Origin of the sequence: Tolumonas osonensis, from assembly GCF_014202415.1 — a bacterium.
GTDB classification, from domain to species: Bacteria; Pseudomonadota; Gammaproteobacteria; order Enterobacterales; family Aeromonadaceae; genus Tolumonas; species Tolumonas osonensis.
In genome coordinates, this window is record NZ_JACHGR010000007.1 from 57,672 (window position 1) to 115,342 (window position 57,671).

At 50.2% G+C, this 57,671-nt stretch carries 49 protein-coding genes and 1 pseudogene (2 of these 50 cut by a window edge); 21 read left to right on the top strand and 29 right to left on the bottom strand.

The genetic code is table 11. The features are described 5' to 3' along the window. A protein-coding gene (locus tag HNR75_RS10605; RefSeq protein WP_188026948.1) for a hypothetical protein crosses the window boundary here: on the bottom strand, positions 1-146 show its 5' portion. 226 nt of this gene lie to the left of the window's left edge; 146 of the gene's 372 nt are visible here — the first part of the coding sequence; its start codon is at positions 144-146; its stop codon lies beyond the left edge, outside the window. A gap of 546 nt (positions 147-692) precedes the next feature. On the opposite strand from HNR75_RS10605, the gene HNR75_RS10610 reads away from it, so the two are divergent. The 3 genes and pseudogenes from HNR75_RS10610 to HNR75_RS10620 all read left to right on the top strand — a co-directional run. Beyond that, positions 693-1,700, top strand: a complete 1,008-nt coding sequence (locus tag HNR75_RS10610; protein ID WP_223157877.1) for an MBL fold metallo-hydrolase — start codon at positions 693-695, stop codon at positions 1,698-1,700. Positions 1,701-1,953: 253 nt separating this feature from the next. Then, positions 1,954-2,634, top strand: a complete 681-nt coding sequence (locus tag HNR75_RS10615) for a nitroreductase family protein (protein WP_188026950.1) — start codon at positions 1,954-1,956, stop codon at positions 2,632-2,634. Between the two features lie 268 nt (positions 2,635-2,902). Continuing rightward, positions 2,903-3,079: pseudogene (locus HNR75_RS10620) on the top strand (IS3 family transposase); the annotation flags it as partial. Between the two features lie 87 nt (positions 3,080-3,166). On the opposite strand, the gene carB reads toward HNR75_RS10620, so the two are convergent. The 5 genes from carB to HNR75_RS10645 all read right to left on the bottom strand — a co-directional run bounded on the left by carB (position 3,167) and on the right by HNR75_RS10645 (position 10,334). Next, a complete protein-coding gene (gene carB, locus HNR75_RS10625) occupies positions 3,167-6,397 on the bottom strand; it encodes a carbamoyl-phosphate synthase large subunit (RefSeq protein WP_188026951.1) in 3,231 nt (1,076 codons plus the stop codon). Between the two features lie 18 nt (positions 6,398-6,415). After that, positions 6,416-7,546: a glutamine-hydrolyzing carbamoyl-phosphate synthase small subunit gene (gene carA / locus HNR75_RS10630; protein ID WP_188026952.1), complete on the bottom strand. Its 1,131-nt coding sequence runs from the start codon at positions 7,544-7,546 to the stop codon at positions 6,416-6,418. Between the two features lie 402 nt (positions 7,547-7,948). Next, entirely contained in the window at positions 7,949-8,761 is an 813-nt protein-coding gene (gene dapB / locus HNR75_RS10635; RefSeq protein ID WP_188026953.1) for a 4-hydroxy-tetrahydrodipicolinate reductase, read from the bottom strand. A gap of 94 nt (positions 8,762-8,855) precedes the next feature. Next, the gene (gene bamJ / locus HNR75_RS10640; RefSeq protein ID WP_188026954.1) at positions 8,856-9,470 is read right to left on the bottom strand and encodes a BamJ family beta-barrel-assembly machinery protein; all 615 of its coding nucleotides are present in this window, start codon (positions 9,468-9,470) and stop codon (positions 8,856-8,858) included. 60 nt (positions 9,471-9,530) lie between these two features. Continuing rightward, a complete protein-coding gene (locus tag HNR75_RS10645) occupies positions 9,531-10,334 on the bottom strand; it encodes a M48 family metallopeptidase (protein ID WP_188026955.1) in 804 nt (267 codons plus the stop codon). A gap of 202 nt (positions 10,335-10,536) precedes the next feature. On the opposite strand from HNR75_RS10645, the gene olsF reads away from it, so the two are divergent. Beyond that, positions 10,537-12,264 (top strand): bifunctional ornithine lipid synthase OlsF, encoded by a 1,728-nt coding sequence (gene olsF, locus HNR75_RS10650; protein WP_188026956.1) that lies wholly within the window; start codon positions 10,537-10,539, stop codon positions 12,262-12,264. 70 nt (positions 12,265-12,334) lie between these two features. Here olsF and glk read toward each other — a convergent pair whose 3' ends face one another. Beyond that, on the bottom strand, positions 12,335-13,300 hold the full coding sequence (glk, locus tag HNR75_RS10655; RefSeq protein WP_188026957.1) for a glucokinase: 966 nt from the start codon (positions 13,298-13,300) through the stop codon (positions 12,335-12,337). 243 nt (positions 13,301-13,543) lie between these two features. Here glk and HNR75_RS10660 point away from each other — a divergent pair, with 243 nt between their 5' ends. Next, the gene (locus tag HNR75_RS10660) at positions 13,544-14,395 is read left to right on the top strand and encodes a MurR/RpiR family transcriptional regulator (protein WP_188026958.1); all 852 of its coding nucleotides are present in this window, start codon (positions 13,544-13,546) and stop codon (positions 14,393-14,395) included. A gap of 169 nt (positions 14,396-14,564) precedes the next feature. Continuing rightward, positions 14,565-16,004: a pyruvate kinase gene (pyk, locus tag HNR75_RS10665; protein WP_188026959.1), complete on the top strand. Its 1,440-nt coding sequence runs from the start codon at positions 14,565-14,567 to the stop codon at positions 16,002-16,004. A 56-nt stretch (positions 16,005-16,060) separates the two neighbouring features. On the opposite strand, the gene HNR75_RS10670 is transcribed toward pyk, so the two are convergent. From HNR75_RS10670 to HNR75_RS10700, 7 genes are all read right to left on the bottom strand, one after another. Continuing rightward, complete coding sequence (locus HNR75_RS10670) at positions 16,061-16,282, bottom strand: hypothetical protein (protein WP_188026960.1); 222 nt, start codon at positions 16,280-16,282, stop codon at positions 16,061-16,063. 60 nt (positions 16,283-16,342) lie between these two features. Then, complete coding sequence (locus tag HNR75_RS10675; RefSeq protein ID WP_188026961.1) at positions 16,343-17,359, bottom strand: LacI family DNA-binding transcriptional regulator; 1,017 nt, start codon at positions 17,357-17,359, stop codon at positions 16,343-16,345. Between the two features lie 96 nt (positions 17,360-17,455). After that, entirely contained in the window at positions 17,456-18,583 is a 1,128-nt protein-coding gene (locus HNR75_RS10680; RefSeq protein WP_188026962.1) for an ABC transporter ATP-binding protein, read from the bottom strand. Positions 18,584-18,594: 11 nt separating this feature from the next. After that, positions 18,595-20,049 (bottom strand): glycoside hydrolase family 32 protein, encoded by a 1,455-nt coding sequence (locus HNR75_RS10685; protein WP_188026963.1) that lies wholly within the window; start codon positions 20,047-20,049, stop codon positions 18,595-18,597. Positions 20,050-20,068: 19 nt separating this feature from the next. Then, positions 20,069-20,980 carry a carbohydrate ABC transporter permease gene (locus HNR75_RS10690; RefSeq protein WP_188026964.1) on the bottom strand — a complete coding sequence of 304 codons (912 nt, stop codon included), beginning with the start codon at positions 20,978-20,980 and terminating at the stop codon, positions 20,069-20,071. An 8-nt stretch (positions 20,981-20,988) separates the two neighbouring features. Next, the gene (locus HNR75_RS10695) at positions 20,989-21,864 is read right to left on the bottom strand and encodes a carbohydrate ABC transporter permease (protein WP_188026965.1); all 876 of its coding nucleotides are present in this window, start codon (positions 21,862-21,864) and stop codon (positions 20,989-20,991) included. Between the two features lie 68 nt (positions 21,865-21,932). After that, positions 21,933-23,198, bottom strand: a complete 1,266-nt coding sequence (locus tag HNR75_RS10700) for an ABC transporter substrate-binding protein (protein ID WP_188026966.1) — start codon at positions 23,196-23,198, stop codon at positions 21,933-21,935. A gap of 623 nt (positions 23,199-23,821) precedes the next feature. On the opposite strand from HNR75_RS10700, the gene HNR75_RS10705 reads away from it, so the two are divergent. Continuing rightward, a complete protein-coding gene (locus HNR75_RS10705) occupies positions 23,822-24,748 on the top strand; it encodes an aminoimidazole riboside kinase (protein ID WP_188026967.1) in 927 nt (308 codons plus the stop codon). A gap of 215 nt (positions 24,749-24,963) precedes the next feature. On the opposite strand, the gene HNR75_RS10710 is transcribed toward HNR75_RS10705, so the two are convergent. Further along, positions 24,964-25,161, bottom strand: coding sequence for a hypothetical protein (locus HNR75_RS10710; RefSeq protein ID WP_188026968.1), 198 nt, complete (start codon positions 25,159-25,161; stop codon positions 24,964-24,966). 429 nt (positions 25,162-25,590) lie between these two features. Next, positions 25,591-25,794 (bottom strand): hypothetical protein, encoded by a 204-nt coding sequence (locus HNR75_RS10715; RefSeq protein ID WP_188026969.1) that lies wholly within the window; start codon positions 25,792-25,794, stop codon positions 25,591-25,593. 224 nt (positions 25,795-26,018) lie between these two features. Here HNR75_RS10715 and HNR75_RS10720 point away from each other — a divergent pair, with 224 nt between their 5' ends. The 10 genes from HNR75_RS10720 to HNR75_RS10765 all read left to right on the top strand — a co-directional run bounded on the left by HNR75_RS10720 (position 26,019) and on the right by HNR75_RS10765 (position 34,452). After that, entirely contained in the window at positions 26,019-26,447 is a 429-nt protein-coding gene (locus HNR75_RS10720; protein ID WP_223157878.1) for a YbaN family protein, read from the top strand. A gap of 147 nt (positions 26,448-26,594) precedes the next feature. Then, a complete protein-coding gene (arsB, locus tag HNR75_RS10725) occupies positions 26,595-27,668 on the top strand; it encodes an ACR3 family arsenite efflux transporter (RefSeq protein WP_188026970.1) in 1,074 nt (357 codons plus the stop codon). Positions 27,669-27,696: 28 nt separating this feature from the next. After that, positions 27,697-28,245, top strand: a complete 549-nt coding sequence (locus HNR75_RS10730) for a sigma-70 family RNA polymerase sigma factor (RefSeq protein WP_188026971.1) — start codon at positions 27,697-27,699, stop codon at positions 28,243-28,245. 85 nt (positions 28,246-28,330) lie between these two features. Next, a complete protein-coding gene (locus tag HNR75_RS10735) occupies positions 28,331-29,374 on the top strand; it encodes a permease (RefSeq protein WP_188026972.1) in 1,044 nt (347 codons plus the stop codon). A 25-nt stretch (positions 29,375-29,399) separates the two neighbouring features. Beyond that, positions 29,400-29,639, top strand: coding sequence for a thioredoxin family protein (locus HNR75_RS10740; protein WP_188026973.1), 240 nt, complete (start codon positions 29,400-29,402; stop codon positions 29,637-29,639). Positions 29,640-29,650: 11 nt separating this feature from the next. Then, complete coding sequence (locus HNR75_RS10745; RefSeq protein WP_188026974.1) at positions 29,651-30,016, top strand: rhodanese-like domain-containing protein; 366 nt, start codon at positions 29,651-29,653, stop codon at positions 30,014-30,016. 21 nt (positions 30,017-30,037) lie between these two features. After that, positions 30,038-30,424, top strand: a complete 387-nt coding sequence (locus HNR75_RS10750; protein ID WP_188026975.1) for a DUF2703 domain-containing protein — start codon at positions 30,038-30,040, stop codon at positions 30,422-30,424. A gap of 20 nt (positions 30,425-30,444) precedes the next feature. Then, the gene (locus tag HNR75_RS10755; protein WP_188026976.1) at positions 30,445-31,893 is read left to right on the top strand and encodes a permease; all 1,449 of its coding nucleotides are present in this window, start codon (positions 30,445-30,447) and stop codon (positions 31,891-31,893) included. A gap of 37 nt (positions 31,894-31,930) precedes the next feature. After that, positions 31,931-34,042 carry an LssY C-terminal domain-containing protein gene (locus tag HNR75_RS10760; protein ID WP_246358892.1) on the top strand — a complete coding sequence of 704 codons (2,112 nt, stop codon included), beginning with the start codon at positions 31,931-31,933 and terminating at the stop codon, positions 34,040-34,042. Positions 34,043-34,062: 20 nt separating this feature from the next. Next, entirely contained in the window at positions 34,063-34,452 is a 390-nt protein-coding gene (locus HNR75_RS10765; RefSeq protein WP_188026977.1) for a diacylglycerol kinase family protein, read from the top strand. A 9-nt stretch (positions 34,453-34,461) separates the two neighbouring features. Here HNR75_RS10765 and HNR75_RS10770 read toward each other — a convergent pair whose 3' ends face one another. Both HNR75_RS10770 and HNR75_RS10775 read right to left on the bottom strand, forming a co-directional pair. Then, positions 34,462-35,826: a hypothetical protein gene (locus tag HNR75_RS10770; protein ID WP_188026978.1), complete on the bottom strand. Its 1,365-nt coding sequence runs from the start codon at positions 35,824-35,826 to the stop codon at positions 34,462-34,464. Next, the gene (locus HNR75_RS10775; protein ID WP_188026979.1) at positions 35,823-38,369 is read right to left on the bottom strand and encodes a DUF2339 domain-containing protein; all 2,547 of its coding nucleotides are present in this window, start codon (positions 38,367-38,369) and stop codon (positions 35,823-35,825) included. The genes HNR75_RS10770 and HNR75_RS10775 overlap by 4 nt, the downstream gene beginning before the upstream one ends. Positions 38,370-38,617: 248 nt before the next feature. On the opposite strand from HNR75_RS10775, the gene msrB reads away from it, so the two are divergent. Continuing rightward, a complete protein-coding gene (gene msrB, locus HNR75_RS10780) occupies positions 38,618-39,694 on the top strand; it encodes a peptide-methionine (R)-S-oxide reductase MsrB (protein ID WP_188026980.1) in 1,077 nt (358 codons plus the stop codon). A gap of 14 nt (positions 39,695-39,708) precedes the next feature. On the opposite strand, the gene HNR75_RS10785 is transcribed toward msrB, so the two are convergent. Genes HNR75_RS10785 through HNR75_RS10800 form a run of 4 tightly spaced genes read right to left on the bottom strand, consistent with a single transcriptional unit; the run spans position 39,709 to position 43,774 of the window. Next, a complete protein-coding gene (locus HNR75_RS10785; protein ID WP_188026981.1) occupies positions 39,709-40,317 on the bottom strand; it encodes a CDP-alcohol phosphatidyltransferase family protein in 609 nt (202 codons plus the stop codon). Next, complete coding sequence (locus HNR75_RS10790; RefSeq protein WP_188026982.1) at positions 40,310-40,957, bottom strand: ATP-binding cassette domain-containing protein; 648 nt, start codon at positions 40,955-40,957, stop codon at positions 40,310-40,312. Before HNR75_RS10790 ends, HNR75_RS10785 begins: the two co-directional genes overlap by 8 nt. 1 nt (position 40,958) lies before the next feature. Beyond that, entirely contained in the window at positions 40,959-42,620 is a 1,662-nt protein-coding gene (locus HNR75_RS10795) for an ABC transporter permease (RefSeq protein WP_188026983.1), read from the bottom strand. Further along, positions 42,593-43,774 (bottom strand): ABC transporter substrate-binding protein, encoded by a 1,182-nt coding sequence (locus tag HNR75_RS10800; protein ID WP_188026984.1) that lies wholly within the window; start codon positions 43,772-43,774, stop codon positions 42,593-42,595. Before HNR75_RS10800 ends, HNR75_RS10795 begins: the two co-directional genes overlap by 28 nt. Before the next feature lie 84 nt (positions 43,775-43,858). Here HNR75_RS10800 and HNR75_RS10805 point away from each other — a divergent pair, with 84 nt between their 5' ends. After that, positions 43,859-46,018 (top strand): FAD-dependent oxidoreductase, encoded by a 2,160-nt coding sequence (locus HNR75_RS10805; protein ID WP_188026985.1) that lies wholly within the window; start codon positions 43,859-43,861, stop codon positions 46,016-46,018. 107 nt (positions 46,019-46,125) lie between these two features. Here HNR75_RS10805 and HNR75_RS10810 read toward each other — a convergent pair whose 3' ends face one another. After that, complete coding sequence (locus HNR75_RS10810; protein WP_188026986.1) at positions 46,126-46,326, bottom strand: hypothetical protein; 201 nt, start codon at positions 46,324-46,326, stop codon at positions 46,126-46,128. A gap of 175 nt (positions 46,327-46,501) precedes the next feature. Here HNR75_RS10810 and HNR75_RS10815 point away from each other — a divergent pair, with 175 nt between their 5' ends. Beyond that, positions 46,502-46,978 (top strand): hypothetical protein, encoded by a 477-nt coding sequence (locus tag HNR75_RS10815; RefSeq protein ID WP_188026987.1) that lies wholly within the window; start codon positions 46,502-46,504, stop codon positions 46,976-46,978. A gap of 107 nt (positions 46,979-47,085) precedes the next feature. Here the strand turns inward: HNR75_RS10815 and gldA are convergent, their stop codons facing one another. Then, positions 47,086-48,192, bottom strand: coding sequence for a bifunctional L-1,2-propanediol dehydrogenase/glycerol dehydrogenase (gene gldA / locus HNR75_RS10820; protein WP_188026988.1), 1,107 nt, complete (start codon positions 48,190-48,192; stop codon positions 47,086-47,088). Positions 48,193-48,845: 653 nt separating this feature from the next. Between gldA and rimO the strand changes: the two genes are divergently transcribed. Further along, positions 48,846-50,174, top strand: coding sequence for a 30S ribosomal protein S12 methylthiotransferase RimO (rimO, locus tag HNR75_RS10825; protein WP_188026989.1), 1,329 nt, complete (start codon positions 48,846-48,848; stop codon positions 50,172-50,174). A 94-nt stretch (positions 50,175-50,268) separates the two neighbouring features. On the opposite strand, the gene HNR75_RS10830 is transcribed toward rimO, so the two are convergent. The 5 genes from HNR75_RS10830 to HNR75_RS10850 form a co-directional block, all read right to left on the bottom strand. Next, entirely contained in the window at positions 50,269-51,861 is a 1,593-nt protein-coding gene (locus HNR75_RS10830) for an ABC-F family ATPase (RefSeq protein WP_188026990.1), read from the bottom strand. 59 nt (positions 51,862-51,920) lie between these two features. Then, positions 51,921-53,462: a lysine--tRNA ligase gene (lysS, locus tag HNR75_RS10835; protein WP_188026991.1), complete on the bottom strand. Its 1,542-nt coding sequence runs from the start codon at positions 53,460-53,462 to the stop codon at positions 51,921-51,923. 17 nt (positions 53,463-53,479) lie between these two features. After that, positions 53,480-54,578, bottom strand: a protein-coding gene (prfB, locus tag HNR75_RS10840; protein WP_188026992.1) for a peptide chain release factor 2 whose coding sequence is annotated in 2 segments (ribosomal slippage) — positions 53,480-54,502 and positions 54,504-54,578 — 1,098 coding nt in all. Because the reading frame shifts where the segments join, the coding sequence is not laid out codon by codon here. Between the two features lie 263 nt (positions 54,579-54,841). Continuing rightward, complete coding sequence (recJ, locus tag HNR75_RS10845; protein ID WP_188026993.1) at positions 54,842-56,569, bottom strand: single-stranded-DNA-specific exonuclease RecJ; 1,728 nt, start codon at positions 56,567-56,569, stop codon at positions 54,842-54,844. 75 nt (positions 56,570-56,644) lie between these two features. Continuing rightward, positions 56,645-57,671 carry the 3' portion of a DUF4139 domain-containing protein gene (locus HNR75_RS10850; RefSeq protein WP_188026994.1) on the bottom strand. It continues 593 nt past the right edge of the window, so the window shows 1,027 of its 1,620 coding nt (coding positions 594-1,620); the start codon falls outside the window, past its right edge; it ends in the stop codon at positions 56,645-56,647.

The window sequence follows — 57,671 nt, forward strand, 5'->3', positions numbered from 1 at the left end:
ATACTAGATACTTGATATTTTTTAGACATCATTTCCTTCATGAGTCCACCATTGCCATTGCCGTCACCTTGGCGTGCATGTGCAATGTTGATAGAACTAAGCGCCAGAATGATTAATGCTGATTTTACCATTAGTGATTTTTTCATTTTCTAATCCTGTTTGATTGTTTATGTACTAAGTTGTAATGAATTCTACATAAAAAAATCAATCAATAAATTTGATGGATACAAACAGATTGTTAGTTATGTATGTAACAATGACTAAATAACATTGAAATATATTTATATTGAGATTGAATTGTTCCGTAGAATTGATAGTGATTTTATGAAATCTATTATCTGTCGTTACGTTTTAGTCAGGTTTAGCCCTGGTGACTTATCGCTCCACTGCCAATGTTTTGTTATTGATAATCAGATTAATAACAAACTTGTTCTTTTAACAATATTTATTGGTAGACATTTACTCTATATCATTAAAAACATCAATTACAGTTCATTTTTTAACTTAACTATAGTTTTATATTTTGCATTGGAGGTGCAGACGGTCTTATTAATTATGGCTTTACATGGAAGCATCATTTTGGATTATTTTAATTTAAAAATTAATTAATAATGCATATGTTTCTATGGCGATAAATATATTAATGCGAATTTGCATAACAAAAAATGACAAATCATTACCTGGAGATGAGAATGAAATTATTAACTTTAGCCGCGATTGTATCGGCAACATTGGCAACTAGCGCATATGTGTATGCAGAAGGAAATAAGAATGCAGTTTATAATCCGGCTGAAAATGTTGTTGCTCAAAAACTAAACCAAGTCGATGGATACTACCGTTTTATGCTGGGTGATTTTGAGGTTACTGCACTCTATGATGGTTATTTAGAAATTGGTTCTCAAGTTTATCAACCATTTACAAAATTAAGTGCTGGTGAATTGAATAAGTTGCTTGATGATGAATTCAGACCGAGAACAAAAAGTGGTGCTGTAAATACGGCTGTAAGTGCATATCTAATCAATACAGGTAAACACCTGATATTAATGGATGCAGGCTCTGGCGATGTATTCAATGATAAAGTTGGCAAGGTAGAAGAGAGCTTGCGTAAATCAGGCTATAGCCCTGAACAAGTTGATATTATCTTACCTACTCATTTACATTTCGATCATTTCAGTGGTGTCACGCGGAATGGTAAAGCGATTTATCCGAATGCAACAGTTTATATCGCTGAACAAGAGAAAGCCTTTTGGTTCGACACGGCTATTACAGATATGCCAAAACATGTACAAAAATATGCGCAATGGACACGTGATGCTGTAGCTCCATATGCTGCTGAAAATCGTGTGAACTACTATAGTTCAGGCGAAGAAGTTATCCCTGGAGTTAAAACAGTTGAAACACCGGGACATACACCTGGTCACGGAGGTTTTGAGTTCAGCTCGAAAGACCAAACAATGTTTGTCTGGGGTGATTTATTGCACAACCATGCATTCCAGTTAGTAGATCCTTCTATTGCTGCTGAATTCGATGTAGATCCAAAAGCTGCTCGTGCAAGCCGAGTTAAAGCTTTAGCTGAGATTGCGAAGCGTAAAATCTGGGTTGCAGGTGCGCATTTGCCATTCCCTGGGATTGGCCACATTCGTGCAGAGAAGGATGGGTATTCATGGATCCCTGTAGAGTACACTCCAATCGAAAAATAATTTTGTTCCACAAATAGAACAAAAAATAGCAACGGTAATACCAACGTTCATATTCTGATAATTATCAGTTAACTCAGGCGGCTTTGGCCGCCTTTATAATATTTTATTTGTAATTGTTCCATTAGCCACTAAACGATTGTTTCAGTTTTTAATACAGCACATGTATAAACAATCATAATTATTAAATTCTATATAGTTGTACACTCCTCTCATCATTTAATTATTTCAATTTAGTATGTCATGAGGGAATTGTGTGAATAATAAACATCAATCATTTTCTGCGTTAGTGAAGTCTCGACATTCACCTCGAGATTTTTTGTCTGATCCACTTTCTAAGAAGCAAATTGAAACCGTGTTGCATGATGCACAACATGCACCATCTAATTGTAATACCCAGCCTTGGGTTGTACATATTGTTTCAGGGGAAAAGAAACAGAAGCTTTCAGAGATACTAATCGACAAATATCGCAAAGATGAATTAACTTTGGATTTTTCATTTGATGTAAATGAGTTCCATGGAGTTTATGCAGAAAGACGATTTGAACAAGGGAAGGCATACTACGAAGCTCTGGGTATTTCCCGATATGATGAAGAGCGAAGAACGAAAGGATTTTTGCGCAATTTAGAGTTTTTCGGTGCGCCTCATGTAGCATTTATGTTTATGCCAACTGTAGGTGACAATGTACGTGTCGCAAGTGATGTGGGTATGTATGCACAGAACTTTTTATTGTCCTTAACAGCTCATGGTTATGCGGGTATCCCGCAAACAATTTTAGGTTTTTTTGCCCAGACTGTACGCGACTACCTTTCTATTCCGGATAATTATAAATTGTTATTTGGAATATCTTTTGGTTATGAAAATGTTGATGCAGTTTCCAATAAAATACGTATGGGTCGAGCAAATATAGCGGAATGTGTAACATTTCATGAATAACTTATTATTTAATAATCAGAAAGCACTTTACCTTGATTATTGACTTATAATTAAAATAGCTTTTATTTAAAAACCGTTTGAGCCAAATAGTTCTGTATATATTAATACTAAAGTTTGAGTGTTACCCATATATGACAATTTAGAGCTATTTGGTTAATTATGCCACATTCTTGTCGTTACTTTCGCTCTGACCCTGCATTACTGAACACCTCATTAAACGAGAAAATAACTCACAGAGGCGGATCATGACCAAAACTGCAACCGAACAGAAAACTTTTTTCATAGTCTGAAGGTAGAAGCCATTCATGGTGAAAGATGTGAAACCCGAGTTCAGATGAGAGAAACGGTATTCGAATATATTGCGGTTGATTACAATCCACAGCGTTTACACAGTTATCTGGATTACAGAAGTCCGGATGAATTTGAACAACAGAAAATAGCTTAACCCTATATCCAGTAATACAGGGGTAGATAAAAAAAAGCCCGCATAATGCGGGCCTCTGTCATTTCTTAACTACTCAGGAACACTGAATTACTTCAGGCTGTCCTGTACACGTTGGTGCAGTTCCTGAACTGAACTGACGCTGGCGGTTTCATCGATTTCCATACCCAGGCAGGATGCGAAACCGGCGTTCAGCGTAGTGGTATAAGCCACTTTATGCTGCAGCGCGCCACGACGCAGTTGCTTAGAGTCAGCAATCGCTACACGGCCTTCTACGGTATTCACGATGAAGGTGTATTCGCCATTCTTGATACGATCCAGAATGTGCGGACGACCTTCAGACACCTTGTTCACCTTACGGTTCGCAATACCTGCTGCAGTCAGCGCATCAGAAGTACCGGAGGTGGCATCCAGCTCGAAGCCAGCCTTGATCAGCTGAGCCGCCAGTTCAGTCACACGTGCTTTGTCGCCAGGGCGAACAGACAGCAGCGCACGGCCTGATTTCGGAATACCTTTACCGGTACCCAGCTGTGCTTTGGCATACGCTTCCGCGAAGGTTGCACCGACGCCCATAACTTCACCGGTAGAGCGCATTTCAGGGCCAAGCAGCGGGTCAACGCCCGGGAACTTGTTGAACGGCAGCACTACTTCTTTCACTGAGAAGTATGGAGGAATGATTTCCGTGGTGAAACCTTGCTGAGTCAGAGACTGACCCGCCATGACACGTGCCGCGATTTTCGCCAGTGGTGCGCCGGTCGCTTTCGATACGAACGGAACAGTACGCGCTGCACGCGGGTTCACTTCAATCAGGTAAACCACACCGTCTTTCACCGCGAACTGAACGTTCATCAGACCGATAACTTTCAGTTCCATCGCCAGCTTGCGAACCTGCTCGCGGATCTCAGCCAGTACGTCAGCCTTCAGTGAGTAAGGAGGCAATGAACAGCCTGAGTCACCGGAGTGGATACCGCACTGTTCGATGTGTTCCATGACACCACCGATCACCACGATGTCACCGTCACAGATCGCATCAACGTCCAGCTCGGTTGCGTCATCCAGGAAGTGATCCAGCAGAACCGGAGATTCGTTAGAAACACTGACTGCTTCATTGAAGTAACGACGCAGGTCGATTTCGTCAGAAACGATTTCCATCGCGCGGCCACCCAGTACATAAGATGGGCGAACTACCAGCGGATAACCGATCTCTTTGGCTTTCTCTACCGCTTGTTCCAGTGCAGTTACCGTCGCGTTCTGAGGCTGTTTCAGACCCAGACGCTCAACCGCCTGCTGGAAGCGTTCACGGTCTTCGGCACGGTCAATCGCATCCGGGCTGGTACCGATGATTGGTACGCCGGCCGCTTCCAGTGCACGGGACAATTTCAGCGGAGTCTGACCACCGTACTGCACGATCACGCCTTTCGGCTGTTCAACGCGCACGATTTCCAGCACGTCTTCCAGTGTTACCGGTTCGAAGTACAGACGATCGGATGTATCGTAGTCGGTAGACACGGTTTCCGGGTTACAGTTAACCATGATGGTTTCGTAACCGTCTTCGCGCAGCGCCAGTGCCGCGTGTACGCAGCAGTAATCGAATTCGATACCCTGACCGATACGGTTCGGACCACCGCCCAGAACAATGATCTTGTCTTTATTGGTCGGCGCTGCTTCACACTCTTCCTCATAGGTAGAGTACATGTACGCAGTGTTGGTCGCGAATTCCGCCGCACAGGTATCAACACGTTTGTAAACCGGCAGCACGTTGTACTGATAACGCAGTGCACGCACTTCGGCTTCTTTCACGTTCAGCAGTTTTGCCAGACGAGCATCCGCGAAACCTTTACGTTTCAGCTTACGCATGAAGTCGGCATCAATGCCTGACAGACCTTTCGCTGCCACTTCTTTTTCCAGATTCAGCAGATCTTCGATCTGGATCAGGAACCATGGGTCGATTTTGGTATCGTTGAAAATATCTTGCAGTGACATGCCTGAGCGGAAAGCATCAGCCACATACCACAGACGATCCGCACCCGGATTCTGCAGTTCATGACGGATAGTGGCTTTCACATCATCCGCATTTTCGTCGATCACCGGGTCAAAACCGGTTCTGCCGATTTCCAGACCACGCATCGCCTTCTGCAGAGATTCCTGGAAGGTACGACCAATCGCCATGACCTCACCCACCGATTTCATCTGAGTAGTCAGACGATCGTTGGCACCAGCAAATTTCTCGAAGTTGAAACGAGGTACTTTAGTTACCACGTAGTCGATAGATGGTTCGAAAGACGCTGGGGTTTTACCGCCAGTGATGTCGTTCATCAGCTCATCCAGGGTGTAGCCGATCGCCAGTTTGGCTGCCACTTTCGCAATCGGGAAACCGGTCGCTTTGGAAGCCAGTGCGGAAGAACGGGATACACGCGGGTTCATCTCGATGATGACCATACGGCCATCATCCGGGTTGATACCGAACTGTACGTTAGAACCACCAGTCTCAACACCGATTTCACGCAGTACCGCCATCGAGGCGTTACGCATCAGCTGATATTCTTTATCAGTCAGTGTCTGAGCCGGAGCAACAGTGATGGAGTCACCGGTGTGTACGCCCATCGGGTCAAAGTTTTCGATAGAACAAACGATGATGCAGTTATCGTTACGATCACGCACCACTTCCATCTCATACTCTTTCCAGCCGATCAGGGATTCGTCGATCAGCAGCTCTTTGGTTGGCGACAGATCCAGACCGCGCTCACAGATCTCAACGAATTCTTCCGGGTTGTAAGCGATACCGCCGCCTGAACCACCCATGGTGAAAGAAGGACGGATGATACATGGGAAACCGACTTTCTTCTGAACGTCCCATGCTTCTTCCATGTTGTGCGCGATACCGGCACGTGGACACTCCAGACCGATAGAACGCATCGCCAGGTCGAAACGGTGACGATCTTCTGCTTTGTCGATGGCATCCGCAGTCGCACCGATCATTTCCACGCCGAATTCGGCCAGAACACCGTGACGCTCCAGATCCAGCGCACAGTTCAGTGCAGTCTGACCGCCCATGGTAGGCAGCACTGCATCCGGACGCTCTTTTTCGATAATTTTACGCACGACTTCCCAGGTGATTGGCTCGATGTAGGTTGCATCAGCCATTTCCGGGTCAGTCATGATGGTAGCCGGGTTGGAGTTTACCAGAATAACGCGGTAACCCTCTTCACGCAGCGCTTTACAAGCTTGTGCACCGGAATAGTCGAATTCACAAGCCTGACCGATCACGATTGGGCCTGCGCCCAGGATCAGAATACTTTTTAAGTCCGTACGTTTTGGCATGTCTCTTACCTATTCCTGTTATGCGCGGTATTGTTTGATCAAATCGATGAAATGGTCGAACAGCGGAGCTGCATCGTGCGGGCCCGGGCTCGCTTCAGGGTGTCCCTGGAAGCTGAACGCTGGCTTGTCGGTACGATGAATGCCCTGCAGAGAACCGTCGAACAGTGATTTGTGTGTCGCACGCAGGTTAGCTGGCATGTCGGTATCATCAGCGGCAAAACCGTGGTTCTGGCTGGTGATCATCACCACATTACGATCCAGATCTTTAACCGGGTGGTTACCACCGTGGTGACCGAATTTCATTTTGATGGTTTTCGCGCCAGACGCCAGCGCCAGCAGTTGGTGGCCTAAACAGATACCAAATACCGGCAGTTCGGTTTCCAGGAAAGATTTGATCGCGCTGATAGCGTAATCACAAGGCTCCGGATCACCAGGGCCGTTGGACAGGAACACACCGTCCGGATTCATGGCAAATACGGTTTCAGCCGGGGTTTGCGCCGGAACAACGGTCACGCGGCAGCCACGATCCACCAGCATACGCAGAATGTTGCGCTTCACACCGAAATCGTAAGCCACAACATGGAACGGATATTCAGCAGGCTTGGTATGGCCTTCACCCAGTTTCCATGAACCTTCGGTCCATTCGTAAGCTTCGGTGCAGCTCACTACTTTGGCCAGATCCATGCCTTTCAGGCCCGGGAAGGCTTTGGCTTCCGCCAGTGCTTTCGCTTCATCCAGGTTGCTGCCAGTCATGATGCAGCCCGCCTGAGCACCTTTCTCACGCAGAATACGGGTCAGCTTACGGGTATCAATTTCAGCTATACCAACCACATTATGCTTTTTCAGATAGTCAGACAGCGTAGCCTGATTACGGAAGTTGGAAGCAACTAATGGCAGATCACGAATGATGAGGCCTTGAGCATGAATATTGGGAGATTCTTCGTCTTCGGAATTGGTACCGGTGTTACCAATATGGGGATAAGTCAGTGTTACTATTTGGCGGCAATAAGAAGGATCGGTGAGAATTTCCTGGTATCCCGTCATCGAAGTGTTAAAAACAACTTCCCCGACTGAACAGCCTTCAGCACCAATAGACACACCCTTAAATACCGTCCCATCTTCCAACACTAACAGGGCAGAATGAGTCAAGACGACCTCCAAGTCATTAAATTTATGCTTGTACCCCCAGCAGTCTGTTTCCTGCGCACTGAAGGGGTGATTTTATTGCCTGAAGTCTTTTGTTTAGCTAAAAACGCCGTTTTACAAACTAACCCCAGGCAAATTGACGGCATTCTACATGAAATAAGTTAAGAAGCCAACATCAGGAAAAATCAAAATGAAAAATCATGCATGAGATAAGCATAAAATATCAATAAATAGCAAAACCAGGGTTTTATCTAAAAATCAGCCTTATAAAAAAGGCAATTAGACAAAAAAATGAAGCCAAATGCGTATAAACACACAAAAATAGAAGGTGAAGGCCTAAAATCAAGGCCTTTCTTGATATGGAAAAATCAGGCAACAGATAAAATAAAACCGCCGATGGCGGTTTTATTTTAGATTTAACACATCTTGCATATCAAAAAGACCAGAAGATTGATCTTTAAGCCAGTTAGCGGCACGGACGGCGCCGTTCGCGAACGTCAAGCGACTGGAAGCTTTGTGCGTGATCTCCACACGTTCACCAATATCGGCAAACATCACGGTATGTTCACCCACCAGATCACCGGCGCGAATGGTCGCGAAACCGATGGTGTTGCGATCGCGTTCACCGGTAATCCCTTCACGGCCATACACAGCACATTGTTTCAGATCACGGCCCAGGGTTTTGGCAACCACTTCACCCATGCTGAGTGCGGTACCTGACGGCGCATCGACTTTATGACGGTGATGACCTTCGATGATTTCGATGTCGGTGTAGTCACCCATCACTTTCGCGGCCTGTTCTAGCAGCTTGAAGACCAGGTTCACACCCACACTGAAGTTAGACGCGAAGACGATACCGATTTTCTTCGCGGCTTCATTGATCGCGGCTTTACCGGCATCATCAAAACCTGTCGTACCGATAACAATTCGTTTGTTGTTGGCAACAGCAAACGCCAGGTTCTTCAGTGTCACTTCCGGACGGGTAAAATCAATGATGACATCAAACTCGTCCTTTACCTTTTCCAGATCGTCAGCAACCATTACATTCATGGCACCCAGGCCATTCAGATCACCCACATCCAGACCAATCACGGTCGAACCCGGACGTTCTAACGCAGCACCCAGTGCCACCTGATCGTTGGCGCGAATCGCTTCCAGCAAGGCCTTGCCCATACGGCCCTGACAGCCCATCAATGCAATACGGATCGGAGCGGTCATCTTGTTCCTCATTCTATTTCTGCTCTGCTGGTTCTTGTCAGCAGATACGGTTTTTCAGATACAAAAAAGGCCAGATGACTGGCCTTTTTCCGGCTTACGCCAATACGTTCAGTAATTCTACTTCAAAAACCAGCGTTGAGAACGGTGGAATTGAACCAGCGCCACGCTCACCGTAGGCCAGATTGTGCGGAATGAAGAGTTTCCACTTCGCGCCTTCTGACATCAGCTGCAGTGCTTCAACCCAGCCAGCGATCACGCCGCCAACCGGGAATTCAGCTGGCTGGCCACGCTGAACAGAGCTGTCGAACACCTGGCCATCGGTGAAAGTACCGTGGTAGTGAACACGAACCTTGTCGGAAGCCGCAGGCTGTTTGCCTGAACCTGCCACCAGCACTTCGTATTGCAGACCAGACTCGGTCACTTTCACTTCAGGGCGTTTTGCGTTTTCAACCAGGAATTCAGCACCTGCCGCTTTCATGGTTTCAGCGCGTTTGGCTTCTTCAGCCGCCATTGTTTCATTCAGAATGCGGAATGCTTCGCCAATCTGTTCATGAGAAACAGCAAATGGTGCATTGTTGATTGCATCTTCAATGCCCTGGAAGACAGCAGATAATTCAAAACCTTCAAATGACTGTTCTGACAATTGCTGACCGATCTGACGGCCAATACCGTAGCAAGCTTGCTGTCCGGTTGTTTCAAATTTAGACATAACCACTCCGCGATTAATTCAAAGCGCGCATGTTAACAGACATGCAACCTTTTCAGAACCCTATCCGGCACATTGCGGACGAACTCCACCGGCTTTTGCCTGTTCATATACCGGCTGGACCTGAGGGAGTATGGCATTCAACTGTTTGATACGGGTCTGATCAGACGGGTGAGTCGATAATATCTCGAGCGGCTGATTCCCTTTGCCATTCGCCGCCATGCTGTACCAGAGATTGACCGACTCCTGCGGATTAAATCCAGCCATCGCCATCAGTTGCATGCCCAGCACATCGGCCTCGGTTTCATGCGCCCGGCTGTATGGCATCAATACCCCGTACTGAACCCCCAGCCCTAATGCGGCCATTGCCGGTGCCCGGGTAGTTGTATTTTGCAGAACCTGATCGGCTGCTGCCATTCCGATATTCGCCACCTGACTTTGTGACAGGCGTTCGTTGGAGTGCTGCGCCAGCACATGGGATACTTCATGGCTGATAACCGCGGCCAGTTGATCCTGGTTTTTCGCTACTTTCAGCAGGCCGGTATAAACCCCGATACGGCCGCCGGGCAAGGCAAAGGCGTTCACATCATCAGAATCGAAGACGACCACTTCCCACTGCCCCGGATTATTAGCTGCAAACTGTGCCGGAATCACCCGGGTGACTGCTTGCGCGACACACTGCACATATTGATTCTGGCGCGGATCCATCGAGACTTTTTCTTTTTGTTTTATCTGCTGAAAGGAAGATAGCCCCATTTGCGAAATATCATTATTTCCCATTAACAACAATTGTTTACGCCCGGTTGGAGAAACAGCACAGGCAGTCAGTAAACAAAGTGCAACAGCAGAAACCCATCTTTTTTTCATATAAGCCCCGAACTCACACAGGATTGGTAAAATCGTGTAAATCTTAGAGCATCGGCGGGATAACACAACACCCCTCACGGGCGCAGAAATAAAGATATTTTCTCTCGTTTGTCCGGCTGTCATCAAAACGTCAAGCAACCGCCACAGAAGCTTCATTACACCAGTCAAAAATCAGGTTGCCCGGATTACATGGAGTTGCCTGATGTTTACTGTCGATGAATTACTTTCGGCCCACACTTCCAAACCAGTTCCGCGCTGGTACAAACCCTTCCTCCGCTACCTGCTGTGTGAGAAAGAATTTCAGCGTTTCGGAGAGCGTTATCCGAATCTGCATGGACTGGATTTCATTGAGCAGGCGCTGCGTTACTTATCCTTTGCCTGTGATGTGTGTGAAGATGAGCTGGAGCATATTCCGGCTCAGGGACCTGTCGTCATCGTCGCCAATCATCCGATAGGCTCGCTGGATGGCCTGGCATTACTGCAGATCATTTCCCGTGTCCGCAGTGACGTGAAAATCATCGCCAATCAGCTGCTTAAACAGATCAAGCCACTGGAAGGTTTATTACTGCCGGTTGATAACATGAACGGCAATACGCCGCGTCAGCAAATCTCCGCCATCCATGATCATCTGAGCAAAAACGGCGCACTCATTGTGTTTCCTGCCGGTGAGGTTTCACGCCTGCATCTGCACGGTGTCCGCGACGGCAAATGGAATCATGGATTCCTCCGGTTAGCCAGCCAGCACCGGGCGCCCATTGTCCCGGTTCATCTCTCCGGTCATAACACCTGGCTGTTCTATGGTGCCTCTTTATTATGCAAACCGCTGTCAACGTTGCTGCTGGTGCGCGAAATGATGTATCAGCGCAAGGGGAATATAAAGGTGCGTATCGGTGCCCGCATCCCGTTTAACGAGTGGTCAAAATTGCCTGTCAGCGGTAAGGCACTGGCCAGATTATTCCGTAAACACCTTTACCGGCTAGGCAAAGGCAAGAGCGGCATTCTGACGACCGAAGCACCGATTGCCCTGGCCGAAGACAGAGTCAAACTGAAAAAAGCCGTTGAAAGCTGTAAAGCGCTGGGCACAACGCCGGACGGCAAACAGATTTATCTCTACCGCCGGGATCAGGCCCCCTCCTCTGTTATTCTGAAAGAACTGGGCCGGTTACGCGAAATTGCTTTCCGTGCGGTCGGCGAAGGCACTGGCCAGCGCCGTGATCTCGATGCGTTTGATGATGATTACTATCATTTGTTGTTATGGGACAACAATGAGCTGGAAATTGTAGGCGCTTATCGTCTCATGCCGACCCGCGAACAGCTGGATCGCAAAGGCCGCGAGGGACTGTATAGCTATAGTCTGTTTCATTACGACACCGCGATGACGCATATTCTCGATCAGGGTATCGAGCTTGGCCGCAGTTTTATTCAACCGCGCTACTGGGGCAAGCGCAGTCTGGATTATCTGTGGCAGGGTATCGGCGCATTTCTGGCGCAGCATCCGCAATACCGTTACCTGTTCGGTCCTGTCTCCATCTCCGCCAGTCTGCCCATGCCGGGCCGCGATCTGCTGGTGGCCTTCTACAAACTGCATTTCAGCCCACGCTGGCCTCTGGCTCGCTCACGTCAGCCCTATGCCAATGGTTCACTGGATATTGCCAGCCAGTTTACCGGTCAAGACTATCAGCAGGACTTAACCATTCTGAAATCCATGCTGGATAATCTCGGCTGTGGTATCCCGACTTTATATAAGCAGTATTCCGAATTGTGCGAACCGGGCGGTGTGCAATTCCTGGATTTCGGGATCGATCCGGATTTTGGTAACTGTGTCGATGGTCTGGTGCTGGTGGATGTTCATAAAATGAAACAGAACAAACGCCAGCGTTATATCGGTTGTCATCAGACGAACCGTGACGTGACTTCTGCCAGCGCGTAACATCTTTTTTACGATTGATGGAAAAGAAAACGCCCCGGGATCGGGGCGTTTGTTTGTACGTAAGCCAGGCTCAGAGTTTGTAACCCAGTTTCTGACGTAAGTAAGCACCAGAACCCAGCAGGCCCGGTTGTTCGTGGGTGATCAAAAATACCGGAATAGGTTCCAGATAAGAGTGGAAACGGCCTTTATCTTCAAAAGCAACACGGAAACCTGACGCTTTAAAGAACTCCAGGAAACGCGGCACGATGCCACCCGCAATATAGACACCACCGAAGGTACCCAGATTCAGCGCCAGATCACCACCAAAGCGGCCCATCAGGACACAGAACAGACTCAGCGCACGACGACAGTCTGTATCTTCATCGGCCAGTGCACGTTCGGTAATGTCTTTCGGTTGCAGATTTTCCGGTACGCGATCATCCGCCTTGACCAGACCACGATAGATGTTGACCAGACCCGGACCGGATAACAGACGTTCTGCCGATACGTGGCCTAATTCTTCACGCAGCACTTCCAGCACCATCACTTCTTCCGGGCTGTTTGGTGCGAAATCGACGTGACCACCCTCGCCCGGCAGGCTCATCCACGCGTCGCCGGTATGCACCAGATGCGCAACACCCAGACCTGTACCTGCACCATATACGGCAATCGGCTTGCCCTCTTGCGGCACTTCACCACCGAACTGGATTCGATCTTCATCTTTCAGTGCAGGAATAGCCATCGAAATAGCAGTAAAGTCATTGATGATGGAAAGATGTTCCAGACCCAGATTCTGCTGCATTTCGCTTTGAGAGAATGCCCAAGTATGGTTGGTCATTGCCACCCAGTCGCCTGTGATCGGACAGGCAATTGCAATACACGCACTGGCGACTTTAGAGGCCGTTTCTTCCAGATATACCCGAATAACCGCTTCAAGAGACGGATATTCCGCGCCGGAATAGTTTTTGATGTGCGATAAACTGCCATCCTGCAAACTACATAATGCCAGACGCGCGTTTGTACCCCCAACATCGCCCACCAGAACCTGTTCAGCCATCATTTTCTCCCCAGAAATCACCTGATATCAAAGTATAAATAGAGCTTCAGTAGTCTACTTTCAATAGCACACAGTCTACCTAGTGTCTGATCGAGAAAACGCCAGACAGATCACAGCATCAGTGTTTTGATCAACAAATGTAGTTTTTTTCCTACATTTTGCTGTCTATGATAACTTTATCTGTTACCTTTAACATTAGTAACAACTAACCAACATTCTTCGCTGCGAGCTGGATCACTAAGCATGAATACACTGGAAAAAATCACGAAGCATCTGGAACATTTCAGTAAATCAGAGCGCAAGGTTGCCGAAGTGATTCTGAGTTCGCCACAGGTCGCGATTCATTCCAGCATTGCGGCCCTGGCAAAGATGGCGGATGTCAGCGAGCCGACAGTGAACCGTTTCTGTCGCCGGCTTGATACCAAGGGTTTCCCTGATTTCAAACTGCATCTGGCACAAAGTCTGGCGAACGGCACCCCCTACGTGAACCTGCATGTAGAAGAAAACGACACGCCGGATGAATATACTGCCAAGATATTCGAATCCACTATCGCCTGTCTGGAAGTTGCCAAAAACAGCCTGGATTCCGCAGCCGTGAACCGCTGTGTCGACTTGCTGACACAAGCGAAGAAGATTTCCTTCTTTGGTCTGGGCGCATCATCCTCCGTTGCGCATGATGCATTGAATAAATTCTTCCGGTTCAACATTCCGGTCGTTTGCTTTGATGACATTGTCATGATGCGCATGAGCTGTATTAACAGCAGTGATGGTGATGTTGTAGTTCTGATTTCCCATACCGGCCGCACCAAGGCGCTGGTCGAAATTGCGGCATTGGCTCGCCATAATGATGCAACCGTCATCGGTATTACCGCTCAGGATTCTCCTTTGGCCAAACAGTGCAATCTGGTGTTATCGATGGATGTGCCTGAAGATACAGATGTTTATCTGCCGATGGCGTCCCGGATTGCCCAGTTAGCCCTGATTGATGTGCTGGCTACCGGCTTCACATTGCGTCGCGGAGCGAAATTTCGTGAAAATTTGAAGAAGGTCAAAGAAGGAATAAAAGATTCCCGCTTTGAGTCATTGCACCAGTGAAATCATTTACCCTAGCCCCCATCATCACACCAAGCGTGATCATAGAAATGACTCCGTCGGTCTGTAATGTTCCCGCAAATAACATTCTCGCACGTTTATTGCAGGCCGCTTTCAAATCAATTTCTGTTTTTGTTATCTATCAATTTATAACTAACTCATGGAGCTGAAGATGTTAAGAAGAACCAAGATCGTGACCACATTAGGTCCGGCTACTGACCGTGAAGGCGTGCTGGAAGGGATCCTGCTGGCTGGCGCCAATATGGTGCGTATGAACTTTTCTCACGGTACCGCCGAAGACCATATCGCCCGCGCGAAAGAGATCCGTGCACTGGCGGCCCGTCTGGGCAAATCTGTGGCCATTCTGGGTGACCTGCAAGGCCCGAAAATCCGTGTGTCTACATTCAAAGACAACAAGATCATGCTGAAAGTCGGTGACAAATTCCTGCTGGACGCTGAACTGGGCAAAGGTGAAGGTACTCAGGATCAGGTTGGTATCGACTACAAAAAACTGCCGGAAGACGTAATCCCAGGTGACATTCTGTTACTGGACGATGGTCGCGTACAGCTGAAAGTTGAAAGCGTTGAAGGCAGCAAGATTTTCACTACCGTCACTGTGGGCGGCCCGCTGTCAAACAACAAAGGGATCAACAAAAAAGGTGGTGGTCTGTCTGCCCCGGCGCTGACCGAAAAAGATAAAGCGGATATCAAAACCGCAGCCCTGATGGGTGTGGATTATCTGGCGGTCTCTTTCCCGCGTAACGGCGCAGACCTGAACTACGCGCGTGAACTGGCCCGTGAAGCCGGCTGCAATGCCAAAATCGTGGCTAAAGTAGAACGTGCTGAAACGGTTGCTACCGACGAAGCCATGGAAGATATCATCCTGGCCTCTGACGTTGTGATGGTAGCCCGTGGTGACCTGGGTGTTGAAATCGGCGACTCCGAGCTGATGGGTGTTCAGAAAAAACTGATCCGTACTGCCCGTAAGCTGAACCGTGTTGTTATCACTGCGACCCAGATGATGGAATCGATGATCAAGGCACCGATGCCAACCCGTGCCGAAGTGATGGACGTCGCGAACGCGGTGCTGGATGGTACTGACGCAGTGATGCTGTCAGCGGAAACCGCAGCAGGTGATTTCCCGATTGAAACCGTTACCGCGATGGCTAACGTTTGTCTGGGTGCAGAAAAACATCCTAGCGTGAACGTCTCCAATCACCGCATGACCTACACGTTCAATTCCGTGGAAGAAACCATTGCGATGAGCACCATGTATGCGGCTAACCACATGCAGGGTGTGAAAGGCATTGTGACCATGACCGAATCAGGTACCACACCACTGCTGATGTCTCGTTTGAGCTCTGGTCTGCCTATTTTCGCACTGTCCCGTCACCAGCAGACACTGAACTGGTGTTCTCTGTATCGTGGTGTAACCCCGGTTTACTTCGATGCGGATGAAACTCAGCCAGTTATCCAGAACTGCCGTGATGCGATTGCCGAACTGAAAACACGCGGCTATCTGAAATCAGGGGATCTGATTCTGATGACTTATGGTGATAAAATTGAAAGTATCGGTGGCACCAACACCTGCAAGATGATGATCGTAGAGTAATTACGACAGTCATTATGTTTAACGCCGGCATTTTGCCGGCGTTATTATTTCAGAAATTACTCAACAGGCGTTGGTGGCGGCACATCCGGTACATCCGGCTCATCTTCCAGACAACCCGCAACACAGCTGTCCAGACAATCCCGGTACACCTGTTCCTCTCCACCGCTACCACCGTCGCACTGGTTCACACAATCAGAACCACAGCTATTCGCCTGAGCAGGTAAAACACTACCCAGCAGAACAACGCCGGCCAGCCATAACAACAATTTTGCTTTCATAAAGTACACGTCCTTATATACAGAGGGCTGCCACCTGAACAGCCTGATATTGGCATCGTATTATAATACTTTTTTGACCACTCTCACTGAGCTGTTGCGTAAAACCAGACGGGGCGACAGAATCAAATGATGAGTATCTCTTTCTGCCGCATGTTGTCCGGTTAACCGCATCATTTCCTGAAAACCCAGACGGCCAATCTCTCTGATCGGCTGCGCTACGCTGCTGATATTCATGACCTGCGCAATCAGTGTGTTATCGAATCCCACCACCAGCACATCTTCCGGTACCCGATGCCCTCGTGACTGTAAAACTTCGATCACCAGTTGTGCTGAATAATCGTTAAACACGAAAATGGCGGAGAAAGGCAGCGCCGCATGCTGATCCAGATAAGCATTCAACTGGACAGATAATTCCGGGATTGAGGTATCCGTGGTATCAATAATGCGCTCGGCAGGTAATGGGATCCGCAAATCCGCCAGTTTATTCCGGAATCCGGTAAATTTTTGTTCACCTTCATCCGCTGGCCCCAGATACCCGATCCGGGTGTGCCCCATACTGACCAGATGCTCAGCCACCTGGGCACCGCCTTCGGCGTGATCAACCGCCACACTGGTCAATTCCGCATGCAACTGGGTCAGAGAAACTACGGGAAAAGGCTGTTGATTCAGTGTTGCGATATATTCCGGTTTATTCGAACTCGGGACAATAAACAGGCCATCGATCTTTTGTTGTTTGCAGATATTGAGCAGACCCAGCTCACGTTGCGCATCGCCGCGGGAGTTATATACCAGCAGTGAACGGCCGAGGTATTGCACTTCCTGCTCGACGATATCCAGCAGTTCGGCGAAATAAGGATTCGACAAGGTAGGCAGGATGATGGCAAAGATACCCTGTGGCTTGCTGACAACCTGACGACGCTTCAGTGGCTGTTGCACGTAAACATACCCCAGCTCTTTGACTATTGCCCGGACCCGTTCTGCCGTTTCTTCCGACACCTTGCCCTTGTTATTCAGAACCCGGGAAATGGTCGCGATAGATACACCCGCCAGCTCCGCAACATCTCTTATCGTCGTCATAATTCTGTACCACTGCCATTTTTCCGAATAGTACGTAATATGCCAAACCGACGTCACTTGTTTCTTCGTTTTATCAGCATATTACGTACTGCGGGATCACATTGTTGCCAGCATTTTCTCTACCTGAGGCGATTTTTTCTGTTGTAATAAACTTACACCTGTCTGGGTATCAAACAGATGTACATGCTCCAGCTGGAAGCTGACCGGCATGGTTTTGCCGCGTGGAATAATGTGTCCACCATCAGTCACGACCACAACCTGATCTTCCCCGGCATACTGGGTATAGGCAAAAGTGGTTCCACCCAGCGCTTCAACCACATCGACTTTCAGTGAAATGCCGACATCCCCACCGGTTCCGACCTGCAAATGTTCAGGACGGATACCCAGTAACAACACATCACCGGCAGAGACCGGACGATCAGTCTGCAGGCAAAACTCTTCGCCGCCGGATAGTTTCAGCCATGCTTTATCTGCTTCGGCCTTCAGCACTTCCGCATTCAGGAAGTTCATGCGCGGGGAACCGATAAAACCGGCTACAAACTGGTTTTGCGGATTATGGTACAGCTCCAGCGGTGCACCCACCTGTTCGACACGGCCATCGCGCAATACCACGATTTTATCCGCCATGGTCATCGCTTCGACCTGATCGTGCGTCACATACACCATGGTGTTTCCCAGCTGTTCATGCAGTTTGGAGATCTCTACCCGCATCTGTACCCGCAGCTCCGCATCAAGATTCGACAATGGTTCATCAAACAGAAAGACCTTCGGGTTGCGCACGATGGTGCGTCCGATGGCGACACGCTGACGCTGACCACCGGAGAGCTGCTTCGGCAGACGATCCAGCAGATGATCCAGTTTCAGAATGCGGGACGCCTCGCCCACGCGCTGTTCAATTTCGGCTTTGCTTTTCTTCGCCAGCCGCAACCCGAAGCTCATGTTCTCCCGCACCGTCATGTGCGGGTAAAGCGCGTAGGACTGGAACACCATGGCGATACCACGATCAGACGGAGAGACATCATTGACCTTCTGGCTATCGATCACCACCTCGCCGTCCGAAATGGTTTCCAGTCCGGCGATCATGCGCAGCAGCGTGGATTTACCGCAACCGGACGGACCCACGAACACCACAAATTCGCCATGCTTGATATCCAGATCGACGCCATGAATGGTTTGTACTTCACCAAAACGTTTGATCACTTTATTCAGTTTTAAATCAGCCATTTCTGAGGTCCTTACGCGGTCACTTTAGCCAGATCGTGTCTGTGCAGGTCACGGATAATTGCTTCACCGGAAACTAATGCGGCGCTGCATTGCTGTGCGGGTCCCTCTTTGGGGAACACGAGGTTGGTAATGGCATAACGCCCGCCATCCAGCAGTAATTCCGCCGAAGAACGATCCAGCACTAAATCGGCGTTGATGCAGCGGTTGTGTCCTAGTGCCACCGTGAAATCGTGCGGGAAATGTTCATCAAACTCCGTCACGCCGATTTGCCCGTGACGCTGACAGCGCAGCGTCAGTTGCCCTTTGTGTACCGCAAAGGTAAACCGCAGCTCACTGAACGGTTGCAACACCAGCGAACTGTTGTCTTTCAGCTCCAGTGAGAACTGCAGACGCTGGGCCTGCGACCAGTCAAAATCAAATACCGCGCCCGGGGTTGTCTGGGTTTTATCTGCAGCAGAGACCGGGTTCTGGTACAATCCTTCCAGCTCACGGATAAACGCATGACACAGCCGCAGCCCGTCCGGCGTGGCTTTCAGGGTCAGCTCCTGCGGCATGGTCATTGAAGAACGCCAGCTTTGGGTCGGTACCTGATTGGCGTAAAGCCAGTTGCTCATCCAGCTGATTTCGACACGGCGGCCATCGGCAGCCGGCATATCAGACCAGGTCTGGGTGGCGTAGAAATCACGGCCATAGTCCAGCCAGAGTACGGTCTCGGGCGTGTTTTCATCGATGAAACGCTCCCCATCAAACTGACCGACAAAATACTGTGTGCCGGAACCCCTTGCATAAGCACCGCGCTGCACACCGATAACCAGCACCCAGCGGGTTTCCTTGCTGCCCGCAATGCCGATTTCGAACAGATCCGGACATTCCCACGCCCGCTCATCATGTGCGCCACGATCTTCACCAAAGAAAGAACTGAACTGCCAGTTTTTCGCATCCGTGGAACGGTAAATCGCGATTTGCTGACCAGCGGTTGCCAGCATGATCCAGGCCTGGGTTTGCTCGTGCCAGAACACTTTAGGGTCACGGAAATCCTCAATCCCCGGATTGGCAATCACCGGATTCCCCGCGTATTTGGTCCAGTGACGGCCATTGTCGCTGCTGTAAGCCAGCCCCTGACTCTGATTAAACGGGACGTTATCAGCCGTAATGGTGTAATAAGCCAGCAAACCGTCCTGACCGTCAAACAACCCGGATTTATCGCCTTTATCGACCAGGGCCGTACCGGAGAAACAGACGCCTTTCGCATCGGGTGCCAGTGCAATCGGCAGATGTGTCCACGAGAGCAGATCCCGGCTGACCGCATGCCCCCAGTGCATCGGCCCCCACACGCTGTCATGCGGATGGTATTGATAGCACAGGTGGTATTCACCATCTTTATACACCAGACCGTTCGGGTCATTCAGCCAGCCATACGGCGGAGTAAAATGGACCAGTGGGCGATAAAATTTTTCTGCTGACATAACAACTCCTGATAAAGACTTAACCTTTCACCGCACTGCCAGTAATACTCTGGACGAAATGCCGCTGAATAAATAAGAAGAAGATAATGACCGGGATCGCCATCGAGACCGCGAACGCCATGATGTTGCCCCAGTAGGCCTGATTACTGCCGAAGTAGGCAGACATCGCCACCGACAGCGGACGGTATTCCGGACCGCGGGTGACCATGACCGGCCACAGGTAGCTGTTCCAGAACTCCAGGAACTGCAGAATGGCTACGGTCGCAATCACCGGCTTGGAGATCGGCAGACCGATATAGAGATAGGTTTTGAACAGACTGACCCCATCCACTTTGGCGGCATCGATCAGATCTTTTGGGATCTTGGTGAAGAACTGATAGAACAGGAACAGCGACATCGCATTGCCGATAAACGGCAGGATCTGCACTTCATAACTGTCGATGATACCCATCTTGCTCACCATCAGCAGTTGCGGCAGCGCCAGACTTTCCCCCGGAATCGCCAGTAATGCGACCACCGCGCCAATTACGATTTTACGGTACCGCCCTTCTCCCCAGGCCAATGCAAAAGCGGCCGAGGAGTTCACGATGATCGACAGAAACACCGTCGTAAACACAATAAACAGCGTATTAAACAGATAGCGGGCAAACGGCTGGTTCGGATCGCCCCAGATCTCGCGGTAATTTTCCAGAGACAGCACGTGCGGAATGAACGCCTTGATGGTGCCCATGGAGATCATGATCTGTTCTTCATCGGGATTAAGACTGATCGTCACCATCATCATCAGCGGCGCCAGCACACACACCGAGAGCAGTAACGCACACCATACGCGGATATTTTTCAGACCAGCCAGTAAGCGCATCACCGGTACACCTTTACTCTCAGCAACAGCATCAATCGCAGGCATTAACTGCACAGAATCAGATTTCATGTGGCCTCCTATTCATTTTTCATCAGGATGCGTTGCAACAGCGCAATCGCAGTGACAGTGAAGAAGAACGCGACGGAAACCGCCGAGGCATAACCGATTTTTTGCGCCACAAATCCGTTTTCATACATGTAATGAATGATGGTGTTGGTTGCGCCGTTCGGACCGCCGTGCGTCAGAATATTGACCTGGGTAAACAGTTTCAGCGCCCCGATGGTGGTCACGATGATGACGAAAATGTTGGTATTGCGCAGACACGGTAAGGTCACATGCAGGAAACGCTGGAACGGTGTCGCCCCGTCAAGTTCTGCCGCTTCATACAAATCTTTCGGGATCTCCTGCAGGCCCGCCAGATAGATCAACATCTGGAATGGAAAGGTAGCCCAGGCAGACAGCAGCACAATCGCCGGCATCGCCATATCCACATTACCCAGCCAGTCGATGTACTGCGAAGTCGAGAGCAGCGACTGATAGATATGGTTAAACAATCCGTCCGGTATTTTGTAAAGCACCGCCCAGATCGCCACAATAACGGTGATCGGTGTTAATAATGGTAATAACGCGATACTGCGGAACAGGGTACGCAGCGGCAGCTTGCTGTTCAGCAGCAACGCTGAACCCAGTGAAATGGCCAGTTGGAACGGAGTGACCAGCAACGCAAAATAAAAGGTGTTTTTCACTGCCTGCCAGAAAGCTGGGTCAGTAAAAAGACGTTCATAATTCCGCCAGCCGACCCATGCGGTGGCGATCGGACGGGCGATCAGTTTTTCATTGGTAAAGGATAAATATCCTGACATGACGAACGGCACGACCACGAAGACTGTCAGCAACAGCATGGCGGGCATCAGCATGGTCAGTTCTGGCATCAGGTTTTTCAACCGGCGCATAATCACTCCTGCAGTAACCAGATTAAGCGAAAGGGATGCGCGCCTGCCGGAGCAAACGCGCCTTTGACTTACTTGTCGAACGGTGGATAACCGCTGTTATCTTCGATGTCTTCATCGATAGCGCGGGCGGCCTGCTGCAGTTCGGTTTTAACATCCGCACCTTGCAGAATATGCTGCACGGCTTTGCCGAATGAGCTGGATATGACCGGATAGGCCGGGTGAACCGGACGCACGACCGCAGCGCTTTGTGCCTGTTCGACAAACAGCGCGCCTTCACCACCCGGACGGTAGATTTCAGACAGTGCGACAGCCGATTTACGTGCCGGGATATAGCCGGTGATGTCGGCATATTTGGCGACCTGTTCGGTGGATAAGGCAAAGTTCAGGAACTTCGCCACTTCCGCCGTGTTTTTGGTTTTCGCCGGTACTGCCCAGCCCCAGCCACCGTTAGGAGACACGGATTTGCCAGCCAGTTTTGGCGCCGGAATCAGCACCAGATCATCACCCAGACCGGTTTTGTGCGCGCGCCACATCCAGTTGCCAACCCACACCATCGCGGCAGTCTTGTCACCATAGAAACGGTTATCCCCGGCAGTGGCCGGTACAATCCAGCCCTTTTTCGACCAGGTCTGCAGTTCAGCCAGCGCATCGATTGCCGGTTGAGAATCCACTGTTCCTTCGGCTTTCCAGTTCTGGCGATCAATCAGATCGGCGCCACGGGACTGAATGAAAGGAGCAAAACCATAGGTGTACCATTCACCGTCATAGTTCAGCTTCATGTCGAGTGGCCACTGCACACCTTTGACTTTGGCCAGTTTATCCAGCGCGTCGGTGAACTCTTTATCATCCCACGCATCCTTCATACCGGAAGGAATACGCACCCCTGCTTCTTTCAGATATTTCTTGTTACCCCACAACAGCACAGAGGAGTCGTAAGGGCTGACCATGTAGATCTTTTGATCCGGACCATAAATGCCCTGCTCTTTCACCGATGGCAGCAGGTCCTCCACGATCTCTTTATCCAACAGGGTATCCATCGGTTGCAGCATGTTGGTCCAGACGTAGTTCGCCATATTCGGACCATCCACCATGATCACGTCCGGTAATTCACCGGAAAGTGCGGCCGCCTGGATCGCATTGTTGTAGCCGGGGATCGGCACAACATCGACGGTGATGTTCTGATCTTTGTATTTCGCGTTGAAGTTTTCTTCCAGTTGCTGGAAAAAAGGTTTTTCAGAATCACCATCAATAACCCATGCTTTCAGTTCCAGCGCATGACTTGCCTGAGTGACAAACGCACTGGCAACACATAATCCAAGTAAGGATTTTTTCATGTTCTTTCCTTCCCTTTGCTGACAATAATCCGGTCACGTCGGGTGACCACAAAACAGAGTATCAATGGGGATCGTTTACCATCTCACCAGTAAAACAACACTCAGACTGCAATGTAACAACGTAGTGCTCATTGAGATGGCGGCAATATACGGGGGAAGAACAATAAAAATAACGATCAAAATCACACTAAATGGTTAACAAAACTCTATTTGCGAAGGAAAACAAGGGTAACACTCAAAATTTGTTACCCCAAAGCAGCCCTCGCATCACGATAAAAACCTGACAATCCTCACTTGAATCCAACATAGTGATAAGTGCAATGCGCTCATCATGATTTACACCCCTCCACCCCTTGGAGACATTCGGGTTCTGAAGGCAGAAGACGTCTGACATCAAGGCACATGCAAAGCGCATTACATGGGTAAAAATTTGCGGACTGCTGCAGAAATCAAAGTTGTTCCGTGAATTCGTTATTGTTTCTCTGCTGTTCTGGCTTATATTTCCTGCATTAAAATTTTCCCGGAATACACATGTAACAAAACAGTGTTACATGATTTTTTACGATGCCTTCAGTGCCCGGAAAGCCTGAACCCGGTATCAATAACAGATGGAGTGAATTGAGATGGCAAGAGTATGGGTGACAGGTGATGCGGTCGTTGACTTGATCCCTCATGGCGAAACCAACTATCTGAAATGCCCGGGTGGCGCTCCGGCTAACGTTGCGGTCGCGATTTCCCGACTGGGCGGAGACAGCGCGTTCTTTGGCCGTGTCGGTCAGGATCCGCTGGGCCGTTTCATGAAACAGGTCCTGAAAGATGAAAGGGTCGACACTCAATACATGCTGCTGGATGAAGAACACCGTACATCCACCGTGATTGTCGATCTGGATGATCAGGGCGAGCGCAGTTTTACCTTTATGGTGAAACCAAGCGCGGATCAGTTCCTGCAACCGCAGGATGTGCCGGCATTCAAACAGGGGGAATGGCTGCATGTCTGCTCCATTGCGCTGGCCAATGAACCTTCACGCTCCACGACACTGGCCGCCATGAAAGCCATCAAAGCGGCCGGCGGTTATGTCTCTTTCGATCCGAATCTGCGTGAAGAAGTATGGTTGAACCCGGCTGATCTAAAACCGGTTGTGCTGCAGGCCGTGGCACTGGCCGATGTGGTGAAGTTCTCTGATGACGAATTGCTGTTCCTGACCGAAAAAGCCGATCTGCAAACTGCACTGGGCTGGCTGAACGAACAATACAATCTGCCGCTGGTGGTGATCACCCAGGGGAAAAAAGGCGCGTTAGTCGTTCACAACCACGAACAACAGCTGGTGACTGGCAAGCCGGTCAATCCGGTGGATACGACGGGTGCCGGTGATGCGTTTGTGGGTGGGCTGCTGGCCGGTTTAGTCGCCTGTGATGACTGGCATAACAACGACAATCTGCTGAAAATCATCCGTCAGGCCAATGCCTGCGGTGCGCTGGCAACTACCGCCAAAGGCGCTATGACCGCCCTGCCGACAGAAACACTGCTGAAAGCGTATCTGGCAGAGTAACCAACGCCAGAACCAGAAAAAACGATGCCTTAGCGCTACAAATTAATTTCTGTAGCGACTAAGGCATAAAATCTACCAGGATCATGACGAGAAAAATAATAAAAAGAAGAGCAAAAAAGATTTATAAAACAGCTTGAATCGATTCAGTTAAATATTTTTAAAAAGACCGAGAGCGGAGAATTTTATTAAAACTTTCCACTCTCAGAGAATTAAAATCACTTACGTCCCAGCATGGCTGCACAAATAAAGAACTTCGCAGTACCAGTATGATCTTTTTTGATGCGGGCAATTACTCGCTCTTTGTCTACCAGCTCCCAATCTTCGCTGCGTGAACGCGGAGACTTGATGCCTGAGCTCATCAGATATTCCATAAAAAGATGCGCATTTCTGATTTCTGTTAAGTGTAAATCCATGATTTCTGAGACTCCATAGCAATAAGTGAAAGAACAAAAATGAATGCCACACTCCTTGAGCCGAACAGTCACACCCCCATGGACTGCCGCTCTCTCAGAGCAAAACCAGCTGTTACCTGGTTGTTTCATTCTACACACCGTGCTGATTTGAATGAAAGAAAAGGCTTACGAATCGCTATATGTGTCACAAATATAATTTTTAATTTATTAATGACTCAAACTGGAAGCGGTTACATGAAATAAATCTAAACGAATTGAAATTTAAATCATTTATTTTTGATGCTACAAATTTAATTAAAAAAACAACAAAAATGAACCGGCGTTTCATTAATTTAATTGCGTAGTAAAATCATGGATATATTCTGTTAATAATAAAAAACCCTTTTAAAAGGGCTTATTCAATAACGCTTAGAAATGTTCAAAAAACGTTCACTTTCGCCCCAACAGCGCGGCACAGATGAAAAAGCGGGCCTTCCCTTTCTCATCTCTCTTGATCCTGGCCGTGACACATTCTTTTCGGGTGTCAAAAAACTCCCACTCTTCGCTACGTGAACGAGGTAACTTGATTCCGGAACACATCAAATACTCAGCAAACAAATGCGCATTCTTGATTTCTGTTAAATGTAAATCCATGACACAGCCTCCATCCGGTTACCACAACGTTTGAGTCTTGCACCAAAATACACCACTTTGTATCTGAATGTAACACTTGGTTTCAATTAAAATCGACAATTCTCAGCAGAGCACTGCCAGGCAAGGGGCTGGAAAGCAGGTCAATATTGACTAGACTTTAACAATACAACTATAAAGTGTTGTTGGTTAGCTCAAACACAGATGTGCCGCAAAGAGGTAGATAAATGAAGGGTGTGATCCGAACACTGCTGATTGTGACAGGCACACTGAGTGTCATGCTGGGCATTCTGGGTATTTTCCTGCCTTTACTGCCAACCACCCCTTTTCTGTTATTGGCCGCCTTCTGTTATTCCCGCAGTTCAGACCGCTTTTATCACTGGCTCATCACGAACCGCTGGTTTGGCGAATATATCCGCAATTACCGGGAGGGCCGGGGTATCGCATTGCGGCAGAAAGTTATCGCACTCAGCCTGCTGTGGCTCACCATGAGTTATTCCATCTGGTTTGTCGTTTCGCAGGGATGGGTGCAACTGCTTTTGCTGGGGATCGCGCTGGCGGTCACGATCCATCTAGTCCGGATGAAAACATTCCGCCCGGAACCTCAGGAAGCGGAATTACCTGTAGAATATTCCTCATCGAAAGAAACTGATTAACGCCGGTTTAACGGAACAGATCCCTTTGCGTCATGGGTACCCATCCGGTGTAATTATTGGTTTTATCATTTCAATAATTCTTGTAATATTGAATCATAAATTCAGGAAAAACCATGCCGGGATTTGATGACAAATCAGGAGAACACGATGTCGTTAGAATATGAAATCAGTACAGACGCCGAACAGGATGCTGGCATCGGCTTTTTTGAACGTTACCTCACAGCCTGGGTCGCTCTTTGTATCGTCGTAGGAATTGCGCTGGGTCAGACTTTCCCAGCGGTATTCAAAGCCATCGGTGCGATGGAAATTGCCAAAGTGAACCTGCCGGTGGGTCTGTTGATCTGGGTGATGATCATCCCGATGTTGCTGAAAATCGATTTTTCTGCACTGCATCAGGTGAAAAGCCACCTGCGCGGTATCGGTGTCACGCTGTTTGTGAACTGGTTGGTAAAACCGTTTTCCATGGCATTTCTTGGCTGGCTGTTTATTCGTGTCTTCTTTTCATCCTGGCTGCCCGCCGGACAAATCGACAGTTATATCGCCGGGCTGATCCTGCTGGCTGCGGCGCCTTGTACAGCGATGGTGTTTGTCTGGAGTCGCCTCACAAACGGCGATCCTTACTTCACCCTGTCGCAGGTTGCACTGAACGACCTGATCATGGTGGTGGCATTTGCTCCGATTGTCGCCCTGCTGCTTGGTGTATCCAGCATTACCCTACCCTGGGATACGCTGCTGACCTCGGTGGTACTTTATATCGTTATTCCGGTGATCATGGCGCAAATCCTGCGCCGCGTGTTGCTGGCCAAGGGTCAGGCTCATTTCGACGCAGTGATGAACACCGTTCAGCCCTGGTCCATTACCGCGCTGCTGCTGACGCTGGTGCTGCTGTTTGCCTTTCAGGGCGATGCGATTCTAAGTCAGCCACTGGTTATTGCTCTGCTGGCGGTACCGATTCTGATCCAGGTGTTTTTCAACTCGGCCCTCGCCTACTGGCTGAACCGCAAGGTTGGTGAAAAACATTCGGTGGCCTGCCCATCCGCACTGATTGGCGCATCGAACTTCTTTGAGCTGGCGGTGGCGGCGGCTATCAGTCTGTTTGGCTTTCATTCCGGTGCGGCCCTGGCAACGGTGGTCGGTGTGCTGATTGAGGTCCCGGTGATGTTGCTGGTCGTGAGAATCGTGAATCAGAGTAAAGGCTGGTACGAACAAGGTGTAAAATAACCGCAAAATCGTCCGGAGCCTTAACAAGATGTCAGAGTCATCCGCCATTCCGCCCTGTGTACTCAGGGCCTGGCATACCAATGAAGAAGAGCTGCGTCACTGGTTGTTGCGACAACTGGCTGACCAGGAACAGGCGGCCGACTCGCTCCATGACATCTTTCTTAAGGCTATCGCGCAGGGCCACGCCTTTTGCGAGATCAGCAATCCTCGCGCCTGGTTCTTTCAGGTAGCCCGGAATTATCTGATCGACCGGTACCGGAAAAATACCCGGCTCGTCCCCCTGCCGGAAGACTTGCCAACGGAAGAGCAGATGGTGGCGGTTGTCGATGATCTGACCCAGTGCCTGCCACGGGTACTGAGCGAGCTCAGTGCGAATGACAGTGATATCATTCGCTGTTGCGATATTGAAGGTATGCCATTGCAGACTTATGCCACCGGCCACCAGCTCTCCTTATCCGCCACCAAATCCCGCATCCAGCGGGCCCGAAAACGTCTGCGTGATGGCTTGCTGCACTCCTGCAAAGTCGTTCTGGATAATCAGGGACAAGTCTGCTGTTTCACCCCCCGCGAAAAATAATTTCCGTTATTTTTCAGAATCCGCTGCGTCTTTTTGCAGTTCCGCCGTCTTCTTTGTGAGTTGAATAAAAAACAGAGAAGTATTCATGAACGCTGTCGTTGCTGTAAAAGCATTTCCCCAAAAACAACCATTGTTATTCCTGCTGCTTGCAGGCTCGGTCTGGTTTGCCTTGTATCAAACACTCATTCCGGTATCGGAATCACTGGTCGCGGCATTACCGGTAGACAGGAAGAGTCATCTGGGCGGCGCCCTGCAGTTTTTCTTCTATGACACGCCCAAGGTATTGCTGTTGCTGACCGGCATCGTATTTGTCATGGGCATGATTAACTCCTGGTTCACCCCGGAACGCACCCGTGCGCTGTTAGCCGGACGAAGAGAAGGTATCGCCAATATCATGGCGGCAACCCTGGGTATCGTGACCCCTTTCTGTTCCTGCTCTGCCGTCCCGTTGTTTATTGGTTTCGTGCAGGCTGGCGTACCGCTCGGTGTCACCTTCTCCTTTCTTATTTCCGCCCCGATGGTAAATGAGGTCGCTCTCACATTGTTATTCGGCTTGTTTGGCTGGCAAACAGCTATGCTTTATATGGGGTTAGGACTCAGTATTGCCATTGTCAGCGGTTGGGTCATTGGCCGGCTCGGAATGGAAAAGTATCTTGAAGACTGGGTACAGGAAATACCCAAAACCCAATTCAGTGTAGAGGACGATACGCTGACACTGGCTGACCGTATCAGCAGCGGATTCAGCGCGGTCCGGAATATTGTGGGCAAGGTCTGGCCTTACATTTTAGCAGGTATCGCCATCGGTGCAGGCATTCATGGCTATGTACCGGAAGATTTCATGGCCTCCTTCATGGGGAAAGAAGCCTGGTGGTCAGTACCACTGGCGGTTGTTATCGGTGTTCCTATGTATACCAACGCCGCCGGTGTGATCCCGATTGTTCAGGCCTTGCTGGCGAAAGGCGCTGCGTTAGGTACGGTACTGGCTTTCATGATGAGTGTCATTGCGCTCTCTTTTCCGGAGATGGTGATCCTGCGTAATGTTCTCAAAATGCGCCTGATCATCACGTTTGTCGCGGTGGTTGCCAGCGGCATTATTGTGGTCGGGTATGTTTTCAATTTAGTGATGTGATGCTTGTTTGTGATGAGGAAATAGAATGAAAAATATCAAGGTACTGGGTCCCGGATGCGCCAATTGCAGAACCACCGCCAAACTGATTGATGAGGTCGCTCAGGAGTGTGGCGTCGAAATACAACTGGAGAAAGTGGAATCCATCAAAGAGATTGTCGGCTATGGCGTTTTATCAACACCGGGCGTGGTGATTGACGGCAAAGTGGTCCATTCCGGTGGCGTTCCGGCCAAAGACAAAATCAGACAGTGGTTTACTGCAGCATAAGGAATCCGACGATGGAAGATGCAAAAGAAGTGTGCCCTACCCGTTCACAAAAGCGGTTAAAAGAGGGCGCCGTGCTGGTCGATATCCGTGAACAGGACGAAATTGCCAGACTGTCGTTTGATGTACCCGGCCTGATCACGATCCCATTCAGTGAATTTGAAACCCGGTTTTCGGAATTACCCAAAGATAAAGATCTGATCATCGCCAGCAATCACGGCACAAGAAGCCTGAAAGCCACGTATTTCCTGATGTATCACGGGTATGAGCGGGTTTTCAATATGTCCGGCGGAATGGCGAAATGGGTCTTCCGGCAATTCCCGATCAAGGGCGACCCGACGGCGGTAGAAATGCCTGCCAACACCAGTTGCTGCGGTTAACCAGAAAAACGAGGCGTTGCGATGAAGAAAATATTACCCATTGTCTGGCAGCGCCTTGTCACTGCCGATGGCGAGACCTGTGAGCGTTGCGGTAACACGTATATGGAAATGCTGCGCGCTGTTGAAAAGCTGCGGGAACAACTGGCTCCGCTTGGCATTGAGCCGGTACTACGGACACAATCGTTAACCGAGCATGAGTTTAAGGTGCAGCCTCAGGAATCGAACCGGATTTGGATCGGGGACAAACCGCTGGAGGAATGGCTTGATGCTTCGGTCGGACAAAGTCAGTGCTGCGCCGCCTGTGGTGATGAAAACTGCCGGACGCTGGAAGTAGATAACACTGTCTACGAAAGCATACCGGAAGCGCTCATCATTCAGGCCGGATTGAAAGCGGCACAGCAACAATAGCGACCAGGCAGGAGGGCAAGATGGAGATATTATCCTTTTCCTTACATCTGTTTTTCAGCGGACTGGGTAATCTGGCTTCCTATCTGGCTGCACATGTCCTGCTTTGTCTGCTCCCTGCTTTCTACATTGCCGGCGCGATGACAGCGCTGATTCCCAAAGAAACCATTACCCGCTTTCTGGGACGTGACCGGCCCAAATACATTTCCTATCCGGCGGCAGCACTGGCCGGTTCGGTACTGGCGGTTTGTTCCTGCACCATTGTGCCGCTTTTTGCCGGAATATATAAAAAAGGGGCCGGCTTAGGTCCGGCGATTACCTTTCTGTTCTTTGCCCCGGCGGCCAATATTCTGGCGTTGATCTATACCGGCGGCATTATCGGGGTCGATCTCGCGTTTGCCCGCTTGCTGCTGTCACTGGCTTTCGGCATCGGAATCGGCCTGATCATGGCACTGATTTTCCGGCAATCCGATAAAGAACATGATGAGGCCACTGATGCGCTGTTTGCCACACAAGGAAAAATGCAGCGCAGCGCCCTGGTCTTTCTGCTACTGCTGATCGCCCTGCTGCTAGCCGGAACGCTCAAGGTGCCGCTGCTGACCGACATTTACGCCACCGTCACCATCCCGGTGAGTGGCCTTGATAGCCTGCAAAACTATCTGTTTCAGCTGATCCCTTTTGATCCGGCTCGCGGCGGTGAAGGTGTCAGCGCGCAGGGGGCTTTGCTGATTATGCTGTTGCTGCTGATTGGGCTGGCTTCCTGGAAAGGGATTGAAACGATTTTTGATGGCTTTAACCGCTGGACATGGACTTCGCTGATTTTACTCAGCACAACCCTACTGGTAGCTGCCGTCGGCATGCGGCCCCATACCACCGGGTTGGATATCCTGATTAACGGGAAGTGTATTGGTGTTTTGCTGTCGCTGCTGTCTCTCGGCTGGATACTCAGAAACCGATTTACGGAAGATCAGGTTCGGGAACTGTTATGGGAATCCTGGAAATTTGTGAAACAGATTTTCCCTCTGCTGGTGATCGGTGTGTTTCTGGTCGGCGTGATCAGGGAACTAATCCGCCCGGAATGGATAGAAGCCCTGGCTGGACAGAACACGGTAACCGGGAATCTGGCCGGGGTAATATTCGGTGTCTTCATGTACTTCCCGACGCTGGTGGAAGTGCCCATTGCCCAGATGTTCCTCAGCCTGGGCATGCATCGCGGCCCCCTGCTGGCCTATCTGATGGCCGACCCGGAACTCAGCCTGCAGAGTATCCTGATCACCGCAGCAATTATCGGCTACCTGAAAACCTGGACTTACGTCGCCTGGGTCGCACTGTTCAGTACACTGGCGGGTTATCTGTATGGGCTCTGGATTGATGGTGCCAGCGCAGGGCTGGTCTTGGTTTACTTGCTGCTATTTCTGGGCTTGCTGTCAGGCACGTTATGGCTATCGAACCGGCGCAGCATGCAGCCATAAGAAATGAGCGCCGGGCAGATTCCGGTAAGGACCGCACATGGCAGCAGATATCATCAGTCGCCTGTTTGCACTCACAGACCTCTTTCTCAGCGGTGGCTACTGGATTGCTTTTCTTGCAGCCTTTCTGGATACCACTCTGGGTATCAGTCTGATTATTCCGGGGTCATTCATTCTCTTCCTGTTGGGTATTTTGTCCGCCACCGACCATTTTGATGTTCATACGCTGATCGGATTTTCTGTTGCCGGTACTCTTCTCAGCGACAGCCTGAATTACTATCAGGGAAAGCGATATGGCAGCCAGAGGCAAAAACCGCAAGGCAGACTGTTTAAACTGATCGATATGGAGCAAACCCGGCTGTTTGTGAAAACCTACGGCTTGAAGGGGCTGTTATTCGGTCGCGTTATTCCCGGAACGAAAGAGAAAACCGCGTTTATTGCGGGAAATTCAGATATCAGCAAAACCGGTTTTATGCTCTGTGATTTTTCCGGGGCGATTGGCTGGGTTCTCATTTGTCTGCTGAGCGGTTACTTCTTTGCGCACTCCGCCAATCTGGCCGAGTTATGGCTATCCCGTGCCGGTCTCTTTATTCCGTTTGCCTCCGCGTTTGTATTCTTCACGCTGGTTTTAAAATGGATCGTCATAAAAAAGGGAGAACGATTATTACATCTCGCGCATAACATTCTGCACGCTTTAAAAATCATGGTAATAAAAAACAAACGCATGATTTCATGGGCAAAACAGCATCCCGGACTGATCGCTTTTATCAGCGCCAGAATGGACAGTGCCGTTTTTACCGGCCGGCCTTTGTCTATTTTTATACTCGCTTTTCTTTATGTCACAGCATTGTTTGCCGGCATCGTTGAGGACTTTATTACATCTGATGCGATTACGGCGGCAGATATCCGTATTGCCTACCTGTTTTATCTTTTCAGAAATGACACGCTGACGACGTTTTTCACCTGGATCACATTGCTTGGAAAAGCAGAAATTATTGCCGTGGTGGTGACGACATCCATCGCCATCCTGTTTGTCTGGCATAAAAAATATCTTATCTACCCGTTTCTGGTTTCAACGCTTGGCAGTCTTTCATTTACCTGGCTGGGGAAACTGGCTTTTCAGCGGGCACGGCCCGAATTCGCGGTTTATCTGGAAAACTCCTTCTCATTTCCCAGTGGTCACGCCACGATTGCCGTCGCAATTTATGGCTTTCTCGGTTATCTGTTTGTCCGTTCCACGCATGACTGGTCGCATAAGGTAAATATCTTTTTTGCAACTGCTGTCCTTGCACTTTTGCTTGGATTTAGCCGGGTCTACCTCGGTGTTCATTATATCAGCGATATCTGGAGTGGTTATCTGGTCGGTGCAATGTGGCTGATCATGGGCGTTACGCTCTCTGAATGGCTCAGACACACCAGTTCCGCGCGTTCTGTCCGGCTTGCCACCAGTAAAAAGCGTTTTATTACCGTGGTATTAGTTATCAGTGCGCTGCTGTTTTATGGCGCTTTCGCCAGCCACTATCATCCGCCGCTTTTATCACCCCCGGTTAAAAGCGCACTGGTTATTACCGAAGACAGCCGGATATTTAAAACGGAACAGCTTAAATATACGGAAGACCTTATTGGCAGAAAACAGGAACCGATCAGCTTCATATTCATCTCAGCCAATAAACAAACGCTTATTTCGGCATTACAGAAAACCGGCTGGACGTTAATTGATCAGGCTGATATTTCGTCATTCACAGAGTCAATAAAGTCGTTGATATCAAAAGAGGCTTATCCTGCGGCGCCGATTTATCCCTCTTTCTGGGATGCCCGGATTCAGGATTTCGCTTTCAGAAAGCTAACCAATGCCAATTGGCTGAAAGATTCACATTACCTCAAAATATGGCATACGAATTATAAATCGCCGGATGAAAAAGAACTCTATGTCGGCATGGTCAGTGCGGACAAAGGCTTTAAATGGGGAATTATTCCGGTTATCACCCCCGATTTAAATGCCGAAAGAGAGCAGCTCTATCAGGATTTACTGCAGATGAACAAGGTCTCGGCCAGTCTGAAAATACAAATCCGAAAATCAGAGATTGGCTATAACTTTACCGGCGATCCGTTTTTCAGCGATGGTTATATTTATGTGCTTTCGCTGCAATAACAGTAACAGGAGACAACAACATGTCTTTAACTCATCAGCCAGAAACCTTTTCCGTCGCCAAAAGAGTACAGAGTATCCGGCATGCCGTACGAGGTGTCACCGAGATGCTGAAAAGCGAACACAATGCCTGGGTGCACTTGTTTGCCACGGTCTGCGTTGTTTTAGTCGCTGCGGTTCTTTCCGTCAACGCGACGGAATGGTGTTTTCTGATCCTGGCGATCATGGCAGTCTGGGTTTCGGAAGCACTAAACACCGCCTTTGAATTCCTGTGTGATGTCGCCTCGCCCGACTTTCATCCGTTAGTAAAAAAATCCAAGGATGTCGCGGCCGGTGCCGTACTGTTAAGTGCAATCGGTGCAGTGATTATTGCGCTGATTATTTTTGTGCCGCACATCGTCTTACTGTTATGACCCGGGTCATTACTTGATCCGTCCGGCGACCCGGAACAGGATCCAGCCCAGAACAATCACCATGACTCCGATCATTAACCCCAGAAACAGCCGACTGTTCAGAAAGGCCGGCAACATCAGTCTGTCGTCTGTCCTTTCAGAAACCACCGCAGGATCCAGACTGGCGGCGGTACCCTGATACCCCCGACGCAAAAGTGCCTCGATGGAGGCAACCTCATACCGTGGCGCATCTGCCCTAGCGGCGCCATATTTCAGTTGGTAAGTATGCTCAGGTTGAGACAGGAACACTAACTGATAACGGGGACCGATACCGGTTATGCCTTTAATCGTCAGCGGCGGGTTATCCAGATCTTCAATCACGATCCGGTAATTTTTTTGCCTTTGTTCAGGAAAGGAAACCGTCGTGTTATCAAGACTGAGTTCCCCGAAATGTAACGCCTCCAGCCGGGTGCTGGCGATCGTGCGCATAGAAGATGCCGTACCACGGGATGATGGAACCCGGAGCGTAGCCTGACGGCTAAAGTTGGCGGTATCAAACGTCAGTTTAAAGCCATTCAGCGGCAACTGATTGCCTTCAATATCCACCAGCGTGGTTTTCTGCCTGGTATCCTGAGTGACGGTAAATTGACTGATCGGATAATCAAAGCGTTGCTCTGTTTCCGGCAAGTCCTCTGTTTTACTGTGCCAGAAATCAATCCGTTCAATATGCAGCGGTCGCTGATGCAATGCGATCTGTTCACTGCGTTTCAGCGCTTCACCGTCCTCTCTGGTCTGTGTCAGCAGCATTAACTCGCCGGCACGGCTCTGCACTGGCTTGGCAATAATGATCCTGAAATGCCGGAACGTGTTGGCCGGTAAAGCGATGTCCCGGCTGCTGAAATTCATGAAGCGGGAATAGTCATAGATCAGCCCGTTATCCACCAGTAATTGCCAGTCCCGCGCGTCATCCGAGCCAAAAATCTGCAGTGAATATTCAAAATCCCGCTGGTTGGTCACCACGGTCAGGCCATCTGCTGTTTCTGCTGTATCCGCTTTTTTGTCTAATTCCAGCCTGATCTCGATTCCCTCTTCGCCGGATTTCTGCAATGTCTGGGTTTTACTGCTGACTGGCAAATGTTGTGTGACGGTTTTACGTTCGGCTATTTTCTGCAACAGATAAGGCGTTTCGGCACCGGTTTGATCGAGCAGACGCAGATCATTAAAACCCGGGGTACTGGCGGCATAAACAGGCTCATCCAGCGAGACGGCCAGCAGTTGCTGCTGCGCTGACTCCGGATAATGAATCTGCCGGCTGAACTTATTCGCCGGGAGCTCTGCCGCAGACGCCAGTAAAGTGGTCACAAGGCCGCAAAACAGCACGATTTTGTTCATCATGATGGTTTCTCTTTATCCGTCTGGCTCTCCACCTGCCCGGCAAATGTCTGACGATAGCGCATATAAAAATAAGCACCGAACAAGACCAAAATCCCCAGAACGATGAAGGCCAGAATGCGGTAAACCTGTTCCAGTCTGGCCAAATCGATGAAGAACACCTTCCAGGCCACCAGCGCAAACAGCCCCAGCCCCGTCATGCGGAAAAGGGAGATCCGGCGTTTAATACCATTGAATACCAGACTTAAGGCAAACACGGACCAGAGAATGGAAACACCACCGGAACGTAATCCCGGCACATACTGATACAGCATGGAGTTGATTTCTAACGTCAGGAATATAAACAGTAGAATCAGCGCCGCCCCACCCAGCCCCGCTCTGATGTTGTCATCTATCCCGGGTTTATCTTTCAGCCTGATCAAGGCAAACCATAAAAACGCGATGGGGGCAGCGAAATCCAGCAACCGCATCAAGGCAAGTTCAAAGGAATAAATCCCGCCATAGCGGATCGTCCAGCCAGCGTCATTCACCGCAAACTGCCCCATGATCAGATCCCACGACAGCAGGTCAAACAGAAGAACCTTCAGCAAAATGCCGGCCATCAAAAGCACCAAGACCAGCAACAACCAGTCCGCCGGCTGACGCAGATAACGTTGCAGGAAAAAGAGGCCGGCCCCGACCCACACCAGTGTCACCACCGGCATTTTCAACGGCGGATACAGATATCCGAAGCTGCGGTACAGCTCCAGTTGCAAGATCAGAAATAACAGGCCGGCCGCGACAATCAGCGCTGCCGGTAACAACCGGGAACGGTCATACAGTAAAGGAATATCATTGCCGGCTTCGCAGGTCAGTGCCGATTCCGGCGCCGGATGCTCCGTCAGACGGTAGGCCAGTCCCAGCGATATCACCGGAATACCAAAGCGAACGAGACGTTCCAGCAGGCCGAGGAGATAGTCACCAAACGGCATCTCGTTGCTGAACGCCAGCACATACTGGTCAGGCAGATCCGAAAACACGAGCCGGATCAGCACAACCAGATACAACAAAAAGGCGAGCTGCTGTAAGAAAGCACTGCGGATTTTTCCGGCCATCCACAGCATGATCAGCGCCTGCAACGACCAGCTGACGGTCACCCACTCTCTGGACAGCAAGATCGGCAGCGTGATCGTGACAAAGAATGCGGAAAGCCCGATAAAACTCAGCAATAACTCCCGATCAACCACATGCCGGGAAAGACAAAAATAGATATGTCCCACATAAAACGCCGCCAGGGATACCGTCAGCAAGGCGACCCATATCTGCCCATATGCCGCATCAATCATATGGTAGGCCGTAGCAAAAAAGAGGGCCGCATTGATGATCAACGCCAGCAGATCCAGCAACGTGGATTTCACCCGGTTCACCAGACAGAACAGGAAAACCATGGTGGAATACATCACAAAGAAAGCAGTCAGAAACGGCAGGACACGCCAGAAATCACTGTTCTGATAACTCTGCATTGCACCAAAAAACAGCAGGTAGTTAAAGACAAAACCCAGAAAATTCAGCAAATACCACTGCTTGAACCAGTTGATTGTCAGAATGCCGCAACCTAGTAACAGCATATAACTGAATAAACCAATGAAATTGACCTGTCCGGTCGACAGTAAAAGCGGCGTGCAATAACCACCGATAATGGCAAAAATAGCGACCAGTACCGAATCCAGCCGGACCGCCAGTACCGCCGCACTCACGGTGACCAGACTCATCAGCAGAAAACTTAAATAAACATCCAGCAACAGATAAAAACTGAATGCGGCAAACACACTGAAATAAAGCACGGCAATACCACCACCGAGCAGCCCCTGACTCAGCAGATGATATTTACCGTTCACCAGACGCACTCCGCCGGCCATCATGGCGACCCCGGTCAGGACAGATAAGGCCACTCTCGCCTGTTCACCCAGCAAATCATTATCAATCGAGTATTTAAGAAAGAATCCGATGCCGCATACCAGGATCAACACCCCGATACGCAGCAACCAGTTACTGGCAACCGCGTATTCCATGCTGGTGCCCTGGGGCCGGTGACTTTCCCCCACAATGATCCAGTTCCAGATTTCCCGGAGGATCTCTCTTGCCGCTGTTTCAAAACGACCCGGCGTGGCGGGTGGCTGCCGGACTGGCAGTTCAAATTGGGTTGCCTGTTCAGATTCGGCGGGTTGCTCAGATTCTGGGGGTTGTCCGGGCTCTCGTTGCTGCACACCCAATGACGGGGGAATAACAACAGGCACCACCGCTGACTCTGGTATCTTTTCCGCGGCAAATTGCGATGTTTCTGGTGTTATGGGTTGGGATGATTCAGGCGCAGCCGGGGTTAAACGTTGTGATAATTCATGGAGTAGTTTTTTATTTTCATTCAGCCTGAACTCAATATTCCCCAGAGAAAATCGGATTTCATCCTGCAGTTGTTTTTGCCGGCTCCTGAGCTCATACAACATAAATATGATCACCAGCGGCGTAACGAGCAACAACAGAATAGCTAAGACAATGAATCCTTCCATGGAAAACCCCAGGCTGATTCAGCTAAAACAGACGATATCTACTGAGAAGAATAGTCGATCGAGAACAGACTTGCTGTAGCTGTCACAGACAAAACGCCGGTGACACAGCGTTATCGTAATAACGTCGTTTGGGGGTGATCTTATTTCCTACCTCGCTACGTTTATATCATTTAAGAACCATTTTCATTGGTTTGTAGTGCATCAGCAAATGATGTGTTAATGCCGGCTGACAGCTGGAGGTAAGTAATATGAAACGTGTTCTTAAATACTCTGGTCTATTAGCTATGCTGCTTTTAGCCATCAGTTTTCCTGCCGCCACCGAACAAACCAAAACGCCGGCAGTTCCGGAGACATCATCCGGCACAACAGAAAAAGCCATGTTCGCCGGCGGCTGTTTCTGGTGCATGACCGGCCCGTTTGAAATATTCAATGGGGTGATCTCGGTCGTGTCCGGTTATGCCGGCGGCACCACTGAAAATCCGACGTATGAAAATTACGGCCGGGGTGGTCATACCGAGGTGGTGCAAATCACATATGACCCGAAACTCGTTACTTACAACCAGTTGCTCAACACCTTCTGGCATCAGATCGACCCGACCGATGCGGATGGTCAGTTTGTCGATCGAGGGCATGAATATATCTCGGCCATTTATGTCTATAACGACGAGCAAAAACAGTTGGCGCAACAATCCAAAGAACGGCTAGCGAACAGCGGTATTTTCAGTCAGCCGATTGTGACTGAAATTCTGGCGGCTCCCGCATTCTGGCGCGCGGAGGAATACCATCAGGATTATCACAAGAAAAATCCGATCCGTTATAAATACTACCGCTCACGCTCCGGTCGTGATGATTTTCTGCATAAAACCTGGGATGGCATCTGGTTTGATCCTACCGGGACACAGCCAAAAGTGGATCTGAAAACGCAGTTGACGCCGCTGCAATACAAGGTTACGCAGGAAAACGGCACTGAACCGCCTTTCGATAATATCTATTGGGATAACAAGAAACCCGGAATCTACGTTGATATTGTCTCCGGCGAACCGTTATTCAGTTCAACCGATAAATTCGATTCCGGAACAGGCTGGCCAAGTTTTACCAAGCCACTGGTGGCGGGCAACATTACCGAAACCGAAGACAACACGCTGTTTACGACCCGCACTGAAGTGCGCAGCAGACTGGGTAATTCTCACCTCGGACATGTCTTCCCGGATGGTCCTGCCCCTACCGGTTTGCGATATTGCATGAACTCTGCCGCGCTGCGTTTTATTCCGGCCGAGAAACTGAAAGAAGCAGGTTATAGTGAATATGAAAAGTTATTTAAGTAATAGCCAGTCTGCTGTTACGGCGTAAAAATCCGTATGCCTGTGGCAATCCGGGAAATGATTGTCAGCAGGCATAACGCCGCAAAACCATACGCCAAAACCGGGAACCAGGCGGGAAACAGACACATCACGACAAACAGCAAAATCGTTTCCGTGCCCTCGGTCAATCCACCCAGATAATAAAATCCCTTATCCGGGTATTCCATACTGGTTATCCCCCGTTTCGCGGCCAGCACCGCAAATGCCAGAAACGAACAACCGGTACCGACAAAACTATAAATCAGCGTGGCGGCGGCCAAGGCATTTTGCTCCGGCGCAGCAAATGCAAAGGCTAGCGGGATCGCGGAATAAAAAAGAAAATCGAAAACACTATCCAGAAAAGCGCCCCGATCCGTGGGACCGGTTAACCGGGCCATGGTACCGTCCAATCCATCCGCCAGACGATTGAGCAGGATGCTGAGTAGTGCCCATATCGTATGTCCGGTGATGATCAGGGGGACTGCCGTTAACCCGGCAATAAAACCGGCTACCGTCATCTGATTGGCCGTGATGCCGGATGCGAGCAGCCCGGATGCTATTTTTTGCAATGGCTGACGGGCCGCAGTAATCAGCTGACGATCAAACATCGGTAGTACCTCCATGGCCAATTTCAATGACTAAACCGCCGGGCGGTATGTCAGCGGGATCGTGCGTCACCAGCAAAGTCGGGATCTGCAGATGGTTGATCCGTTCATAGACAAACGCCCTGAATTGTTGCCGCAAGACGGTATCCAGTTTTGCAAACGGTTCGTCGAGCAGCAGCGCTTCCGGTTCGGCCAGTAACGCCCGCAACAAACTCACCCGCGCTTTTTGCCCGCCGGATAAGGTCGCCGGATCCCGATCATGAAAACCGGCCAGCCCGACGTCAGCCAGTGTCTGATCTATCTGTTTCCTGCGGGCGGAACGCCCTGAAAAACGGGGCGGTAACGCATAAGCCAGATTTTGCCCGATGCTGAGATGCGGAAATAACAGATCATCCTGAAACAGAATGCTGATATGCCGCTTTTCAATAGGCCATTGATCACGACGAATACCATTCAGCCATAATTCGCCACTGGCCGTAAATGCAGAAGGCAGATCGCCAATCAGCCAGTTCAGCAGCGTCGATTTTCCTGAACCGGAAACGCCCATCACAGTGACGATCGCCCCGGCCGGGACCTGCAGACTGAAATCAGCCAGAATGACGTTCGTTCCCAGCGAGAGATTCAGCTTCTTGATTTCCAGCATATCAGCACAACCCTTTTCTGTTACGGCTTAACCAGACAGGCAACCAGGCCGCAATCGCAAACACCACCAGTGGCAACAATATCTGCAATAATGCCTGTACCGCCAGCACTTGCCGGCTGCCACCAGCACTCAGCGCGATGGCTTCGGTCGTCACCGTATTAAACCGGCCCCCACCAGCGAAAAGTGTCGGTAAATACTGCGCAACACTCACTGAAAAACCGATCGCCAGTGATGCCATGGCTGGCCGGAATAACATCGGCCATTTCACGGTCAGACAGGCGGTTAAACGTGAAAAACCCAGCGCTCTGGCCGTCGTGAGCAGGCGGGGATCAAAAGCCTTGTACGGCCCCACCAGCGTTAAAATCATATAGGGTAAGACCCAGACCAGATGACTCCAGACTACACCCGCGCCGGTACCATCCAGCCTCAGATGCAATAAGGCGGCATATTGTGCCGCGATCAATGGCATAGCCGGAATGATCAGAGGGATATACAACAAGGCGTTGTAGCGTTGAGGTCCCCACTCCAACCAGCACAGCGTGATCGGCAGACAGAGAATACAAGCAAGAATACCCAGCCATAACGTAGTGAAAAACGGTTCAAAACTGGCCTGCAACCAGACCCGGAAGGTGAGCTCTTCCGGCCATAATTGCGGGAAAAACCAGGCTCCGGCCAATGACCAGACTGCCAGGAACAGCAACACCAGATGCCCCATTCCAAAGATAAGCGGGTGTAACGACAAAACAAACCGGCTAGACACCGACTGACGATGACCAGAGGGATACGGAGAGAAAACCAACCGGCAGCGCCATAATCCACGGCCAGCGACCACCAGACAGAGCAATAATACAAGCAAGACTAACGCCGCCGCCTCGCCTTGTGCCTGCATCATCTGTGATGGGTTGGTCAGCCATTGTGAAATCAGGACTGCCAGCGTGGGGGGATTGGTCGGCCCCAGAATCATCGCCATATCGACCACCGACAAACCATATGCCAGTACCGCAACAAAGGGCCAGCCCAGCCGCGGCATTAATTGCGGCAACAAAATAAACCACCAGACCTGCACCGGGCGGTAACCCAGGGTGCGGGCCAGTGTCATTTGCCGTGAAATGGCCTGCTCACTCAATACCGCAAACAACACCCACAGCATAAAACCGCACTCTTTGACGGCTAATGCCAGCGCCAGTGCAATGCCATAGTCATCGTGCACGGTGATCCAGCCGGGAGGTGAAATCCAGCCGGTGAACTGTGCGATCGCCCGGGCGATCCAGCCGGAAGGCGCAATCAGAAAGGAAAACCCGATGGCGAAGGCAACATGCGGAATGGAAAGAAACAGCGGCAGGCGCTGCTGGATCCGCCACCAGCGATGCCCCGGATAGCATTGTACCGCAATACCGAGTGCCATCAGCAACGCCAGTACACTCCCCAGTAGTGCGGAGAAAAGCGTTGTCCTCACGGCCTCCGGCCACTGCGGATCCTGCCACAGCGCCAGCCAGACATCCCACTTGAATACAGGCTGCAACACCCAGAATAATCCGGGCAGCAACGGAGAAAAAACCAGCAACACCAGCAATATCGCTATCCACGGCGCGATTGAAAAATACCGGTGTTGCATTCTTCCCGGCCAGTTAGCTTTCAGCGAAAGCCATAACGTTTTAACCACTCGGCCTCCAGTGCATCCACCCAGCTTGCATGGGGCTCAACAAGTACCGGAACATGTTCGGCCAGGCCACCCGGTGCCGTTATGCCAAATAGGGATTGCATTCCTTTGGGTAGTTTATTGCGATCCAGAACGCTGCCATCGCCCCAGATTTTGATGTCTGCTTTACGCGCTTGCGCCCGGGGGGATAACAGAAAGTTGGCAAACACCATCGCCCCGGCTTTCGCCTGGGCATTCACCGGTATCGCCAGAAAATGCACATTGCCAATCGTGCCGTTCGTGAAACCAAAACTGTATGCGGTCGGCGGTAACTGCCGGTTAGCAATCAGATTAGCCGCCTCATTCGGGTTAAACGTCAGTGAAAGCTTCAGCTCTTTGTCTGCCAGCATGCGATGCATCTCTTCTGCACTTGCCGGAAAGGCTTTACCGTTACGCCAGAGATACGGGTGCAACTGATCCAGATAGGCCCACAACGGTTTTGTGACCTCATTGAATGACGCTGACACGGCTGGTTTTTGCAGTAAGGCAGCATCCGGAACGAGCTCAAGCAATAACTGTTTGAGGAATGTCGTCCCGTGAAAGTCTGGCGGTTTCGGATAGGTCACCTGCTTCGGGTTATTTTTAGCAAAAATGAGCAATTCCGCAGCAGAACGTGGCGGTTGCGGCGTTTGAGTTTTATCGGCAATAAAGGTTAACTGCGCCGTTCCCCAGGGGCTTTCTAATCCGGCTGTAGGCTCAGAAAAATCGACCTGTACCGGTTTTTGCAAATCAACATATCTCCAGTTCGGGATCTGCTCTGCCCAGGGTCCGAACAACAAATGTGCCTGCTTCAGGATCCGGAAGTTCTCACCGTTAACCCACAACAGATCGACTGATCCGCCCTCTTTTTTACGCCCTGCGACAACCTCGGTCTGTATACGCTTCACTATCTCTGCCGTATCAGTCACCTTGACGTGCTTAACCGTCAAACCATATCGCTGTTTTACCTCAGCCGCGGCCCACGCCAGATAGTTATTAGTCGCCTCACTGCCTCCCCAGGCATTGAAATAAACCGTCTGATCCTTTGCCTGAGCCTCAATCGTTGACCAATCATCCAGCGCATTAGCCTGGGTCATAAACAGACATGCAACTAAACCGGAAAGCAGAGTAAATTTCATCGATCCCTCCGAGGCATTCAATACGTATTAACTTTTATGCGTGTAATTCGACTATAGCTACATATCACCCAAGAGAGCGCCTGAATGAAAAAAATCGTGCTTACCGGAGCCATAGTCCTCGTTATAACGGCCTTTTTTCTTTTCGATCTGAACGCCTATCTGACATTGGACGGGCTAAAAAGCAGTCTTGCTGAATTCAGACACTGGCAGCAGCAATCTCAGCTTTTAACCGGCCTGCTCTTTTTCCTGTTATACGTAGTTATTGCGGCCTTTTCTCTGCCGGGGGCGGCGATTATGACCATCGCGGCTGGTGCCTTATTCGGTTTGCCCTGGGGGACGATCATCGCCTCCTTTGCTTCGACTTTAGGTGCCACACTAGCCTTTCTGACGGCTCGCTATCTGTTCCGGGACATTGTTCAAACCCACTTCAGCGCACGCTTAAAAGCCATCAATGCAGGCATAGAACGTGACGGTATCTTTTATCTGTTCACACTGCGTCTGGTACCTATCTTCCCCTTTTTTCTGGTGAATCTGCTTGCCGGGTTAACGCCGATTTCTGTCAGAAACTTTTACTGGGTCAGTCAGATCGGCATGCTGGCAGGTACGCTGGTGTATGTGAACGCCGGTACACAACTGGCGCAGCTCACCGGATTACCGGGCATTCTGTCACCCGACTTACTGGCATCCTTTACCTTGTTGGGATTGTTTCCGTTACTGGCAAGACGTCTTCTGCAGTTACTGCAACACCGACGCGTTTATGCAAAATGGCAACGTCCCTCACAGTTTGATCGTAATTTAGTGGTCATTGGCGGCGGTGCTGCCGGATTAGTCACGGCATATATCGCTGCCGCCGTGAAAGCCAAAGTCACGCTGATTGAGGCCCGCAAGATGGGCGGTGACTGCCTGAACTACGGCTGCGTCCCCAGTAAAGCACTGATCAGGAGTTCCCGGTTGGTGCATCAGATCCAGCATGGTGAGGATTATGGTTTGCTCCGTCAGCAACCCGCGTTCAGCTTCCGCCAGATAATGGCGCGGGTGAATGATGTCATCCGCCGGATAGAACCGCATGACAGCAGCGAACGCTACACCGGCCTGGGCGTCGACGTGCAGCAAGGTTACGCCAGAATAGTGGATCCCTGGACAGTCGAAATTCAGTACAGTGATGGTCACATGCAACGTCTGACCACACGCAGTATCGTCATCGCCACCGGAGCCAAACCGTTCATTCCCCCCCTTCCCGGTCTGGATGAGACGGGCTATCTCACCAGCGACACCCTCTGGGAGGCGTTTTCAAATCGGGATACCCCGCCTGAGCGGTTGGTCATTCTGGGCGGCGGGCCGATTGGCTGCGAATTGTCGCAGTGTTTCGCCCGGCTTGGTTCGCACGTAACCCAGATTGAGATGGCCGACCGGATCATGATCCGGGAAGATGAAGAGATCTCCGCGTTAGCCAAAGCAGCCTTACTGCAGGATGGTGTCGCCGTGCTGACCTCAACCAGAGCGCTGCGCTGTGAACGGGACGGTCTGCGAAAAATCATCGTGGTTGAGCAAAATGGCACAGAGCAAAAAATTGAGTTTGATGAGCTGATCTGTGCCGTCGGCCGTGTCGCCCGTCTGACAGGATTCGGACTGGAAGCATTAGGCATCGAAACACAACGCACCGTGGTGACCAATGAATATCTGGAGACCTTATACCCCAATATTTACGCGGCCGGTGATGTCGCCGGCCCCTATCAGTTCACGCATACCGCCGGTCATCAGGCATGGTACGCCACCGTCAACGCACTGTTTGGTGAGTTCAGAAAATTCAAAGTCGATTATTCAGTGATCCCGTGGGCGACGTTTATTGACCCGGAAGTGGCCCGTGTCGGGCTGAATGAACAGGAAGCCAGAGAAAAAGGCATCGCCTGTGAAATAACCAGATTCAATCTTAATGATCTGGATCGCGCGATCGCCGACAGTGCCACCCAGGGGTTCATTAAGGTGCTGACCTCACCCGGCAAAGACAACATCCTCGGTGTCACCATTGTGGGTGAACATGCATCCGACCTGCTGGCAGAATTCACGCTGGCGATGAAACACAAACTCGGGCTGAACAAGATCCTCGGTACCATTCATATTTATCCGACACTTTCGGAAGCCAGTAAATATGTAGCCGGCGAGTGGAAACGTCAGCATGTCCCCCAACTGTTACTGAAATGGGTGGAAAAATATCACGCGTGGAAACGGGGAAAAGCAGATTAATGCCAGAATTTCGGCCCCGGGTATACAGTCATATCCGGGGCTTTTTTTATCTGATTCAGGCCGTGACAGGTCGGAACTTGCTTCCAGTAGTTGTACTGAGATGTTTGTTATTTGCGGCCCAGCATGGCAGCGCAGATAAAGAATTTGGTATCACCATTCTTGTCTTTACTGATTTTGGCCAGTACACGTTCTTTATCCGCGAATTCCCAGTTATCACTGCGGGATCCCGGAGATTTCACTCCTGAGCACCGGAGATACTCCATAAACAGATGCGCATTCTTAATTTCAGTCAAATGTGAATTCATCATCGCAAATCTCCTCAGCCAATTAATGTTCAGCCAGCATAGGCAGCCATAGTTACAAATGTGTTACACACCGATAGACATTCATGCTTCGACACCAGAGATAATGCAATTCTTGATCCAGTACACATAATTTGTTTTCTGCTATGATGCAGTGCTTTTCTCAAAGGATGAAGACGTTATGACAGATATGAACTACCAGATCCGCCGATGCGCCAAAATCAACTCAGCGGTGTTTGATATCGTATATGAAGATATGTGTCAGAATGACGAGGTGAAAAGCATCCACGCTATCGTGTTGGCGTCTTGCCTTGATAGCAATGGAGACATGAAGCTAAGCCCATGGATCCCTGCCCCGCTGGTTTCTCACGTGCATAAAGATGATGATCTCTGGTTCGTGACGCTGTCCCTGACGCCAATGGCCATGAAATATTTTGTGCATAGCGAAAATACCATCAGCTTTGAATGCCGGATCCAGAACGTGGTCACCCGGATATCATTCAACACAGATCAGTTGATCTGCCTGAACGGTTTGAATGGTAAAGAGCTGGTAGACACACAGCCCTTCCAGTATCTGATCCATGAAGAAGCACTGAACGAGCAACCAGAGCCGCCAGTCAAGAAACGGCCATCGCTCTCTGTGGTTAAAAACGACTGATTCACGGTAAGAAAACAGCTCTCTCATTCCGCATTCAACTTCATTGGAACAAGCCGTTGCGTCCTGCCCGGCCTGTTCCGTTTTGACCGAAATGATATTTACTTCAATCAGCCGGATTTTTTCTTGAGAAAGTTCTGGCCATACTGGTCGGCTGCGATCAGAGCTGCATATACTTTGCCGGTGGTAACCTTGAACGGCATGGCATGAATGGTTTCACCTTCCGCACACGATGCGGCAGCGACCTTCAGCATTTTCTCTTCGATATTGTCTTTAATATCCAGTTGCGCCAATGTGACCGGCAGACCGACTTTGGTACACAGTTCGCAAACGATCTCCAGTTCAGCTTCCGGTGCGTTTTCCAGAATCAGCTGGACCAGGGTACCGAACGCCACTTTTTCACCATGATAGAAGTGATGGGCATCCGGAAGCACGGTCAGGCCATTGTGAATAGCATGCGCAGCAGCCAGGCCGCCACTTTCAAAACCGACACCGCTCAGATAGGTGTTCGCTTCAACGACCCGTTCAACCGCTTCCGTGACCACTTTTTTACCTACGGCCAGCATGGCTTTATGTCCTTCCGCCAGCAGCGTGTCGTAGCAGAGACGAGCCAGACTCATTGCCGCTTCTGTTGATTCACCGCCCGCGATGGTCTTGGCCCGGCTGCGATAACAGGCACGCGCTTCGAAATAGGTTGAGAGCGCATCACCAATGCCCGCCGCCAGTAAACGTACAGGTGCGCCTGCGACGATTTCAGTATCCACTAGGACAATATTCGGATTGCATGGCAGGATCAGGTAGGATTCAAATTCACCCGCTTCGGTATAAATAACAGACAAGGCACTGCAAGGCGCATCGGTAGAGGCAATTGTCGGCGCAATCACCACTGGCACTTTGCTGTAGTAAGCCACCGCTTTCGCCGTATCCAGCGTTTTACCGCCGCCGACACCCACCACCCCGTCACAGCCTTCGTTTTGCAGGATCGTGATCAGTCGGTCGATTTCAGTGCGGCAACATTCACCGTTAAATTTTTGAATGACAAAGTCGGTGTTGCTTTCGTTGAAACTGTCAGACAGCTTGCCTTCGATTAGCCCTAGCACAAACGCGTCCGAGATGACGAGCAATTTCTTTGCATATGGATTTGCGTATTGACCCACGCGGGAAATAACACCTGCCCCCTGAATATATTTACCCGGAGACTGAATAATCTTATCCATGCAATAACTCCTTTCTATAGGGAAATATGAAAATCAGTAATAAGCTGACGTTTAAGTCATCATGTGCACAAATTGATTTTTCCGGGAATACATTGCAATCACATAACAGCGACAATCTCTGGACAATTGTACACACGGAAAACAATAACAGGATAAACAAAATAAAAACAATAATTATCAATTGGTTATAATTATAAAAAATATTGATATTTAGACCTGAATCACATTTAAATGGGAATCAAACAAATCTCCAGCAAATGGCACATATTTCTATGTTGAATTACTATCTGTGTTGTTTTGGTCTGGTTATAAAAACAAAGATTTTTATAACTTTTGCAATAAAGAAACAAAGTTTTTAATTACATGTATTTTATGTAATACATATTCATCATTAATAATGACAAAAATCTGATTTGTTTTTAAAATAGGTAAATAGTTATTATTTGCATGTTGGATACGTCGAACATCGAAATATCGCACGATGTTGATCGCTACCCACCAGCCGGTGTTGCGACCAGTTCTAGTCTTGTTGCCAAAGAAAACCTCGCCTGTTTTTTTCCTTTCTGCCACCAATAAAAGATGTATTCCATATCCCAAAAAGCTATCATGCAGCGTTTTTCTCAACAGCAGAAATTGAGCAATATTTGAACACTATGAATCAGAAAACACAGCCTTCCAAAATCGGTTTTGTCAGCCTCGGCTGCCCTAAAAATCTTGTCGATGCTGAACGCATTTTGACGCAGTTACGCACCGAAGGTTATGACGTCGTCAACAGCTACGACAATGCCGAGCTGGTGATTGTGAACACCTGTGGCTTTATCGACAGCGCGGTACAGGAATCGCTGGAAGCGATCGGCGAAGCCCTGCAGGAAAATGGCAAGGTCATCGTCACCGGCTGTCTCGGTGCCAAGGAAGATCAGATCCGCGAAGTGCATCCGAAGGTGCTGGAGATCTCCGGCCCGCATGCGTATGAGCAGGTGTTAAGCCACGTGCATAAATACGCGCCGAAACCAGAACACAATCCGTTCCTGAGTTTGGTGCCGGAACAGGGTGTGAAACTGACACCTAAGCATTACGCCTATCTGAAAATTTCCGAAGGCTGCGACCATCGTTGCACCTTCTGTATCATCCCGTCCCTGCGTGGTGATCTGGAAAGCCGCACCATCGGTGAAGTATTAGGCGAAGCCAAACGCTTGAAAAATGCCGGTGTAAAAGAAATTCTGGTTATCTCTCAGGATACCTCTGCCTATGGTGCTGATGTAAAACACCGCACCGGTTTCTACGAAGGCTCACCAGTGAAAACCAGCATGCTGGCACTGTGTGAAGAGCTGTCAAAAATGGGTATGTGGGTGCGTCTGCATTACGTTTACCCTTACCCGCATGTGGATGATGTGATCCCATTGATGGCGCAAGGCAAGATCCTGCCGTATCTGGATATTCCGCTGCAGCACGCCAGCCCGCGCATTCTGAAACTGATGAAACGTCCAGGTGCGGTAGAACGTACGCTGGAACGTATTCAGGAATGGCGTCGTATCTGCCCGGATCTGACCCTGCGTTCAACCTTCATCGTTGGCTTCCCGGGTGAAACCGAAGAAGACTTCCAGATGCTGCTCGACTTCCTCGAAAAAGCCGAGCTGGATCGTGTTGGCTGCTTCAAATACAGCCCGATTGAAGGCGCGAAAGCCAATGAACTGCCAAATCCAGTACCGGAAGAAGTGAAAGAAGAACGCTTCCACCGCTTCATGGAACTGCAGCAGAAGATCTCTGCCCGTCGTCTGGCCGCCAAAGTAGGCCGTGAACTGGACGTGATCGTGGACGAAGTCGATGAAGAAGGCGCGATTGGCCGCAGCTTTGCCGATGCTCCTGAAATCGACGGCGTCGTTTACTTAAACGGTGAAACCGCTCTGAAGCCGGGTGATATCGTTAAAGTGAAAATCGAAAACGCTGATGAATATGATCTGTGGGGATCGGTGGTTCGATAAGTACCGTCTTATCACTTGTCCGTACCCACTGAATCAGCATAAAAAAAGCCCGGTTCTTTCCAGAGCCGGGCTTTTTGTTATCCGCAGAACGGGCTTATTCAATACCCTGACTACGCAGATAATCTTCGTAGTTACCACCGAAGTCGATGATCTTCTCAGGCGTGATTTCCAGGATACGGCCAGCCAGTGAGCTTACAAACTCACGGTCATGCGATACGAAAATCAGCGTCCCCTGATACATCTCCAGCGCCATGTTCAGTGATTCGATAGATTCCATATCCAGGTGGTTGGTTGGTTCGTCCATGATCAGGATGTTCGGTTTTTCCATCATCAGCTTACCGAACAGCATGCGACCCTTTTCACCACCGGACAGCACTTTGACCTTTTTCTTGATGTCGTCCTGACCGAACAGCAGACGGCCCAGCACGCTGCGCACAGCCTGCTCGTCATCGCCTTCCTGTTTCCACTGGCACATCCAGTCGAATACGGTCAGGTCGGTGTCGAAGTCTTCCGCATGATCCTGCGCGTAATAGCCGATTTTGGCGTTTTCAGACCATTTGATCGAACCACTGTCCGGAGTCAGTTCACCTACCAGCGTCTTGATCAGCGTGGTTTTACCGATACCGTTGGTACCGATGATAGCCACCTTCTCGCCCACTTCCATCATCATGTTGAAACCTTTGAACAGCGGGCCGTTGTCATAGCCTTTGCTCAGGTTTTCGATTTCCAGAATATTGCGATACAGCTTCTTATCCTGTTCAAAACGGATGAACGGGTTCTGACGGCTGGACGCTTTCACTTCTTCAATCTTGATCTTGTCGATCTGCTTCAGACGTGAAGTTGCCTGACGGGATTTAGAAGCGTTCGCGCTGAAACGACTAACGAATGATTGCAGATCCGCAATCTGTGCTTTCTTCTTCGCGTTGTCGGCCATCAGACGTTCACGCGCCTGGGTCGCCGCCGTCATATAGTCATCATAGTTACCCGGATAAACGCGCAGTTCGCCGTAATCCAGATCCGCCATGTGGGTACAGACCATGTTCAGGAAGTGACGGTCATGCGAAATGATGACCATGGTGCTGTTACGTTCGTTCAGCACTTCTTCCAGCCAGCGGATGGTGTTGATGTCCAGGTTGTTGGTTGGTTCGTCAAGCAGCAGGATATCCGGATTGGAGAACAGCGCCTGCGCCAGCAGCACACGCAATTTCCAGCCAGGAGCGACTTCGCTCATCAGGCCGTTATGCTGTTCTACCGGAATACCAACACCCAGCAGCAACTCACCAGCACGCGCTTCCGCGGTATAGCCGTCATATTCAGCTACTTTGGCTTCCAGCTCTGCCGCGTGCATGTAGTCATCATCGGTCGCTTCCGGATTAGCATAAATGCTATCGCGCTCATGGATGGCTGCCCACAACTCGGTGTGCCCCATCATGACCACGTCCAGCACACGCTTGTCTTCGTAAGCGAACTGATCCTGACGCAGTTTACCGATACGCTCATTCGGATCGAGCGCCACGTTACCACCGGTCGGCTCGAGATCGCCGCCCATGATTTTCATGAAGGTTGATTTACCGCAACCATTCGCACCGATCAGGCCGTAACGGTTACCACCGCCGAATTTGACGGAGATGTTTTCAAACAGTGGCTTAGAGCCGAACTGCATGGTGATATTGTTGGTGCTGAGCACGTTAACTTACCTTATAAAAAAACGGCCCCGAGTCCGGAGCCGTGAAAATTCAATCCGGATTACTTGTTGGTCGGACGCAGTGCCGGGAACAGGATAACGTCGCGGATGGTGTGGCTGTTGGTGAACAGCATCACCAGACGGTCGATACCGATACCCTGACCCGCTGTTGGTGGCAGACCATGTTCCAGCGCAGTGACGAAGTCAGCGTCGTAGAACATCGCTTCGTCGTCACCCGCTTCTTTCTGTGCAACCTGTGCCTGGAAGCGTTCCGCCTGATCTTCTGCATCGTTCAGCTCAGAGAAACCGTTCGCGATTTCACGGCCACCGATGAAGAATTCGAAGCGGTCAGTCACTTCCGGGTTTTCATCGTTACGACGCGCCAGCGGAGAAACTGCCGCCGGGTATTCGGTGATGAAGGTTGGCTGATGCAACATGTGTTCTGCAGTTTCTTCGAAGATCGCAGTGATCACATGGCCCAGTTCCCAGCTCTTCATCAGTTCGATGTGGTGACGTTTCGCCACCGCAATCGCGCCTTCCAGCGTGGTCAGCTCTTCCGCTTTCACGTCGTTAGCGTATTTCAGGATAGATTCAACCATGGTCATGCGCGCGAATGGCTGGCCGAAGTCGATCTCGATACCTTCTTCGCCGTCTTTGGCATAACGAACTTTAGTGGTGCCGTGGATATCCTGCGCCAGAGTACGCAGCATCTCTTCGGTCAGATCCATCAGATCATTGTAGTCTGCATACGCCATATAGAATTCCAGCATGGTGAATTCAGGGTTGTGGCGAACAGAGATACCTTCGTTACGGAAGTTACGGTTGATTTCATACACGCGCTCGAAACCACCGACCACCAGACGTTTCAGATACAGCTCTGGTGCGATACGCAGATACATGTCGATATCCAGCGCGTTGTGATGCGTGATGAACGGACGCGCAGACGCACCGCCAGGAATCACCTGCATCATCGGGGTTTCCACTTCCATGAAGCGTTTGCTGTTCAGGAAGTTACGGATACCGTTGATCACCTGATTACGGATCTGGAAAGTCCGGCGTGATTCTTCGTTGGCAATCAGATCCAGGTAACGCTGACGGCAACGCGCTTCCTGATCGGTCAGACCTTTATGTTTTTCCGGCAGCGGACGCAGCGCCTTGGTCAGCAGACGAATGCTGGTAGTGTGCACAGACAGCTCGCCGGTGTTGGTGCGGAACATGTAACCTTCCACGCCAACGATATCGCCCAGATCCCACTTCTTGAACTGTTCGTTGTAGAAACCTTCCGGCAGATCATCACGGGTTACGTAGATCTGGATTTTGCCGCCCATATCCTGCAGGGTCGCGAATGCCGCTTTACCCATGATACGACGGGTCATGATACGACCAGCGATCTTGACGTAATGTTTTTCTGCTTCCAGTTCTTCCTGAGATTTCTCACCGAAGGCTTCGTGCAGATCACAAGCGATCTGTTCACGACGGAAATCGTTCGGGAAAGGATTACCTTTCGTGCGCAGATCGGCCAGTTTGGCGCGACGTTGCGTCATTTCGTTGTTGAATTCCTGAACGTCCAGTTCATTTTCCGGTGTTTGGTTTTGTTCTGACATGATGATTCCTGCTTGGATTACAGCCCTGATTTCAGGCTGGCTTCAATAAATTTGTCCAGATCGCCATCGAGTACCGATTGGGTATTACGGGTTTCCACGCCGGTACGCAAATCTTTAATGCGCGAATCGTCCAGGACGTAAGAACGGATCTGACTACCCCAACCGATGTCGGATTTCGTCTCTTCCAGCGCCTGTTTCTCAGCATTCTGTTTCTGAATTTCAAGCTCATACAGTTTTGCTTTCAACTGCTTCATCGCCTGATCTTTGTTCTTATGCTGGGAACGATCGTTCTGACACTGCACTACCGTATTCGTTGGAATATGGGTAATACGCACCGCCGATTCTGTACGGTTAACGTGCTGACCACCTGCACCGGAGGCGCGGTAGACGTCGATACGCAGATCGGCCGGATTGATGTCGATCTCGAAGTCATCATCAATTTCCGGATAAACGAATGCAGAACAGAAAGAGGTATGACGACGACCACCGGAATCAAACGGTGATTTACGCACCAGACGATGTACCCCGGTTTCAGTACGCAGCCAGCCAAACGCATATTCGCCGGTGAACTTGATGGTGGCAGATTTGATCCCTGCAACTTCACCTTCAGAACATTCAATCAGCTCAGGTTTGAAGCCGTGTGCTTCACCCCAGCGCAGGTACATACGCAGCACCATGTTGGCCCAGTCCTGCGCTTCCGTACCACCGGAACCGGACTGGATATCCATATAGCAATCGGAAGCATCATGATCACCGGAGAACATGCGGCGGAATTCCAGATCTTCCAGCTTCTTCTCCAGCCCTGCCAGTTCCGCTTCAGCTTCATGGAAAGTCTCTTCGTCTTCCCCTTCCACCGCCATAGAGACCAGCAGTTCGATATCTTCGGCACCCTGAGTCAGCGTATCAATGGTATTCACCACGCCTTCCAGTGCTACGCGCTCTTTTCCCAGCGCCTGCGCTTTTTCCGGCTCGTTCCAGACTTCAGGTTGTTCCAGTTCGGCACTTACTTCTTCCAGACGCTCTTTCTTGGCGTCGTAGTCAAAGGTACCCCCTCAGGAGTTCGGTCCGTTCAGACAACTCCTTGAGTTTATTCAATACAGGATTCACTTCAAACATTGAAGGGATTCTCTCTCAGGTAGGATTTATGAAAAACGCGCTATTTTAACGGATAGGTCGGGGAATAAACAGGGTTAATGTGATCAATGCCACGCATCAGATAATTGACTGGTTTAAATCAGGGCGGACAAGGGCGTATCAGCTAAGCTTATTATAGTAGTCAAACAAAGCCGTTCTGCTGACTGCCTCTGTGACTGCCTCTGTGATCGTTCAGTTTTTTGTAAACCGGAATTTTTGCCCTGCCGTAAACGACAGGGCTTTTTTTATCTGACCGCCACCAGCTGTTCCACCAGCAACTGCACGGAACGCTGTCCGCGCCATTCATTGATATCCAGCCGATAGACCAGTTGCACCTGTCCGACAGACGCATCCGGCCAGCGGGCCAGATCCACATTAAACGCGATGGCATCCAGACACGGACCGTTCGGTACTTCGACTTCCATTTTCAGATGCTTGCTGCCCACCAGCCGCTGATGCCGTAAACGGAAAATGCCGTCAAAGCTGGGTTCCGGGAAGGCTTGTCCCCAGGGACCGGCATTGCGCAATACTTCCGCCATCTCCAGGGAAAACTCCTGCGGGAACAGTTCGCCATCGGTCAGGATGGTGCCGGTCAGCTGATCCGGTGTCAGCCAGTCCGCAACCAACGCGGTAAACCGCTCACGAAACGGAGCCAGACACGCTTTCGGTAATGACAATCCGGCAGCCATAGCATGACCACCATATTTGCAGATCAATCCGGGGTGCAACTGATCCAGACGTTCCAGCGCATCCCGCATATGTAATCCCGGAATGGAACGACCGGACCCTTTCAGTTCATCCTCACCTGCCTCGGCAAACGCAAAGACCGGACGGTGATACTGTTCCTTGATACGCGACGCAACCAGTCCGACCACGCCCTGATGCCAGTCATCCTGATGCAATACCAGCGCAGCCGGTAATTCACCGTCAAGCGCTTTCAGACGGGATAATGCCGCCTGCGCTTCCTGCTGCATGTTGCCTTCGATGGCCTTGCGCTCCTGATTCAGCGAATCCATCTGCGAGGCCAGATGACGGGCAATGTGCTCATCATTTGCCAGCAGACAGGCGATACCCATGGTCATATCATCCAGCCGGCCAACAGCATTCAGACGCGGCCCGACGGAAAAACCAAGATCACTGGCGGTCAAACGTGAAAGATCTCGGCCGGCCACTTCGCATAACGCCTTGATACCTGCGCGGCAACGTCCGGCACGGATGCGCTGTAATCCCTGATGAACCAGGATCCGGTTGTTATTATCCAGCGCCACCACATCGGCAACAGTGCCCAGCGCCACCAGATCCAGATAGTCCGCTACATTGGGTGCGACAATATTCTGCTGTGCAAACCAGCCTTGCTGCTGCAGATGACTTTTCAGCGCCGCCATCAGATAGAAAGCCACGCCGACACCGGCCAGATTACCGGAGCCAAACTGACAGCCGGGCTGATTAGGATTCACAATGGCATCCGCCTGCGGCAGTTCCGTGCCGGGCAAATGATGATCGGTGATAAGGACCTTCATCCCCTGCTGACGCGCCGTTTCGACACCAGCAATACTGGAGATGCCATTATCGACCGTAATCAGCAATTCTGCATTTTGCTGCGCGGCCAGCAGGGCAATTTCCGGACTCAGTCCGTAACCATACTCAAAGCGGTTTGGTACCAGATAAGCGACATGCTGAGCCCCCATCGCCCGCAACGCCAGCACCATCAGTGCCGTACTGGTTGCACCATCGCAGTCAAAATCGCCGACAATGACGATCCGTTGCTGCTGTTGCAGTGCGCCGGTCAGCAATGCCAGCGCCTGAGGTAATCCCTTGAGATCCTGAGGTGCCAGCAAATTACCCGCGGAACGATTCAGTTCATCAACATGCTGGATCCCACGACTGGCATAGATCTGTCGTAAACGGGCGGGAATATCGGCAGGTAAAAAGGAGTCATCAGCCTGAGGACGGCGGCGCAGCTTAAACGTCATAGTAAATACTTGTCAGAACAATCAGTGGCAATATCAGCGGGCACCTTAGCCCGCTGATAAGTGATTGGCAATAGATCAGAGATTATCGATTTGCTTATCCTGCGGATAAGTCACCTGATAGCCCGTATCCAATGTCACCGGCTTGCCGGCTGGCAACGAAAGTTCCCAGCTCTGCACGCCCGCCTGCTGATTGACATTCTGCTCTTTCGGGGCAGTAGTCCCTTCCAGTACAGAGACCTTGATATCCTGCTGTTTTGATACCGGCCAGTTGTCCAGTACGGTCAGCGTCATTGGCTTGTTATGACCATTCGTAACTTTCAGCTGATAGTGACGCTGCAGGGTTTGCGCTTTGTTCAGCACCCCGGATTCACCGGCCTGATCTTTCAGCGTCTGCCATTCCAGTTTAACGGCATCATCGGCACCAAAACCCATCGCGATCTGATCTTTCGGTGACAGCAGCGGCTGATCGATCTTGCCGACCCGAACGCCGTCACGTTGTAACAGCCATTCGCCCGGTAATAATGGCGTTGTGGATGGATTCTTCAGCTTGGCATACAGATAAGCATGCGCATCAAAGCGAGGTACAGCCTGCAGACTCAGTTCTGCCGGCCACTGTTGCTGCTGCAGAACCACCCGCTGTTTTTCCTCACTGGAGCCCAGGCTGACTTTGCCCGCGATCAGATAAGACACATGATAGCCGCTGTCAACCACAGCCGCTTTCTGTTCTTCGACCGGTGCGGCCGCCATCATCTCTGGCATCGCCAGATCCGGCAGCGATTCGGCCGACTTCGTCATGGTACGGGCAACAATTGGCTGCTGATAATCAATCCACCAGCTGGATAAGGCCGGTGGTTCAACCGCGGCGCTTGGCTGCAGGGTGGATAATGTCAGCGCTACGTTTTCCCAGTTTTCGCCGCTGTTCTGCTGAACATAAGCGGCCTGTGTCACGGCCAGTTTTCCGGTTTGCGTATCCAGATTGGCGTCATACACCGGATACCAGCCGGCATCGCTGAGCTGGTAACTCAGTTTCATCGCCAGCTTGCCACCACCGGACTGCAGATGAACTACTGCAATCTTGTTGTCCTGTTGACGGTTGTTGATC

Excerpts from the sequence above, each read along its gene's own strand:
- HNR75_RS10610 (WP_223157877.1), top strand. The coding sequence starts at position 693 with ATGAAATTATTAACTTTAGCCGCGATTGTATCGGCAACATTGGCAACT.
- carB (WP_188026951.1), bottom strand. The coding sequence starts at position 6,397 with ATGCCAAAACGTACGGACTTAAAAAGTATTCTGATCCTGGGCGCAGGC.
- dapB (WP_188026953.1), bottom strand. The coding sequence starts at position 8,761 with ATGACCGCTCCGATCCGTATTGCATTGATGGGCTGTCAGGGCCGTATG.
- bamJ (WP_188026954.1), bottom strand. The coding sequence starts at position 9,470 with ATGTCTAAATTTGAAACAACCGGACAGCAAGCTTGCTACGGTATTGGC.
- HNR75_RS10645 (WP_188026955.1), bottom strand. The coding sequence starts at position 10,334 with ATGAAAAAAAGATGGGTTTCTGCTGTTGCACTTTGTTTACTGACTGCC.
- olsF (WP_188026956.1), top strand. The coding sequence starts at position 10,537 with ATGTTTACTGTCGATGAATTACTTTCGGCCCACACTTCCAAACCAGTT.
- glk (WP_188026957.1), bottom strand. The coding sequence starts at position 13,300 with ATGGCTGAACAGGTTCTGGTGGGCGATGTTGGGGGTACAAACGCGCGT.
- HNR75_RS10660 (WP_188026958.1), top strand. The coding sequence starts at position 13,544 with ATGAATACACTGGAAAAAATCACGAAGCATCTGGAACATTTCAGTAAA.
- pyk (WP_188026959.1), top strand. The coding sequence starts at position 14,565 with ATGTTAAGAAGAACCAAGATCGTGACCACATTAGGTCCGGCTACTGAC.
- HNR75_RS10670 (WP_188026960.1), bottom strand. The coding sequence starts at position 16,282 with ATGAAAGCAAAATTGTTGTTATGGCTGGCCGGCGTTGTTCTGCTGGGT.
- HNR75_RS10675 (WP_188026961.1), bottom strand. The coding sequence starts at position 17,359 with ATGACGACGATAAGAGATGTTGCGGAGCTGGCGGGTGTATCTATCGCG.
- HNR75_RS10680 (WP_188026962.1), bottom strand. The coding sequence starts at position 18,583 with ATGGCTGATTTAAAACTGAATAAAGTGATCAAACGTTTTGGTGAAGTA.
- HNR75_RS10685 (WP_188026963.1), bottom strand. The coding sequence starts at position 20,049 with ATGTCAGCAGAAAAATTTTATCGCCCACTGGTCCATTTTACTCCGCCG.
- HNR75_RS10690 (WP_188026964.1), bottom strand. The coding sequence starts at position 20,980 with ATGAAATCTGATTCTGTGCAGTTAATGCCTGCGATTGATGCTGTTGCT.
- HNR75_RS10695 (WP_188026965.1), bottom strand. The coding sequence starts at position 21,864 with ATGCGCCGGTTGAAAAACCTGATGCCAGAACTGACCATGCTGATGCCC.
- HNR75_RS10700 (WP_188026966.1), bottom strand. The coding sequence starts at position 23,198 with ATGAAAAAATCCTTACTTGGATTATGTGTTGCCAGTGCGTTTGTCACT.
- HNR75_RS10705 (WP_188026967.1), top strand. The coding sequence starts at position 23,822 with ATGGCAAGAGTATGGGTGACAGGTGATGCGGTCGTTGACTTGATCCCT.
- HNR75_RS10710 (WP_188026968.1), bottom strand. The coding sequence starts at position 25,161 with ATGGATTTACACTTAACAGAAATCAGAAATGCGCATCTTTTTATGGAA.
- HNR75_RS10715 (WP_188026969.1), bottom strand. The coding sequence starts at position 25,794 with ATGGATTTACATTTAACAGAAATCAAGAATGCGCATTTGTTTGCTGAG.
- HNR75_RS10720 (WP_223157878.1), top strand. The coding sequence starts at position 26,019 with ATGAAGGGTGTGATCCGAACACTGCTGATTGTGACAGGCACACTGAGT.
- arsB (WP_188026970.1), top strand. The coding sequence starts at position 26,595 with ATGTCGTTAGAATATGAAATCAGTACAGACGCCGAACAGGATGCTGGC.
- HNR75_RS10730 (WP_188026971.1), top strand. The coding sequence starts at position 27,697 with ATGTCAGAGTCATCCGCCATTCCGCCCTGTGTACTCAGGGCCTGGCAT.
- HNR75_RS10735 (WP_188026972.1), top strand. The coding sequence starts at position 28,331 with ATGAACGCTGTCGTTGCTGTAAAAGCATTTCCCCAAAAACAACCATTG.
- HNR75_RS10740 (WP_188026973.1), top strand. The coding sequence starts at position 29,400 with ATGAAAAATATCAAGGTACTGGGTCCCGGATGCGCCAATTGCAGAACC.
- HNR75_RS10745 (WP_188026974.1), top strand. The coding sequence starts at position 29,651 with ATGGAAGATGCAAAAGAAGTGTGCCCTACCCGTTCACAAAAGCGGTTA.
- HNR75_RS10750 (WP_188026975.1), top strand. The coding sequence starts at position 30,038 with ATGAAGAAAATATTACCCATTGTCTGGCAGCGCCTTGTCACTGCCGAT.
- HNR75_RS10755 (WP_188026976.1), top strand. The coding sequence starts at position 30,445 with ATGGAGATATTATCCTTTTCCTTACATCTGTTTTTCAGCGGACTGGGT.
- HNR75_RS10760 (WP_246358892.1), top strand. The coding sequence starts at position 31,931 with ATGGCAGCAGATATCATCAGTCGCCTGTTTGCACTCACAGACCTCTTT.
- HNR75_RS10765 (WP_188026977.1), top strand. The coding sequence starts at position 34,063 with ATGTCTTTAACTCATCAGCCAGAAACCTTTTCCGTCGCCAAAAGAGTA.
- HNR75_RS10770 (WP_188026978.1), bottom strand. The coding sequence starts at position 35,826 with ATGATGAACAAAATCGTGCTGTTTTGCGGCCTTGTGACCACTTTACTG.
- HNR75_RS10775 (WP_188026979.1), bottom strand. The coding sequence starts at position 38,369 with ATGGAAGGATTCATTGTCTTAGCTATTCTGTTGTTGCTCGTTACGCCG.
- msrB (WP_188026980.1), top strand. The coding sequence starts at position 38,618 with ATGAAACGTGTTCTTAAATACTCTGGTCTATTAGCTATGCTGCTTTTA.
- HNR75_RS10785 (WP_188026981.1), bottom strand. The coding sequence starts at position 40,317 with ATGTTTGATCGTCAGCTGATTACTGCGGCCCGTCAGCCATTGCAAAAA.
- HNR75_RS10790 (WP_188026982.1), bottom strand. The coding sequence starts at position 40,957 with ATGCTGGAAATCAAGAAGCTGAATCTCTCGCTGGGAACGAACGTCATT.
- HNR75_RS10800 (WP_188026984.1), bottom strand. The coding sequence starts at position 43,774 with ATGAAATTTACTCTGCTTTCCGGTTTAGTTGCATGTCTGTTTATGACC.
- HNR75_RS10805 (WP_188026985.1), top strand. The coding sequence starts at position 43,859 with ATGAAAAAAATCGTGCTTACCGGAGCCATAGTCCTCGTTATAACGGCC.
- HNR75_RS10810 (WP_188026986.1), bottom strand. The coding sequence starts at position 46,326 with ATGATGAATTCACATTTGACTGAAATTAAGAATGCGCATCTGTTTATG.
- HNR75_RS10815 (WP_188026987.1), top strand. The coding sequence starts at position 46,502 with ATGACAGATATGAACTACCAGATCCGCCGATGCGCCAAAATCAACTCA.
- gldA (WP_188026988.1), bottom strand. The coding sequence starts at position 48,192 with ATGGATAAGATTATTCAGTCTCCGGGTAAATATATTCAGGGGGCAGGT.
- rimO (WP_188026989.1), top strand. The coding sequence starts at position 48,846 with ATGAATCAGAAAACACAGCCTTCCAAAATCGGTTTTGTCAGCCTCGGC.
- lysS (WP_188026991.1), bottom strand. The coding sequence starts at position 53,462 with ATGTCAGAACAAAACCAAACACCGGAAAATGAACTGGACGTTCAGGAA.
- recJ (WP_188026993.1), bottom strand. The coding sequence starts at position 56,569 with ATGACGTTTAAGCTGCGCCGCCGTCCTCAGGCTGATGACTCCTTTTTA.